Below are 57,671 nucleotides of genomic sequence, written 5' to 3'. Positions count from 1 at the left end.
AGTATTACACCGAAGAACGGGAATGGAGCCGGGGACGACATCCCGATCCATGTGTCTAAAACGGTGAGTGCTATGTACACCGCAACGGAAACATACAGAAATAAGTTTAATGCGGATGAAATTATATTGACGCCCACCGATATCGTGAGCGGATATGATATGCCGATCCAGTTCAGTCTCGTGAATCAGGGGTTAAGTCGGATCGATTCGGTTACGATCGATGTCGACGGACAGACGACATCGCACAGCGGGCTGGACTTGTTCCCGAACAGCATCAAGGTGCTGACTGCTCCTTACGCCGTTCCTGCTGCCATAACGGATATTGCGTATTCGGTGAACGTTGTCTTCGCAGATGGCGAAACCATATCAAAGGGCGGTAAGCTGAAGCTGGACATCCCGGATGTGGGGATATCTCCGGTTCGTATCGTTGAGGAAGAAGGCGGCAAGCGCATCCTGTCCGTTCCGCTCTACAACAAGAACGATACGACGCTTGCGGGCAAAGGCAGAGTCGTCAAGCTGGGTCTGTACCGAGATATGGTGTATACCGACGATAATTTAATCAATCCTGTGGTCACCATTGCGAGTGACGATGAGTTGAATTTGATCGATAATGGCGCGTATGTCCATCATATCGAATTGGATATGCAAGATTATCTGAAGACGCTTGGCTTGACCGAAATACCCGACAAAGGGCTCTCGATTTATTTGCACAGTTGGGTGGAGGAAGCCAATGGGGATGTGGTAACTGAATTCGACGAATCCAATAACGATACTAGATTCGTGTTCGAGAATCTTGCCGTGAAGCACAACAATACCAACATTCTGCTGACGCTGGAGCAGACGAACACTGCCGCCAACACGGCTGTTGAGCTGACGATGCAAAATATGAATATGGTCCCTGTGGCGTCGGGCAATGTACTGCTGAATTTGCTGGACAGTAGCGGCGCAATTGTCGAGAGTCGATACCTTGCAACCAACGGCTCGCAATTGTTGGCTTTCTCGGCGGAAGAGAGAAAGACGGAAACTGTACAGTTCAGTCAAACCGGCAACAGCGTTCAGACGATGTTCTTCCAGGAATCTGCGGATGTGCTGGATTCGACATTAAGCAACGTGACGTTAAGCGGCGTTAAGGTGGACTTTGACGGCAACATAACGGTGTATAATCTTCAATCGAATGACTTGAAGCGTACACAGCTTTTGGCGACAGCGGCAAACAGCAAGGCAACGGTTTCTCTCGTCGATCGAGCTGGAAAGGTAATCCTTTCAAACAAGGGATTTGTTTCAGTGGATCAAAGCTTATTGAAGTCGCCAAATGGCGCATTAAATGAATTTGCGATTCAAGTTGAGCCTGAGAGCGAATCAGGAACAGCAACGGACTATAAATTTGCCATTACGAATTCCGAAACCTCGCAGCCTAGTCTTGAACTTAGGGTTAAGGGTACCCCAAATCAGGATGGAACGTATAGCGGTGCTGTCGAAGTGGCACTGTCACCCTATGATGTGAGCGGTTTTGCGATTAGCAAAGCGCTTTACAAAGTCAATGATGGCAATTGGACAGAAGCAGCCTTCGACGGTAAAGCGGAACAAGCACTGACAACCCTTTCGGATATGGGAGATTATACGGTTGCGGCTAAAGTGTTATTAGCCTCAGGGTTAGAACATAATCTCGACACTGTAACACTCGAAATTGGGAAGTCGCTAGTCATCATCCCTGAACCGCTAGAGCTCGTTGCCAAAGGGATGAAAAATCAAGATGGAACCTATCAGGGTGATGTTGATCTCTGGTTGTCCCCATACGCTACACCTGGACTTACGATTTCCAAAGTGCAATATGAAGTGAATGGTAGCGGGTGGCAAGAAGCAACTTTTGACGGAACACGTGAAATCAAGCTTGATACCCGTTCGGATTCAGGGAAATACACTATCAAAGTTAAACTTGAGTTTACAACTGGGGAAAAAGTTGAGGGCGAATTGAAATTTGAAATTGCCAAACAAACGGATCCTGAAGAGCCAGACCCAGGTGAACCTGATCCAGGAAATCCCGACCCGGTAAAGCCTGACCCAGGAAATCCAGGCCCTGGAAATACTGATGAGGGCGTAGATGGCAACAATAACGATCAAGTAACTCCACCAACAAAAGATGTTCCGACAGGTGTCATTAGGTTACGGGATGGAAAAGGAAACCTGCTCGTTGATCTGCTTGCTTCACAAATGGATGGAAAGAAAAAGACAACGCCTGTTAATATGAACAACCAAGAGGAAGTCAACTTGCAGACTACTGTTCAAACGCTCAAAGACCTTTATGCCAAAAATAAAGATGGCGAATTATTGATTACATTCAAATCAGGCACATACACATTGCCATTTGACATTGTAACTAGAATGAACGGCATGGAAGGGAAATTAGCAGGAAAGGACTTGAACAGAATCATCGTGACGCTTGCGATTAACAAACTGACGGGTCAATCCAAGCAGGAAGTAGAACAAGCGTTTAAAGCCAAATTTCCATTAGGGAAAATGGTCAGTGATTTATCCAGCATCAAGCTCACTATTTCTGAGCGCGGTAACGCTGTTGTGAAGGATATAGCTGGAATTGATCTGAACAACTATGCTAACCTAACACTTCATACTGGGCAAAAAGGAAATGCTGTCTTACAATATGCGAATAAAGGATTCTCGTTTGTACCTGCGAAGTTTACAAATGAAGTGGCAACCGCACAAACCCAAAGTCAAGGCATCTTCGTCGTCGTGAACAACAATGTCACGTTCTCAGACATTAGCGGTCATTGGGGAGAACAGTATATTAATCAGAGTGCCAATCATTCGCTTGTTGACGGGATGGGGAACGGGAAGTTCGCTCCAAATATAAACGTAACACGCGCGCAATTTGTGCAGATGATCGTCAACAGCTTAAACCTTCATGGTGATAGTGATAGTATCGGAAAGCCTTATAATGATATTGCCACAGAGACTTGGTATTATGAAGCGATCAATCAGGCGAAACAAGCTGGTTTGTTAACGAAGTTCGCGAATGGCCAGTTTGAACCAACCAAACCGATTACAAGAGAAGAGATGACGTTGATTCTAGCGGTCGCATTACGAAAAAATGATGTCGTTGTTAAAAAATCTGAACGTAAGATGGAAGATGTCTTTAAAGATACGAACCTGATGAGCAAGATGTTCGTCTCAGATATTGAAATGCTGTTCAATGCTAACATTATGGACGGCATGGGGAATGGTAAGTTTGATCCCCAAGGTGTGGTAACACGAGCACAGGCAGCAAGTGTGATGATAAAAATGTTACAAGTTTCAAACTTCATTGACTAATCACCGCAATAGTACCGAATTTACAATGGACGCCTATTCCCCTTATTCGGGAGAACGGGCGTTTTTTTCTTATATAGGTTGTAATCTTGAATTCAGTCGGTCCGAGAGTATGCTTTCGAAGGTTGTTTCCTTCGGAAACAATTCAGGTGCGATGCAAGGATATATGGATGCAGTTAAGATAACAAGGGCTGAAAGGCATGGGTTTATTGAGGGGATGATTTGCGAACGGCTTGCTGTCTATTATCAAGAGATGTGTAGTCAAGCGGGTGTTGATCGGGGATTCGTATTCAGATATGAGGATGAAATATTTCAAGTTGAAGCTCAGCATTATTTCTTTGCTATCGAATCAATCTGTTTTGGAGGGGGATGAACCGGTATCCAGAGGGCGAGGCCGTTTATCTTTCGACAAACGTTTCGCAAAGAAAATGAACATCAACAAGGAAAATACGACTGACACGGCGCTGACCGTGAACAATACCTGGTAACTCGTGTGCTGGGAAACCCAGCCTAGCATGATCGCACCCAGCCCAATACCGAGATCGGTAGCAGTCGAAAAAGAAGCATTGGCCACACCTATACGTTCTGGACCGACAAGACGTATCGTTGCCGCTTGAAGTGCAGGCTGCGCGGAACCGAAACCAATACCGTACATAACCGCCGAAATGATCACGCCGAACAAATGGGTCGAGAAACTCAAAACAACCAAAGCCAAAATCGTAATCACTAGTGCAGGTATAATGACAAACTTCTCACTATACCGGTCTGAAAGTTTTCCCGCAAAGGGACGGATTAGGACAAGCGTGGCTGCATAAATCAGAAAAAATGTACCGGAATTGACCTTGATCGAGTCGGCAAACAGCGGTACAAAGGTAGTAATGCCCCCATAAGCGATAAATAGCAAAAAGATGGATGCCATAACAGGCAAGACAGACTTTTCAAAAAGTTCAATTTTCCTTACACCCGTATGAGGCTTGAAGGGTACTTTTGCACCGAACGTTAAGAACAGTGATGCGGTAGAGAGGACGACTGCAAATAGAAATAGAGAATGATACGAGAGGTTCTCTGTAACCCATAGACCGAACATCGGACCAATTGCCATAGCTAAAGTCATAGCCATCCCAGACCATCCGAGACCTTCTCCACGACGAGTGGACGGAATCAAATCCGTAACCGTGGTGAGAATGGCGGTTGTGCAAACTGCCCAGGTCATCCCGTGCAATATTCTGAGCACCATCAAACCGCCGATTCCACCGATTAAGTTATACATATACATCGCCACGGCAAAAAGAAGTAGGCCCCAGACGATAAACGGACGCCTGCCGAACCGGTCTAGCAGCCAGCCGACGAACGGGCGAAGAATGACGGATGACAGCATAAAAGCCCCCATCGCCAGACCGACCTGTGATTCGTTGCCGCCCATTTGTTTGATAAATAGAGGCAACGTTGGATACAACATATAAAATGAAGTAAATAGGAAAAACATCCCTATGATCATAAGAATATACGACTTTGTCCATAAGCGTTCCATGATTCATACCTCCTTTAACTAAAACCAATAATTGGGTGAGGTACATAAGGCTCTTCTAGGGACATAATTTCTTCAAGTGTTAATTTAATGGATAGAGCACCTACGGCATCTTCGAGATGAGACATTTTCGTAGCACCGATAATAGGAGCTGTTACTGGTTCTTTCTGCAGCAACCAGGCAAGTGCGATATGAATACGGGGAACGCCACGTTGTTCAGCGAGTGCAGCTACCCGATCCACAACCAATCGATCTGCATTAGCAGTCGCATCATATTTAGATTTTTGAATGTGATCGGTTTCGGAACGATGAGTTATTTCTGCCCAATCACGAGTTAATCTTCCTGATGCAAGCGGGCTATAAGGGATAACACCGATTTTCTCCTCCTTACAAAGAGGCAGCATTTCCCGTTCCTCTTCACGGTAAATGAGGTTTAAATGATTCTGCATGGACACAAAACGAGTCCATCCATTTCTCTCCGCTACATGTAATGCCTTTTGGAACTGCCATGCGTACATGGCAGAAGCGCCAATGTATCTTGCCTTCCCCGCCTTGACAACATCATGCAATGCTTCCATCGTTTCTTCGATAGGCGTGTTGTAATCCCAGCGATGGATTTGATAAAGGTCTACATAATCGGTTCCAAGTCTTTGCAGACTCTTATCGATTTCACTCATAATTGTCTTTCGGGACAGACCAGCACCGTTTGGACCTTCATGCATTCGGAAATGAACCTTTGTTGCGAGTACAATTTCATCACGATTGGCATAATCCTTTAGAGCACGTCCAATAATTTCCTCGCTAGTTCCGTCTGAATATACATTTGCTGTATCGAAAAAATTGATACCAAGCTCAAGCGCTTTTTTAATAATAGGACGACTGCGCTCTTCATCGAGGACCCATGGATGAGTCCATCTCTCTGCTACACCAAAACTCATACAGCCTAGACAAAGCTTGGATACATCCAATCCTGTATTTCCTAGTTTTACATATTCCATTTGATTATATCTCCTTTTCATTTACGATCTATTTCGATGATAGTTGTTGTTTACTGTCATGTATGTACTCTAATTATGCAATAAATGAAAAAGAAACGGTTATCCTATTCGTATTAAATGATTGCCTAATCCTCTCACAACTACTTACGTAATCGACGAATATGCAATAGAATGAAACTATCAAAGATGAAGGAAATGAGGAGAATCTCATATGTCTGAGCGTATATATAAACAGCAGCATGAACTTGGAAAGCTTATTGAGCGTTATTCAGAGCAGGATGGTGTTCATCCAACGGCTATTCCGTCTTTATTTATCATCCAAGAATCTATTATTAGCGAACCAGTATATAGAGTTAACGAGCCATCCTTTTGCATTATTGTTCAAGGTGAGAAGGAGGTATTGCTGGCACAGGATCGATTTAGATATGGTCCTTCAGATTATATTGTTGCGTCTGTTGGTTTACCGGTTATGGGGCAAGTGATAAAAGCTTCTCCTGACGCTCCGTATTTGGCTTTTAAACTTGAATTTACACCGAGTCAAATTTTAGATGTTTTAAGTGATTCTGAAATTCTAGTTGGATCGAAAAAAAATGCGAAACGGGCTATGTTTATTAGCAAAGTGGAGCCATCTCTGTTAGATGCAGTAGTCAGGTTAGCTTGTTTGCTAGACAATCCGGAAGATATCCCTGTACTAGCTCCATTAATCACGAAGGAAATTCTCTATAGGATTCTACAAGGTCCGCATGGGGATGCGCTGGAACAAATGGCAATAGAGGGTAGTTATGGCTATCGAATCAGAGACGTCATGGAACATATCATACATAACTATGATAGATCTTTTCGAATTGAGGAACTTGCGGAAATAGCGAACATGAGTGTTGCTTCGATTCATAGGCACTTCAAAGAGATCACGGCGATGAGCCCGATTCAGTTTCAAAAAAAATTGAGACTGCAGGAAGCTAGGCGCCTATTATTATCCGAGTCAACAGATGCCGCAGATGTCGCATTCCGAGTAGGCTACGAAAGTCCATCGCAATTCAGTCGTGAATATTCCCGCATGTTTGGTTTGCCGCCTAGAGAAGATATAAATCGTCTGATGAAGAAGAGAATTACCGGCAATATCATTTGATAAAGCGTCTTGTTCTATTTGATGCCGAAATGAGGTCAATATTTTACTACTCCAAGCATAGATATTCAGATTGTAGTTCCCTTCATTAATCTCTAAAATAGACTTCAACAGTAAATTCTGATTTAGCCGATTGAATGGGGCGCTGATATTGAAGCGCAATACAACATGATTGGATAAGGAGAGGAGTAGGAGGATATTATGGGTATCTATTATGATGACAGCCACAAGGTGTTTCATTTAAAGTCTGAGGATTCCAGCTATATTATTGAAAACGTTAAAGGTGATATTCCAGCCCATGTCTATTGGGGACCTAAACTGGGGGGAAGAGAATTTCAGCATCGACTGAACTTGGTGGAACGTTGCTCCTTCAGCCCGAACTATTTGTTGGAGGACAAAAATATCTCCCTCGACACTCTTCCGAACGAATTTCCCTCTTATGGTAATGGGGATTTCCGGGAGCCTGCGCTTGAGGTTCATCTGGTAGATGGTACGACAGTTACAGATTTTCGTTATGTAAGCCATACGATAAACAAAGGTAAACCTGAGCTAAAGGGATTACCTTCCACCTATGTTGAAAGTGAAGAAGAAGCAGAGACACTGGAAATTCTTCTTCAAGATGAGAAAACTGGACTGAATGCTGTTCTGATCTACACCGTATTTAATGATCAGGATGTTATAACACGTTCCGTGCGGATTGAGAATATAGGTCAGGACAATGTGGTTCTGAAACGTGTATTAAGCGCCAACGTCGACTTCCATCATTCGGATTATGACATGCTGCAATTATCCGGTACTTGGACGAGAGAACGCCATATTCACAAAAGACCACTCATACCTGGCATCCACCGGATTGACAGTAAACGCGGCTCTAGCAGCCATCAGCAGAATCCATTTATGGCTTTGCTTGCAAAGGATGCAACAGAGGATAACGGCGAAGTATATGGGTTCAGTCTTGTATACAGCGGAAGCTTTCTTGCGCAAGCGGAAGTGGATCAATACGGAATGTCCAGAGTGGGCATTGGCCTTCAACCCTTTAATTTTCAGTGGCTGCTTGAACCGGGCGAATCTTTTCAGGCCCCTGAAGCTGTGCTGGTAAGATCTAGTCAAGGGTTGGGAGGACTATCAAGAACCTATCACCGTCTATATCGGACCCGTCTGTGCAGAGGCGAATTCCGCGATCGTAAGCGGCCTATTCTAATCAACAACTGGGAAGCAACCTATTTTAATTTCAACGCAGATAAAATCAAAGAAATTGCCCATGCAGGTAAAGAGCTCGGTTTGGAGCTGTTTGTACTGGATGACGGCTGGTTTGGGAAACGAGACAATGACGATAGCTCCCTGGGAGATTGGGTAGAGGACCGTCGCAAGCTTCCTGAAGGTCTCGGAAAGCTAGGGGAAGACATCACGGCAATGGGGATGGAGTTCGGATTATGGTTCGAACCGGAAATGGTATCCCCTGAAAGTGATCTTTACCGTAAGCATCCAGATTGGTGTCTTCATGTACCAGGTCATAAAAGATCGTTGGCTCGTCAGCAGCTGGTTCTGGATTTGTCCCGTAAGGATGTATGCGATTATATTGTTGATTCGGTCAGCTCCGTGCTGTCATCGGCGCCGATTACTTATGTGAAATGGGATATGAACCGGAATATGACGGAGATCGGGTCAGCTTTACTCCCTCCGGAACGTCAACGTGAAACGGGACACCGTTATATACTTGGACTTTACGATGTGATGGAGCGTATTGTTTCCCGCTTTCCTCATATTCTATTTGAGAGCTGCTCCGGCGGCGGCGGACGATTTGATCCGGGAATGCTGTACTATATGCCACAGACCTGGACCAGCGACGATACGGATGCGGTTGAAAGATTGAAGATCCAATATGGAACAAGCATTGTGTATCCAGCGAGTTCAATGGGAGCCCACGTGTCGGCTGTTCCTAACCATCAGGTGCAACGCATAACTCCTTTGGAAACGCGTGGTCATGTCGCTATGTCCGGTAATTTTGGCTACGAACTGGATCTGACCAAGCTATCTGAAGCTGAACGCGAGGATATCCGGAATCAGGTTGCAGAGTACAAGGAACTGAGAATGCTGATTCAGTACGGAGATTTCTATCGAATACTTAGTCCATTTGAGGGTAACGAGACGGCTTGGATGTTTGTGTCGGATGATAAAAAAGAAGCTTTTGCCACTTACTTCAGAGTTCTTGCCGAGCCTAATCCGCCCCTACGCAGATTGCGTCTGAAGGGACTTGATCCTGTTAAGTCGTATAGACTTCAGCATAACGGCGAGGTATACAGGGGAGATGAACTCATGCACTTCGGACTCACACTTCCACAGCGTGAGGGTGATTTCAGAAGTCTGCTCTTCGTACTTAAAGAGATTTGATAACCAAAGGAGCAAGCCAGTGGCTTGCTCCTTTTCTTTTTAGTATTGCATGAGTAGGAAGACAACGCTTCGGATATCAGTTCTCAAAAAACACATGCTTGGCCAAAAACTCTAAATCCTGCTGCCTATAAGCTAGAGGACTGACCCCAAAATAGGAACGGAACACCTTTCCGAAATAACTGGCATTATCAAATCCGGTTTCAGTGGCGATCTGGCTGATAGGCAAATCTGTTGTTTTAAGTTTAGAAGCTGCCGACTCAATCCGTCTCCTTCTCAGAAACTCAAAGGGAGAAAGATGGATGTTCTTCTGAAATAATCTGCAAAGATGATGTTTGGAAACTTCGAGATGAGCCGCAACATCATCCAAGCTCAAGTTATTATCGGGCAAATTGTCCTTCATAAATTGTATAGCGGTAAGAAGCTTTTCATTCTTAATCGAGGTGCTTAATAAGTTCGGTTTCTTAAGGTGTTTTTCCATTGATAAAATCCATTGAAAAACTTTTGCCGTTATAACATGCAAATCCCTTTCTTCATGAACCTGCACATCTTTAAAAATACTCCACAATAAATCAATCGGAACGGATTCCTGAGGGAGCTGGATAACCGGACCGGAATGCGCGATGAGCTGATCCCAGAGTGGAATCGCTAAAGGGCCACGCACATTCAACCATATGAATTCCCAAGGCTCTGTGCCAGCTTCCGGATAATAATATTTGTGCATACTGGGTATAGTCACTAAGAAAGCACTGCCCCTTGTTAATCGATGAACCATTCCATCTATTTCAATTCTACCTTCTCCAGATAGTGTATATTGGAAGATAACATTATTTGTCTCCGGACGGGTCTGGCCGTTGAATGAATAGACAGGAGCCTCCGCTTGTTCCCAGCCGATAGAATCAAACAGAAGGATGGAGGCTTGTTCTTCCGAGCGAAAGGTGTAGGAGGAGCGCAACATGAGCAGGTTCCTTTCCAAGAATAATTTATAAATACAGATCAATAAATTACTAACCGTAATTCACTTCATTCAAAGTGTAAACTCTTTTGTTTATGTTTTCAATACAGGGTAACTCTCAATATTAAACATAAAGATCCCATCTTCACAATAGCACATACGTTTTGTTTTTCGGATGAGTTTTATCTCATCTAAAAAGGTCAATTGCAAGTGCAATCGACCCGTATCAGATACTTGTATACTTATCTACTTTTGCTCTAATGGAGGTTTCCCTACTGTAATCGTTATTGTTGTCTCGCCTTGCGGGGCGATAATCGATACGATCCCCCCCTCTGAATCAGGGAAAGGACGAAGCTCAATCAAGCTTGAGTCCGCTCCGGCAACTACTACGTTTTCCTTGGAGAGTAATGCAACGCGGGGATGGTAGATCAAGGTTTCACCACCGGATGGAACGTAGTCCACTTTTATGATGTCCGCATCGTAGTCATAGTGGTACTCGACAAGCACTCCCCCTGTCGCTTGTGGATAAGCGCGGTTTAACGCCTTGGAGTAAGGAGATTCCCGGAATCCATCACACCAGCACCAATAAGTATTACTCCAAAGATACTGTTCAAAGATAGAAATCAGTGCTTTCGATAGTCCGAGGGTCGCAGGATGATCGGTAAAAGCTCCCCACTCCCCGATCAGGGCAGGGATGTTCAAACGCTCTTGTACCTTGCGATGGGTAGCAAATATCAAATCGACACGATCCTGATTATATATCTCGTAATGCTCCGTATCGACTACCAAATCATAACCGTGGGGGGCATAGACCTGATGATGAACGATTATACCTTCATCGTTCTGTACAAGCTCCAAACCAGACTCCACTGCCATATTAGAAAAATAGCTTGTTTCTAACATTAAAAAACCGTCCGGGACAACCGAGCGGATCGCTGCCGCCGTTTTGTTGAAAAAGGGAGCGAGAATTTCACGCTCAAATACTTGTGAAGCCTCTTTCGCACTTTCGACCAGCACTCGATAAATATCCATATCCGCCATACCGACGAGAATCTCTTGTTTTTGCTCCTCATCAAACCAGAGCGCGGAGAGTTGTTCCATGTTGACCTCAGTCATTCCCATGACCGATTGAGCGTAAGCAGCGATGATTGTGCCAAAAACCTCCTGACCTCTTGACCCAGGGTAGGGTTCGTTCATCATGTCGTAACCGATAATATTGGTACAGTCAGCAAAAAATGCAGCTACATGTTTCCACATCGCCGCATAATGATCCTGCAAACCTATACCATCATTAGCTGGTGTGTTGTCCCAGAAATGATCCAAGGCACGGTTCAGTGCCGGACTTTCCAAATAAGCGTCGCTCCAAATTTGGCCGACTACATGAGGAAGACCATCTGAGAAGGTAGCCCACTCAGGAGCTCCATCGCCATAAAGTGAACTATACAAATCCTGATGCATATCAAGAAAAACGTAGATATCATTATTCTCCGCCCAAAGGATTTGCTGTTTAATTTTGTTCAAATATTCGTTATCATAGACACCTGGCTTCGGTTCCACACCATCCCAAATCAATCCCAAGCGGATGACATTGAAGCCTTGTTCATGAAACCATGTAAATAGACTCTCATTGCAAGGGTCCACATATCCTTTCTCCTTTTCTTTGCAGACCAAGTTTACGCCACTCAAAATAACCTGTGCCCCGTCTTCATTTACAATACGCTGCCCATCAATTGTTAGTTTTTTCATCTTTGTTCCACCCTTCCTCATTGTCCGTTACAGGAATATAGATTTCAATGTAGTGATTGTTGTACTGATTATATAGATTGATTTCAAGAGAATTTCCAGCGATCTTTAAGCCGCGCTTATGGATGAATCCTTTCATCTGCTCGTAATGATCATCTAAATCGGTATAACCATCCTTGCCAATGACGACGCATTTTCTTGCACAAAGACATGGCTCTAATTTCTGGAATACACCAGCATCTTCCTCCATCGGGAAGGTGGACAAAATACCATTATTCAGATAACTGTGGTAATTTCCCGCGATAAGGTTATCCATCGACACGATGGATATGATGTGGCAGAAAGCAAGCCATTCCTGATGGGCACTGATTTTACGTACCTGTTGCTGCACTTTATTACCGAGTTTCTTATCGATGCTCTCCATAATAGAATCGGTAAGAAACACCCAGCTTTGATTACTTTGCACAAGCTCAATAACATCCGTTTCCTCGAAGCGCTGAAACTGAACTTTCATAAAGTCTAGCTTCTGAGATAGATGGTTCAAATAGGTTAACTGCCGGTCGATATCTTTCTGTTTGCTAGAGAGTAACTCGCGCATATCGTTTAGACTGTCATCAGTGAGAAGTGTTTGAATACGCTCAATAGGGACATCCATTGCTCTAAGCATTCTGATCGTTATTAGGGAATCGAACTGTTCAAGGTAATAATAGCGGTACTTGTTCACGTCCCGATGTGAAGGGAGTAGTCCGATCCTGTCATAATAACGAAGAGTGTCAATTGGGATACTGAGAATATTAGATACCTCACCAATTGCAAATTTTAGTTTTACCATAGTTCATTCACCTATTTCGGACCTCCCCTTCTGGCATAGTTACTGAACGCGGAGATTTCTTCTTCTTTCTTTTTGTTCATTATTATAAACTATGGAGTAACTCCAGGCTCAATAGGTAATAAAAATAATATATCGTATCCTTAGGTCATGCTCATTTAATGCAAAAAATGAGGTTAACCAGATTTAACTGATTAACCTCATCATGCGCGATATATCTACCCCCACACCCCAATGAGCAAGATACCACAGAATATGACTACGGAACAGGAGAGTCGTTTCAATCCTTGCTGCTCTTTCAGGAGCAGAACGCCAAGGAATGTGGCGAATACGGTACCTATTTCTCGTAGAGGGCTAATATGAGCCATTGGTGCCTGTTGCATCGCGAAGAGGAACAGCAGATAGGAACCGGGGTTCAAGATGGCTCCCAGCATCATGGTAGATTTATTGAGTCGCCATTCCTCCCGGATCTGCCGTGAAGCCAGGACAGCTGGAGTCAACCCAATCACGAAACCGATATTAGTTACTTCCAGTAATGCGAGTGGTGAAATATGCTGCAGGTTGAGCTTGTCGACGAACACATAAAAAGTTGTGCATAACCCAACACATAATGCCATCAAAATAGGTTTCATACCTTGCATCTTTGAGTTGGATGGTTTGCTGCGCGAGCCTACCCCACTAAGGACGGTGAACCCTCCAAGCATACAGAGAATCCCAATCCATCCGAGAACGGATAGTGATTCGCTAAGGAAGAGAACTCCGATGATCGGTACGAGTAGCGTGCTCGTTCCCCGCATGATCGGATAAATTTGCGATAAATCGCCAAGTTCATAGGTTTGTGACAAAAGCCATGAGTATATGGCCTGTAGGGCGACAGACAGCAACAGTAGACCATAGGAGCCCGCAGTAAGTGGATTCCGCCACAACTCTGTGATCAATACCGGTAGAAGCAGGATCGTCGCGACCATCATAATCGACCACAGGAAGGCACTCTTATTGCGGCTCTTCTTGGTGAACATACTCCAGACAGCATGAGCCATAGCGGAAGCAATAACTAGGATGATTGGTATAAGCATTACATGTCAGCCCCATTAGAAGCTTTAACTGTATTTGGTTCATGTGTGGGCTGTTTATGTACAACGGATCCATCCTCCAGACGAAGCCAGGTGTTGAAATCATGGTGTCCTACGGTCAGTTGAATGACCCGAGCTCCCCGCATAAAACCTTGTTTACCATAAGTGTTATAGCCGCTTGCTCGCCCGTAGCAGAGTCGGATGCCATGCAAGGTGCCGTAATAATCGTTCGTATGATCATGTCCACAAAAGGTACCCATCACATCGCCCATTTCAAGTAGTGCCGTGAACAGTCCTGAATTGACAGGAGGACAGCATACTGGCTCAAATTTATGCCCATAGCAAACTTGTGTGTCCCACACTTCCTGATATTCAGGAATCGGGATATGAAAGAAGGCGAGAGCGGGAAGCTTACTCTCAGTCCCCTGCGGATTCAGTCGTGTGGATTCACCTGTCAGCCAGCTAATTTGATCCCGCTGAATCCAGTTATAGCCTGGCACTTGCTGAAGAGAAGAATAACTGCCCGAGTCAAGAAAATAAAGATTAGCCGCGGGCTTTCCATCCGAATCTACAAGCTCAACTGTATAATTGCCTGAGCCCGAAAGATTCCTAGGTCCGGATTCCGCTACGATATGCTGATGTGTCAATGCGACTTGCATCAACTCTTCACGAGTAATTCTGAGTTCTGTATCGTGATTTCCAAACACAACAGCCCACGGAAATCCACGTTCTTCAACCACAGCAACGGCATCGCGGAAAGCTTGCTGCGGGTTCTGGCATTCGACATCCTCTGGCGAGACAGCGCCAGTGTATAGGATATCTCCCGTGAATACAACAAGATCCGGTTGTTCTGCATCCAGTATCATTTCCATCAATTCACGGGAACGCAGATCTTCGGCTCTTCCATCCATCCAATGAATATCCGTAAATTGCACCATTTTAAAAGTTCCATCTTTCTGAAAAAATAAGCGGCGGTTCATCAATAGTTTCCCCCTCAGTCATACAACTTATTGTAAGTTGTGTTGAATTGTGTGTTTTGATGTGACTTTGAGTTGATTCTATCGCCAGTTTTACAATCTGTCAATTCATTTTTTACGTTGTGATGCGACGAAAAGATTTTGGCTTGACAAGCTAAATGAAATCGTAATAAGCTTAGTGAAAACAACAACAAAACACATAAATCATCAGAAATTGGCTATAAGAGGAGGAATCATTCATGTCCTTAACCTATGAAGAACGACGGCAGACGATCCTCGCTCAGTTGGATATCGACGGGAAAGTGCAGGTGCATGCTCTGGCCAAGTTATTTAATGTATCCACAGAGACCATACGGCGTGATCTGGACCGGTTGGAGAAAGAAGAAAGGCTGCGAAAAGTGTACGGAGGAGCAGTGCGGATGCGTTCGGAGATCACGGAGCCGGAATTTCTGAAGCGGTCCCAGATGCATCAGAACGAAAAGCAGAACATCGGAAAGCTTGCGGCTTCACTTATCGAGGATGGGGAAACGGTGATGCTGGATAACGGTACAACGACGCTGGAAATTATGCGGCATCTTAAAGACCGGGCCGATGTGACAGTGATTACAAATTTCGTACCTATCTTGACCTGTGCTTTGGAGGAATTCAAGGGAACGGTTATTTTTGCTGGGGGCGAGGTGAATGCGAGTAATCAAGCTGCAACGGGAGCCATTGCTCATCATCTGCTAGATCAGTTTAAGGTTAACAAAGCTTTTATTTCCGCGGGGGGTGTCTCGCTCTCTGATGGTATTACCGAATACAATCTGGATGAGGCCTTACTGTCACGTAAAATGATGCAGCGAGCGGAAGAGTCCATTCTTGTGGTGGATCATTCCAAGTTCGGAGTCACCACCTTTGCCCAGATTTCTCCTATTGAGCACATATCTATGATCGTAACCGACTCAGGCTGTTCCAAGGAATGGATTGATGCGATTCGCGAGCTTGATGTTGAGATACTTGTTGGCGGGAAGGTGCACATAGAGTAGAGGTATTTAAAATACTTACTGATAAATAAAAGGTTTCTCGTAAGTTCATATTGAACTTTGTGAGAAGCCTTTTCTAATATCTATAAATGAGCAAGGTAGTCTGAATTTGAAAAACAAATGGAGGTCTAGTATGAAGCTACGGGCTACGGGGAAAGTAAAATGGTTCGTCTATCAGAAAATTGTCATCTTATTTATCGTCTTTCTGATTCCTCTCATTGCGATGAATATTTGGGTGAATTACAAAGGGATGTCTTTTACAAAGAATGCAATCTTGGAATCCTCTTTAGCGGGGGCGTCATTCTATTCGAAGCAACTGGATAAAGAGTTGTATTTTATTCGCAATCTACAATTACAATTTATAGAAGATAGCAACATACAGAAACTTAGTTTCCGGGGTGGCAGTCTAGAGAAGTATGAAGAGGTAGAACTAATCGATACAGCTAGAGAAATGTTGAATAGAATGATCGTCTCAAGCGATTATGTGGTCAACGCTGGGGTATACATCAAATCATTAGGTAAAACAATCTCAAGTAAGACGGGTGTCACAGATACGCCTAATGCGGAATACGAGAATATCTCCTCGTTACTTAACGTTACGGAGAAACCTTCATTCTATAGGGATGGTGATCGGATGTTCCTTATTGAGAAGGAGAAAGACACTAGCATGTGGTCCTATATTGAAATTTCCAAACCGAAGTTATTAGAGGCACTTAATCAAATAGCAACCTTATATCAAGAATCGGAAGTATTTCTCGGGAATAGCGATATAGGTAATGTACTATCTACAACAAAGGATAATGCCGTATCAACAGTAGTCCTTGATCTAATCGCTGCAGAAGGTGATAGCGAAACGAACATACCGGAAATTAACAAGGTGAACGGCATAAGTTATTTTACTGCCCATAACTATATTAGTTCCTTGAATCTATCATTGATCATGTATGTGAACCAGAATGAAATGATACGTCCATTAAGTCAGTTTAACACGTTGCTCTACACCTCGTTCGTCATTGCTATCGTGGTGATGATACTTTATTCTTATTCGGTGAATTTAATGATTCATAGGCCGCTTTCCAAGCTAGTTAAGACATTTCGTATGGTAGAAACGGATAATCTTGATTTGGTTATTGAGTCTAAGACAAGGGATGAATTTCACTATATATTTCATAGCTTTAATCGAATGGCTTCCAGACTGAAGCATTCTATAGAGGAGAATTATGAACAGAAAATTGCACTTCAACATTCAGAGTTGAAGCAATTACAGTCGCAAATAAATCCACATTTTCTCTATAATAGCTTTTTTAATATTTACATGATGTGCAAAGTGGGAGACTCCGACAGTGCGGCAGAGCTTTCTCAGAAGCTGGGGAGCTACTACCAGTACATTACGAGAAGTGGGTCGGATCAAGTGCCTTTCTTTAAAGAGTATCAGCATGCACTTGATTATTGTGAGATTCAGTGTATTCGCTTCTCGAACCGTATCCGTTATGAATACGAAGAAATGTCTGCTTTATCGAATACTATTTTGGTGCCAAGACTTATCATCCAGCCAATCGTTGAGAATGTGTTTGAGCACGCATTCGAAGACGATACCATGCAGGGAGTGGTCTACATCGGAGTCGATTGCCAAGTTGGAATGGTACGCATTACGATAGAAGATAACGGCAATCTTGTAACGGATGAGGAAATAGAGCAATTACAACAAAAACTTGGGATGGGTTTAAAACAAATGGAGAAGACGGGATTAATAAATGTTAACAATAGACTCCAATTGAAATATGGGATGGACAGTGGATTGTTCCTTTCCCGCAGCATATACGGAGGATTGAGAGCGGAACTTATTATTAAATACGAGAGCGAGGGAGAATAACGATGTACAGATTACTGATCGTAGACGATGAGCCTGTTATTGCGAATGGATTAGTTCAGCTTTTCAAGGAGAATTCAGAATTTGAGTTAGATATATGTAAAGCGTATTCTTCAAGCGAAGCACTTGAAATTGCTAAGAAAACTAAACTGGATATTATGATTAGTGATATTCGTATGCCACAGAAGAACGGACTTCAGCTTATGGACGAAATTGTGTATTATTGGCCTTTATGTCGAGTCATTTTCCTTACGGGGTATAGTGAATTTGATTATGTATACGAAGCGATTCGTAAGAATGTGGATAATTATATTCTGAAAACGGAAGGAATGGAGCCTATCTTCGAAGCTGTGAAGAAGGCAATCGATAAGTTAGAAGAAGAGAACCGTCGTAGACTCCAGCAGGAAAGGGCACAAATACACTTTCAAATCGCCAATTCTTTTCTGAAGAGGGAACTGATGGGTTCATTATTGGGTGGAGAGTCGATCGCTACTCTATTATCGGATACACGTTATGCAGAGGTGAATTTCGACATTGCACTTGATCGTCCTGCGTTCTTTCTTGTCGGAGTAGTCGATCGGACGGAGGCTTATAAATCCAACATACCCTCATCCGTTCAACGAATCTTTGCCGATCACTTACCTGCGTCCATTGTAAGTGAAGAAGTGATTTATGATGATTGCGTGCTAGTATGGTTGCTTCAACCGGATGAGGGATTGTTGAATCGGCTACGGGGGGATCATCCAGATACGGAATTGAATTGGCGTGGGATTGTTGTTTATATGAAAGGGATCTTGGAGCTGGTACAGAACGAATGTGAAGAGATGGTGGATGCTTGCGTTTCATTTGGGATTTCTGGGAATTTACTTGACGATTGGGACTCGATGCAGACTCAAGTCGAAGCTGGGCGTGTAAGGATTCAAAAGATAGCATCACTAGGACAGAACATGGTTATTGTGGACCTTGATAGATTAAGCAAACATGAAGAAACAATGAATACAGTCGGAGGGATGGAACAAGATGAATTCAAGACATTAGTCATTGAACAAATTCACCGATTTGTGTATGAGAATCTATCCGGTGATATATCCCTTACTGCGATTGCTGAAGAGGTACATTTCAACCCTTCTTATTTGTCTCGGTATTATAAACAGATGGCAGGTCAAAATTTACTGGAGTATATCCAAACAACGAAGCTTCATGTTGCAATTGAACTGATGGAGACTACAACTTTAAAGTTGAATGAGATTGCAATTCGGGTAGGGTTCGACTCGCCATCCTATTTCACAACATTTTTCAAAAGAAATATGGGTCTTTCCCCGCAGGAATATCGAAACTCAAGATAGGTAAATAAAGTGATAGTGATGTAAAGAAAACGAAATTGAAAGCGCATTCTTATGAGCCTAGAATAATAACTAGGAACACAGATGATTGATGTGGTTGCACATAAAAGGGGGAAAGCGTTCAAATGGGAAAAATCAGAACATGGAAAATGATTGTGGTAGCAACGATGATACTCTCGGTATTTACAGCATGTTCAAGTCAAGGAAATGAGGCCACTAATACACCATCCTCGCCAAAAGAGGAACCGACGAATAAAGTCGCAGACAGTACTACAGCACCAGATCCACTCGGGAAATATCCTGAAACGGTCACTGTCACTCAAGTACTCGCGTTTAATCCACCAGAAGATCCAAGAACTCCAAGTGGAATTACACCAGAACAGAATGCCTATCTGAAAGATCTCAAAGAGATGATGAATATTGAAGTGAAATACAAATGGACGGTGCCCTCCGGCCAGTTCGAGCAAAAGTTCTCACTTGCCATGGCATCGGGGGATCTACCTGACATTATAGAAGTTGATCAAAAGAACTACGAGAAACTCAAAAAACAAGATATGCTCGCTGATCTGACGGAAGCTTACGCACAATATGCGTCACCAGCTCTCAAGGGGTATATGGAATCTGACGGTGGATTTGCGATGAAAACCTTCAGTGCGGACGGGAAGCAATTAGGTATTCCTGCATTTGAAGATCCTTTCCTATCCACGCAGTTGCTATGGATTCGTCAAGATTGGCTTAATAATCTAGGTTTACAGGCACCGAAGACGATCGATGAGCTTGAGAAAGTTGCACAAGCATTTACGCATAATGACCCAGATCAGAATGGTAAAAATGACACCTACGGTATCGCATTGCAAAAGAGTTTATTCTTCTGGGGATTTGATGTTAGAGGGTTCTTTAATGGGTTCGGTGCATACCCTTCCGTTGGTGATAGTCAATCCGCTTGGATTAAAGGTAGTGATAACCAATTAATTCCAGGTATGATCCAACCTGAAGTGAAGACTGCGCTTGGAAAGCTACAACAATGGTATACAGATGGAATTATAGATAAAGAGTTCGCACTGAAAGATGAGAATAAAGCGGTAGAAGATCTGATTGCAGGTAAAGTGGGTATTTCCTACGGAGAGTGGTGGTATCCGAACTGGCCGCTCAACTCAAGCGTAGACAAAGATCCGAAGGCGGATTGGATTGCGATTCAACTTCCAGGGATTGATGGTCCAGCTAAATCGCTCGTTCCAAAAATCCGCAGTAATAAGATCTTCGTCGTGAACAAAAAGGCGAAGAATCCGGAAGCAGCCATTAAGATGCTCAATTTCTATATTGAAGTCGGCAATAAGAAATACATGGATAAGAATAAAGCGGCAGATGGCTATGTATATAACTGGTTCAACCCACGGATTGCCAATCCTGCGGATATTGAAACGATTTACACTGAAGTGAACAAAGCACTCGATGCCAATCAGACTGAAATTACAATAGACGATGCAAATTATAAGACCGTTGCGGATACCTTTAAAGCGACAATAGACTTCCTAGCAGGCGACACAACCAATGCTACCAAAGGCATAAACTGGGGTTCATATTTTAGCCGGGCTGCGAAAGACGGTGGCTGGGGATTAACACGACAAATTAAAGAAAATCAACAATTTGTGTACAACGAATTCTATGGTCTTCCTACACCAACAGTAGTGGAGAAGGGTGGTCAGCTAGATAAGTTGATGCAAGAGTCCTTTACCAAGATCATTATGGGCGGTTCTCTTGATAATTTCGATAAATTCGTTGAAAGCTGGAAGACGCTTGGCGGGAATCAAATTATTCAAGAGGTCAATGATTGGTATAGCACAGAAGCTGCGAAATAAATCATAGGAACATAAAGCGGGTGAGGTGAGTCGATGAGTCGGCACACCTCCCGTTTTTAAAATGAGTAGTTGGTTAGGAGGATCATCTATGAGAACGCTGAAGAAGGAATTTCCGCTTCATCTCATGTTAATACCAGGAGTTATTTTTACATTGATTTATTCATACGGTCCAATGGCTGGTCTTATTATGGCGTTTCAACAATTCGAGCCGTTATCCGGATTTTTTAAATCGGATTTTGTTGGTCTAGATAACTTTCGTTATGTGTTCGCTTTACCTGATTTCAATCAAGTACTTTGGAATACGATTATTATTGCAATCTTAAAAATGGTATTATCCTTGGTTGTCCCTCTCATTCTTGCTTTATTACTGAATGAGGTTACAAAGAGATGGTTCGCAGGCTTCATTCAATCAGCCATTTTCTTACCCTTCTTTCTATCATGGACCATCCTTGGGGGCGTCATTATTGAATTATTCTCTTTGAATGGGCCTGTTAACGGCTTAATCTCCTTCATGGGATTGAAACCTATTATGTTCATGCTTGATAATGGTTGGTTCAGAGGAATTATTATTGGGTCCGATGTCTGGAAAGGAATGGGCTACAATATGATCATTATGCTTGCCTCCATTACAGGAATTAATGCGACGCTTTATGAAGCGGCAGAGATAGATGGTGCAGGAAGATGGAAGCAAATGCTTAACATTACGCTTCCAAGTATAACACCTATCATTATTCTACTTAGTGTATTAGGTCTGGGTGGTATTCTTAATGCAGGTTTTGAGCAGATCCTGATTATGTATAATCCGACGGTGTATGAAGGGGCAGATATTATTGATACCTTTGTCTATCGATTGGGGATGTTTAGCCAACAATTTGGACCAGCAGCAGCGGTTGGATTCTTTAAATCGGTCATTTCTTTAGGTATGGTATCGGTGACCTACTACGCAGCTTACAAATTTAATAATTACCGCATATTCTAGGGGATGGAGGTAGTAGTGTGATACACAAACAATCAATCAGCAGAAAGTTATTTATCGTGTTCAATACGTTGTTGTTAACTCTTATCACAATAATTGGCATAATCCCATTCGTTCACTTACTCTCCATCTCACTTAGCTCGAATACAGCCGCGATGGCCGGAGAAGTCAGCCTTTGGCCCGTAGGATTTTCCTGGGATGCGTATATATATTTAGGAGAGAAGGTAGAGTTCTTCCGTTCCTTATGGGTCTCGGTAAAGCGAGTGGTGCTCGGTTCAGCAGTTAATTTACTCCTTGTGTTTATTACTGCTTTTCCGCTTTCCAAATCGAATGATCAGTTTAAATTTAGAACCTTGTATGTATGGATATTTGCGATTACGTTATTTTTCGGAGGCGGGTTAATACCTACCTATATCATTGTGAAAAATACAGGCTTAATAGATTCAATCTGGGCGCTTATCTTGCCTGGTGCATTGAATGTATGGAATATGGTTCTAATGCTTAACTTTTTTAGAGCCATTCCTAAGGAATTGGATGAGGCAGCTAGGATTGATGGTGCGGGACACTGGAGAGTACTTTGGCAAATTTATTTACCAGTATCCCTTCCCTCGATCGCAACCATTGGATTGTTCACCATTGTCGGGCATTGGAACTCTTGGTTTGATGGTATTCTTTATATGAATTCACCTGACAAGTATCCATTGCAGACCTATCTTTCTACATTAATCATGTCAATAAATGCTCAGATGTCGTCTATGTCTATTGAGCAGCTCAAGGTGATGGAGAACCTAAGTGAGAAGACCATCCGAACTGCGCAAATTTTCATGGGGGCATTGCCAATTATGATGGTGTATCCTTTCTTACAGAAGTATTTTGTGAAAGGTATGACAGTTGGAAGCGTCAAAGAATAGAGAGAATAACATTGTAAATAAAGATGGGAGAAGAGAGCGATGAAGAAGGTTACTGTTGCGTTAATTGGAGCGGGATTGCGAGGAGTTAATTATTCGGAATACGCTATTCAGCATCCTGATGTGCTTCAAGTTGTAGCTGTTGCAGAGCCGAATGCTGAACGAAGGGAAAAATTCAAGACTAGACATGGGTTGGCAGATAATATGTGCTTTACGAACTGGGACGAATTCTTCGCATCTCCGAAAGTAGCGGATGCCGTATTTATTTGCACACAGGACATCGAGCATTATGTGCCGACAATGAAAGCACTGGAAGCAGGTTATCATGTTCTTCTAGAGAAGCCGATGTCTCCTGATGCCAAGGAATGTGTGCTTATGGAGGAAAAAGCCTCGGCAGTTCAGCGCGTCTTTTCTATTTGTCACGTATTGAGATATACAAATTTCTTCTCTACGCTCAAGGAGCTGCTAGAGCGTGGTGCGATTGGTCAATTGATGTCCATTCAACATAATGAGAATGTAGGTTACTGGCATCAAGCTCATAGCTTCGTAAGAGGCAATTGGCGGAGAAAGGACGAGTCCAGTCCGATGATTCTTGCCAAGTCTTGTCATGACCTGGATATCCTCTCCTGGTTAACAGATTCAGAGTGTGTTCGCGTATCTTCCTTCGGCTCACTATCCCATTTCAAGTCTAGTGAGGCACCGGAAGGGGCGCCACTACGATGCACGGATGGTTGCCCAGTAGCAGATAAATGTCTCTATTATGCTCCTGATCTATATTTAACGGATAATACGGATTGGCCTACTTCGGCAATTAACGATGATTTGAGTTACGATGCCCGCTTGAGGGCACTTCAGGAAGGACCTTACGGTAAATGTGTCTATCATTGTGATAATGATGTCGTTGACCATCAAGTTGTAAATCTAGAATTCGCTAATTCCGTAACTATAGCATTCACGATGAGCGCGTTTACCAAAGATGTAAGTCGTACTATTAAACTTATGGGCACTAAGGGAGAGATTCGTGGTGCCATGGAGAAGAATGAAATTGAAGTGATCCATTTTGGCAGCGGTAAGGTTGAGCGAATTTCGTTCGAGAATGCGGGTGGGCATGTCGGTCATGGCGGTGGTGATATGGGTTTAATCAAGGATTTCGTCAAATTAGTTCGTGAGGATGGCAAGGCTCAAGGTCTTACATCGGCGAATCAATCCGTTCAAAGTCACTTAATGGCTTTTGCCGCAGAGCAGTCCAGAATAGAGGGTAACAGTATTGTTCTGAAAGACTTTGCACAAAGTGTTCGTGCTCAAGAAGAGGTGAAATAAGCGATGAATTCTCCACAGCTATTTCAGACGATGTTATTAAGTTCGTTGACTAAGGTATTCGCTGATGAGATGCCAAGCAATGAATTTTATAGTCGCGCATCTGCACTGTTCGGGGAGATGTTCTCCTTCCAAGTCGCGTACACCTCAGACACACTTCTAAAAAATATAGACATTGAGATAAAGTCATCTCTATCAGATCAAATACTGGTTAGATCCGTCGGTCTCGTCTCCTCGGAGATGCCTTGCTTCAATAACCATGATACGGATGTATTACGTACCACGCCGGGACTATATCCAGATCCATTATATAAGTTAGATGAGCAATCTGTTTCTGCGATCCCAGGACAATGGCGTTCGATATGGGTGACGATTGCATTGAATGAATGCGTGACGGATGCGGGAATTCATCCCATCCAGATCTTATTTCGATCATCTGAGGGACAGGTATTAGGGGAATCAGATGTATTCGAGTTAAACGTGATCCCTGCTACATTGCCGCCGCAACAGTTAATTCATACGGAATGGTTTCATGTCGATTGTCTTGCGACACAGTATGGTGTTGAAGTATTTAGTGAAGCGCACTGGGCCCTCATAGAACGTTATGCAGACACCATGGTTAAGCATGGCATGAATATGATATTGACCCCGTTGTTCACACCACCTTTGGACACAGCCATTGGCGGAGTACGTCCAACGGTTCAACTCGTGTCCGTGACGGCTGTAGGAGATAGCTATGAATTTGGATTTGATCTACTTACACGGTGGGTAACGATGTGCCGTCGACTTGGATTCAAATACTTTGAGTTTTCTCATTTATTCACACAATGGGGAGCGAAATGTGCACCGAAGATCATGGCAACTATTCAAGGGGAAGAGCAACATTTATTTGGCTGGGAGACAGATGCAACTTCAGCGGCGTATCGAGGTTTTTTAGATCAGTTTCTACCCTGCCTTGATCGGTATTTGAAGGAATATGGATTGGAACATCAAAGCTGGTTCCATATTTCAGATGAGCCAGATCAGGAACATTTAGAGTCGTACCGAGCTGCAAGTGAGATCATTCATAAGCATTTGTCAGGTTATCCAATTATGGATGCTTTGTCCGATTTGGAGTTGTATAAGCAGGGTTTGGTGAAAAGACCTATTCCAGCGAACAATCATATTGAACCGTTCTTGGAGCATCAAGTTCCAGACCTTTGGACGTATTATTGCTGCGCACAGGGTAAACAAGTATCGAACCGATTCTTTAATATGCCGTCTGCTAGAAATCGCGTGATTGGGTTTCAATTGTATAAATTCGGATTACAGGGCTTTCTGCACTGGGGTTACAACTTCTGGTATTCACAATATTCATTGAATCAGCAGATTGATCCGTACCGTACGACCGATGCGATGCATGCATTTCCTTCAGGGGATGCCTACTTGGTCTATCCAGGTCAAGAAGGTCCGATTGAATCGATTCGATTGGAAGTTCTTTATGAAGGGTTACAGGATTTGCGCGCATTAGAGTTACTTGAGCAGAAAATTGGCAAAGAACAGACAATAGCCATTATGGAAGAGGGTCTGAGTAATCCGCTGACGTTTGCCGAGTACCCAAGAGGTCATGGAGCGTGGCTGTTAGCGGCAAGAGAGCGGATTAATCAAGCGATACAAATCGAACAATATGAAGTTATTAAGGAGGAGTAGATTTGAAACTGGAACTCGCACGTAAAAGACTATCCCTTACCCTCGCCATGCTGATGGCGGTCACCAGTTATTCCTTCGCCCCACCCCTCGTGCAGGCGGCGCCCGATTCCGGCGGGGTTCTGTATGTCGGGAGGGATATTTACACCAATGCGACGGCAGAGGAACTAAAAAGAGCGATAGGATCCGGACATAGTGTGGACAATAAACCGGAGTTCCATGCGCTTTTGGACGGGTCGCCTGGCTTGGCGGACTTCACAAGGCCCAACATCCTTGACTGGATTCACTATGTCAGCAGGGACGGCGCCAATTCCGGAGAAAACTTGACCGGCGCCGCGAGCCAAGTGAAGCACGTCAAGAGCGAAGTGGAAGGAGACCGTTTGGACATCAACGGAGCCGACGGCTCGGCGAAAAACGGCGGCAACTATGCCGATTTAGGGCTATTCGGCCCCAAATACTCGGATGGGGTCATACTGTCTGGAGGCACCGAGGTAAACTCAACCGAGAACGTGAATATGCGCAGGGCGCATCCTACCTTTACTGGGACCAACGCCAACGCCACATTCACCGCGCCATCCGCGAACGGCGAGCCCCGTACGCTGGAGATTTATCTAGCCGTGAACGGCGGACAAAATGTGACCGCCACAGCTACCATGAACGGCGCTTCCGTGGCGGCGGTCCCTGCTTTTGATAGAAGAGTAGAAGATATCACCGCCAGTTCAAATGGCCTTACTGGGCTAAAATATGTGTTCACCTACACGGGTGACGAAAATGAGTATCCGCTGGTGGTTACATTTACTTTGGCTGCTGGCGACAACAAGGACTGGAGCAGCCTACGCCCCGTGGCCGCGTGCATCCTTGACGAGACTACAAACACCCTAGACGTGTCCGGCGGTACGGCGGCATATGAAAAACCGTTCAGCAAGCCGGGTGATACCAGCGAGTTCCTGTCGGGCTCAACCATTAAGCTAACCGCTGGCGACGCGCCGTTCGGCAAGGTGTTTGACGCATGGACAGGTGAGGATGCATCGCTGTTTGACAACCCAAACAGCGCCATGGCCACGTTCACCATGCCCAACCATCCCGTAAGCCTCACCGCTACATATAAGGACGCGGCGGCGAGAACCGTAACGGTGACCGGCGGCACAGTGGAGGAGGTCGGCGGGTCCAACACAGGCGAGAGCATTAGTGCCTATGTGGGCAGCACGATTACGCTTAAGGCCGGCACGCCGCCCGAAGGTCAAGGCTTTAAAAATTGGAAAATGATCAACGGCACTTCAGGCGTTTCGTTTGCCGATTCCAACGCTAGTACGACGACCTTCGTGATGCCTGACGCGGACGTGGAAATCGGCGTCGATTACCGTGTGAGAGGCACAGTTGAGCCGGGGATCAAGGACAATGAGGATTCCCTAACGGGCACGAAGAAGTACAACGACTACCTGTTCTCAAAATATTCCACGGGCGAACCAAGGAACCCGGTGGCCGGGACAACCTCGTTCTCCGACGTTTCCAACAACACCGCCGTTCCGGGCGTACCGAAGATTGACGACAATCTGAACGCCCCCAACGTCCTCGACTGGATGCGCTTTACCAACGACGGTACCGGCGAAAAAGTAAATCGAAAGGCCGACGCCGGCTTGCTGAATGCGAAATTCGCGGGCACGGTGAGCAGTACTCGCATCAACGGGCAGAACGAGGAGCGCAAAAATATTCGCCTGACCTATTTTGACGGCACAAGCCGGGCGGAGGACAGCAGCAGCTATAGCGTGGTGCGGACCGGGACGACGACCGCTGAGTTCACCGCGCCGTCCGTGGAGGGCATCGAGCGCACACTGGATGTGTATCTCACGTTCCAGGCGACAAATGCCCGGACGCTCACCATCAGCGCCACCATGCCCAAGCAGGGCGGTGGGAACTACAAGTACACCAAAACCGAGAGCTTGGTCAAAATGGACACTATCAGCAAGACCAGCGGGCGGTACGCCGCTAAGTTTTCGTTCACCTATGTGGGCGACGAGGGAGAAAATCCTCTGACCGTCAAGTTCTCCCTGAACAACACCAGTGGGAACATGGGTGTCCATGGCGTACGGCTCATCGAGGGAGCACCGGAGCCGCAGATCTACATGACCACGCCCGACCTAGACAATGACAAGTACGCGATTACCGTGCCTGACTCGCTGTTTCAGCGGCGTAATTTCCCTGTCAAGGTGGTTGACGCCACCGGCACCCTGGTGAACGACCCGACAGTCACCTATTCCTACGAGGGCGTGTCCTCCGATGTGGAGGGACAGACTGACATCACTGGTGTCATCATTGGAGATGACGGTATGCTGTATGTCCGCCCGGATACCGAGGCGTCGATGACGATTGCCGTCACTGCTTCCTCAACGGTGGATGGGATACCTATGTCCGTGACGCGCAACGTGCGAATCATCAAGAATGCCAACATTAAGGATTGGCCGACTCGTGATGTGGAGGATGGCCCCCTAGGCAAGAACGCCAACGACTGGGAGCCGTACTTCAATGATGAATTCAGCGGGCCCGAGCTGGATACCACCGCCTGGGTCCCGCAGTATCTGCAGAGCTGGGCGATCAACAAGGACAACAGCGAAGCCCAATATGAGTTCGTGCAAGATGAGACTGGTAACGGCTATCTGGCGCTGGGAGCCAAGGAACAGCGGCCCGACTTCTCAGAGGGCTTCACCGGTACCAACGATGGCGGCGACCAGCCCATCGTCGCGCTCACTTCGCGCGACCGCCATCACCAACACCTGCTGGAGGACGGACGTGGCGACGCCTTAGATCCGGACCTGCCCGATTTTGACGGCCTCGTGACCACCAAGTACGGCTACTTTGAGACCCGCCTGCGCCTGCCTAGCACCGGCGACGGTGCGCACTTCGCTTGGTGGATGGTCGGCGCGCAGGACGACTCGCACCCGACCCAAGCCTTGTCCGGACCGGAACCGACTAACACCAAGCATGGGGCCGGCACTGCGAAAGACATGTACGACTTCGGGCCCGGTGGCTGGGGTAACTACGTGTTCTACACCACCGACCAGGGCGTGGAGTATGACATTCTGGAGATCACGGCTGACAAGAACAGCCCCAACGGGGAATACAACCGCTGGCTACCAGTCATCCACAAGAATGGCTCCCGTTTATCACCGTCCAACCCTGCCAACGGGCGCTGGTGGGCTGGTTCTGACGTAAGCGCCACGCCTAACCCGGCGACAAGCCCTTACGGACGGTATGATTACACCAAACACACCGAGGACGGCTACACCGGGGGCCGCGATGCGTACCAGGAGTTTCACGTATACGGCTTTGAGTGGGACGAAACCGGCACTAGGATGTACCTCGACGGCCATCTGGTCTATGCCTCCAGCCGCACCGCCGACTACCGCATGCTGACGATTCTCAGCATCTATCTGGGACGCAATGGTGAGGGCGACGGATACGGGCACGACCACGGCTACTGGCCTAAGGAAGCCATGTTCGACTACTTCCGTATTTACAAAAAGAAGGATCCGGTTCCCACCTCTATCGTGATCAACGGCCTGCAGGACGCGGAAGGAAACCCCGTGGAAGGCCGCTACAACACCTCGTGGGACTACTTTAAGCAGGACTCGACCGTTAACCTGTCCGCGACGGTGCTGGATCAGTTCGGAGTACCTTATGACATCTCCGGCGATCCGAACCTGTCCATCAAGTGGCGTTTCTCCAACGACATCGGCGGCTCGAAGCAGCTGACGGGCGGAACCGTGGATCTGGTTGGCGCGGCCAAAGTGACCTATCCCGCGAATTACAGCGCGACCACAATGACCGGCCTTACCCTGGATGCTGATACCGGTTTGCTGACCGTCGCGGCCGACGCCACCAAGAACCAGGACATCTTCCTGACCGCCTATCTGACCGATTCTAACGACCAAAGCGGCTACTTCGGTGGAAAACTCACGGTCACCAGCGATAACGCGGCCAATGAAACGAAGCGCAACCGGGGCAAGATCCAGGAGACCAAACACATCAAGGTTTCCGACGAAGTGTCCAAGCCGCATCGAATCTTCTTTGATAACCCTGTGATGACCATTGCGCCGGGCGAGACTCTCAGCGTTACGGCCACAGTGTATGATCAGTACAACAACCCGATGCCCGACCAGCCCCTCAGGTACGTCCTTACCAAAGACGTCACGCTCCGAGAGACAGTGGACCTGAGCCTCAGCGGCATAACCCTGACCGGCAGCGATCTGACCGCCGAGTCAAACGCCGAGCTAGGCAAACAAATCATGGTTCGGGCTCAGATGGACGACAATGTGTACCAGAACCTGGCGCTGAAGGTGGAAGGTACACCCCTTGAAGATACAACAGCACCAACATGGCCAGCAGATGCAGCGTTAACAGCAACAAATGTACAAGCAACGAGCTTGAAACTGAACTGGCCAGAAGCAAGTGATAATGTAGGAGTAACAGGCTACACGATCTATAAAGGTGAAGAGGAACTGGAGACAGTAACTGAATTAAGCTTTGCTGTAACAGGACTAACGGCGGAAACCGACTATACGTTTACAGTAGTAGCAACGGATGAAGCGGGTAATAGTAGTGAAGGATTGACTAAAACAGTCACAACACCTGAAGCATCAGTAGATCCGGAACCAGAAGATACCGAAGCACCAACCTGGCCAGCAGGCGCCGAATTAACAGCTTCACAAGTTGGAAAGACAAGCATTACGCTTTCTTGGACAGCAGCAACAGATAACATTGCTGTAACTAACTACAAGCTTTATATGACTGGCAAAGAACCTGTTGCATTAGGTAATGTGACAAGCTACGAAGTCAGCGGTTTATCCCCTAACACAACTTATACATTTAAAGTTGAAGCGGGAGATGAAGCAGGAAACTGGAGTACAGAAGGTCCGAGTAATACTGTAACGACTGAAGCTAACTCTTCAGGCGGCGGTGATTGGAAACCATCTCCTGATCCATCACCGACACCAAAACCAGATGGTGATAAGCCAACAGGACCAGCTAAACCAACGGAACCAGTGAAACCTACTGAGCCTGAAACACCTAAAGTAGATTTTACTGATATCGCAGATCACTGGGCGAAAGCTTCCATTGAAAAATCAATTGAACTTGGTTTTGTAAGTGGTTATGAGGATGGAACTTTCAGACCGAATGATAGTGTAACACGTGGTGAGTTAGCCATAATGCTAGCAAGAGCGCTGAAATTAGAGCAAATTCATACAGAGTTTGGTTTTGCTGATCAAGACCAAACACCGGTATGGGCACAACCATTCATTCAAGCACTTGCTAAAGCAGGATATATTTCAGGCTATGAAGATGGCTCGTTCCGTTCGAATAATGAAATCACAAGAAGTGAGTTAGTTGCTATTATTGTTCGTGCACTGGATCTTGGAGTCAATCTAAATGTAACAATTTCGTTTAAAGATGCAGCTCAAGTTCCAGTATGGGCCAAACCTTATGTAGCAGTTGCAGAAGAAGCAGGCTTAATTAAGGGGAATGGGGATGGTAAAATTAATCCCAATGCTACTACAACCAGAGCTGAAGCAGTCACGTTAATTTTAACAATGCTAGACTATGCAAAATAAGTTTTAGGAAGCAATAAACAATAAAGCCGCAGTATTTTTTAGCTGTGGCTTTATTGCTGTGTGCCACGCATGGCGATTAATTTGGCGGTGAAAATCCGTTGTGTGTGAAGGCTGTAGTTACCAACCACTACCCAAAAGCAAGTGTGTCCATCGCGAGGTGGTTCGCTGTATATCCGAGGAATCATGGAGCGTGGCTATTAGCGGTGAGAGAGTGGATCAATCAAGCATTAGCACATCATTATGCTTAAGTAATCACACTGATTTACAAGGGGGAGAGAACATGGCTACTTTTCATTATTCCGGATCATCCTTTTATTATAACGACCAGCCGATAAGACTCATTTCGGGAGCTATCCATTATTTTCGTACCGTACCGGAGCATTGGCAAGATCGTCTCCTAAAGTTAAAAGCTTGTGGGTTCAATACGGTTGAGACCTATGTACCGTGGAATTTACACGAGCCGAAGAAAGGTCAATTTCAATTTGAAGGCATGGCGGATATCGTGCGATTTATTGAACAGGCAGGAGAGTTGGGCTTGCATGTGATTGTGCGTCCTGCGCCTTATATTTGTGCAGAATGGGAATTTGGAGGTTTACCATCTTGGTTGCTGGCAGATTCGGATATGCGTCTTCGTTGCTATCATCAGCCGTTCCTAGATCATGTTGATGCTTATTATGATGTATTACTTCTGAAATTAAAACCGCTGTTATGCACAAATGGTGGGCCTATCATTGCACTCCAGATTGAGAATGAATATGGTAGCTATGGTAATGACAAACGTTATTTGATTTATTTAAAAGAAAGCATGATATCTCGTGGGATGGATGTCCTGTTATTCACCTCCGATGGACCTGAAGACTCGATGCTTCAAGGGGGGATGATCCCTGGTGTTTTGGAAACTGTGAACTTTGGCTCACGGGCAGTAGAAGCTTTTGAGAAGCTACGAGAATATCAGCCCGATGCGCCAGTCATGTGCATGGAATACTGGAATGGTTGGTTTGACCATTGGCGTGAGGAGCACCATACGCGTCCTGCCGAAGATGTCGCCAATGTATTGGATGAAATACTTGATCTGAATGGGTCCGTTAATTTCTATATGTTCCACGGTGGAACCAACTTTGGCTTCTTCAACGGAGCGAACGGTCATACGTTTGATAGTTATGAGCCTACGACTACAAGTTATGACTATGATGCGTTGTTGAATGAATCTGGTGAACCGACGCCTAAGTATTATGCAGTTCGTGAGGTCATCTCGAAATATGTGGAGCTCGGAGCATGTGAATTACCAGCCCCTATCGCTAAGAAAGCATATGGACGGGTCGATATGACAGAGCAAGCTTCATTAACGGTGAACTTGGACCGCATATCAGCACCTATTCACTCTGCATACCCTGAGACGATGGAGAAATTGGGTCAGGATTATGGATTTATTCATTATAGTACATTCATTACAGGACCACGTCCGAAAGATGAATTCTTCATACAAGATTTGCATGACCGTGCACAAGTCTTTCTGAATGGGCAGTTGGTGGGAACGCTAGATCGTGCCGAGCCAGAAGTGAAATTAGAATTCGATGTTCCGGCTGAAGGGCTACATGTAAGTATACTTGTGGAGAACTTAGGGCGTGTCAACTATGGTCCTTTTATGAAAGATCGAAAAGGGATTACCGAAGGAGCACGTTATGGTCGACAGTTCTTGTCAGATTGGACGACGTATACGTTGCCGTTCACGGATTTATCGGGTCTTGTATTTGAAGGTCTTTCTGAACAAGTAGATCCTAGCTTCTTCCGAGGAACCTTAGTTGTGGACGAGCCTTGTGATACGTTCTTGAACATGAAGGGCTGGACCAAAGGGGTTGTGTTCATCAATGGATTTAATCTAGGACGCTATTGGAATATCGGACCGCAGCAAACATTGTATGTACCGGGTCCTTTGTTAAAGGAAAGCAACAATGAGATCGTGATCTTTGAATTGTATGGAGCTACGGATTATTCTGTTACCTTCGTGGATCAACCCGAGTTAGGATAGGATGTAGGATAGAATAACCTGTGGAGTATTTATATTCCGCAGGTTGTTTCTGTTGTAATGAACTACTTTATATCCTGAATTTCCGAGTAAAGGTAGAATGAGTTAAATAAAACGGTCGCCAATATTCGCCATCATTTTTAACGCGTGTTTATTTTTTTGTAATGGGGTTGACTTTAATGTTTACTGGCAATATAATCATTTATATAAACACGTGTTTATGAAAGAAGGTTAGGCAGTGAAGAATACCGAGATCAATAGTACTGAAATTGCTAGGCTGGCTGGTGTATCGCGAAGCACGGTAAGCCGAGTGATTAATAACTACCCTAATGTACCTACAAAAACAAGAGAAAAAGTAATGCAAGTCATTGAGAAATATCAATATGTTCCTAATTTATCTGCACAAATCATGGCAGGGAAAAGAACAAGAACGATCGGATTGTTCCTGAAATCGACGGGACTCGTATCCAACGATATGTTAACTAACATGCTGATCACTCGCGTGATCGAGAGTGCCTCTCTTCGTGGCTATTATGTGCTTACCCACATTATGCGTACCAAAACCGATGAAGAAGAAGCTCGCATAGTCAAAGAAACGTTTCAACAAAGGAGAATTGATGGGGGCATATTTATCGGGGCTGCTAACCATGAGCCGCTAATTGAAGAGTTGATCGGTGAAGGGTACTTGGTAGGTATTGTCGACCAAAATTCGCTTGGGCGAACTGAGTCTAATCGGATCGTTAGCAATTTCGACAATATTACTGGGATGCGACTAGGTGTAGATTATTTAGTAAGCATGAATCATCGCAAGATTGCTTTTATTAAAGGGGATCCACTACGTTGGTCAGGTCCTGAGAAATATGAGGGATTCATGCAAGCGATGGCGGCCCATTATCTTCCTGTGAATGGGGAATGGATTATTCCTGGTGATTTCTCGGAAGAAGGCGGTTATCGTGCTACGAAGGAATGGTTAGGAACGGTTAGCGAATTGCCAACGGCTATATTTTCTGTTAATGACAGTGTAGCATTCGGTGCACTGCGTGCACTTAATGAAGCGGGAATTCAAGTGCCTGAACAAATTTCCTTGTTAGGATTTGATGATCACGTTTTAAGTTCACGTATTAATCCTGCTCTAACGACCATTCATGTGGACTTTTATGAAATGATGGAGAACTTGACGGATGCGATGATCCAGAGTATTGAGAAGGGTCCGCAGCAATTCCAGAAATTTATTGCTAAGACATCTTTAGTGGTTAGGGATTCTTGCCGAGCAATTTAAGGCAAAATCCCTAACGGATCGTTTTATTTTAAGTATTTGTGAACACGTGTTTATTACCATTTTTATGTTATTTATTATTTCATTCTATTTTGAAAGAAGGTAATATGAACATGAAGAAAATGTTGATGATGTGTTTAATATTAACGTTAAGTTTAGGTACCCTACTCACTGCTTGTGGTGGCAAGGAAAAGTCGGCTTCAGGAGGTACAAATGAACCATCTGAAACTAGCGAAAAGTCTGATGGAACAACTGGAAATTTAACTTATTGGTATCCTTGGGGCGGAGATTCCGAGAAGTGGGATCAATGGCGTATGGATGAATTCAAGAAGCTGTATCCTGATGTTAACTTGAAATCGACTTACGTTCCACCTGATGGCGGCATATCTAATGGTAAGCTATTAGCAGCCATTTCAGGGAAGAACCCACCAGATTTGATTATTACAAATGAATATGCAAGCGCTTACGGACTTGCTGCTCAAGGAGCACTAATGCCGATTGACGATCTTCTCGATTCAGTTGGTTTTAAACAAGATGAGATATTAGACGCCTATAAAGACTTGATGACCTATGATGGCAAAACATATTTATTTCCGGAAGATTCTAATGTAAATCTGTTGTATTACAATGTAGATTTGTTTATAGAGGCAGGATTGGATCCAGATAATCCGCCGCAAACGATTGAAGAACTGGATGCCGCAGCAGAGAAGTTGTCCAATGTAGAGGGTAACAAAATCGATCGACTTGGTTTTATTCCTTGGCTAGATGCTGGGGATGAAGCATATATGTGGGGTTATATTTTCGGAGCTGATTTCTATGATTCTGCCACGGCCCAAGTGAAGTTGGACGATCCAAAGCTTATCGCGATGTACAATTGGATGAATGAATATGCTAAGAAATATAATCCAGAGAAGATCAAATCGTTCTCATCAGGATTCGGAGGTGCATTCTCACCAGATCACCCGTTCTTCAATGGTAAAGTTGCGATGACCGTAAACGGCAACTGGTTCGCTAATGCACTTAAATTATATTCACCGGATCTCAATTATCGTGTGACGGCTATTCCTGCTCCAGAAGGTGGTCGAAGTAAATCATCTAACTTTGGTACGAATGTGTTTATGATTCCTAAAGGTGCAAAAAATCCAGAAGCAGCTATGAATTTCATTATGTTCGGTGTGAAACCGGAAATTATGGCTGATAACATCAATGAATGGAGATCTCTATCCATCTATAAAGCTCCAAATGACGCGATCAAATGGGATAAGGAAGGTGACGAAGTATATAAAGTTGTCCGTGAAGTAGCTGGTTCACCAGAGTCCGGACATCCAGCGTTAACTTCTATAGGTAAAGAAATGTCTAATGAAATGATGCTTTTGCGAGATAGCGTGATTTACAACGATAATGATCCTGCTCCGCTCTTGAAGAAAGCACAAGAGAAACTTCAAGAGACAGTTGACAAACAGAAGAAGTAAAAGGTGTCTCAACGTCAACTTACATTGCTTTAAAGGAGGGAACTCTTATCATAGCGAAAAACAAGCGCGAGCGCATAGAAACGATCATTATCTATATTATTCTTACCTTGTTGGCAGTGGCTTTTATTATTCCTTTTCTTTGGCTTGTATCAGGCTCCTTGAAAAGTAACACGGAACTATTTGCTGACCCACCGGTGTGGATTCCAGCTCATCCACAGTGGTCCAATTATGTGACAGCATTTCAACAGTTTCCGTTTATGCTTTATTTAAAGAATACGCTTTATATATGTCTGATGACAGTGGTTGGAAGTTTGGTCTCTAACACACTAGTCGCTTATGGCTTTTCTCGGATCGAGTGGAAGGGTCGTAATACGTTGTTTATCTTTGTGCTAGCAACGATGATGTTACCCTTCCAAGTAACGATGATTCCATTGTTCGTGTTATTTCAGGATTTGGGATGGATAGGTACGTTTAATCCACTTATCATCCCAGCCTTTTTTGGGAACGCTTACTTCATTTTCTTGCTGAGACAATTCTTTATAGGGATTCCTACCGAACTAACGCAGTCTGCCAAGGTAGATGGAGCCAGTGAATTTCGTATTTACTGGCAGCTTATACTACCGTTATCACTGCCAGTAGTTATGACAGTAGCAATCTTTGCATTTACGAGAGCATGGAGTGACTTTATCGGGCCACTTGTATTTTTGAACGATAACAATCTGTACACGCTTTCACTTGGAATACAACAAATTATGTCTGTGAATGACCCACGCTGGAGCTTACTTATGGCGGTTGGTGTGAGTATGACATTGCCCGTACTTGTTATTTTCTTTCTTCTTCAAAAATACTTTATCCAAGGTATCACCTTTACCGGAATTAAAGGGTAGGAGGGATGAACAATTATGCGTCACAGAATAGAACATATTAATTTGCGGAATGGGCTGTTGTTCGTCTCTCCGTGGATTGTCGGATTTCTCTTCTTTACTGCTTACCCACTGCTTAGTTCTTTATATTACTCTCTTACAGATTACAATATAATTAGTGAACCTGAATGGGTGGGACTAGACAATTATATAACCCTATTGACTTCGGATACTATGTTTTACAAAGTGCTAACGAACACGCTTTATATGATTTTCGTAGGGATAACAACCATTACGATTGGCGCTATATTGATATCGATTCTGTTGAACAGCAAACGGATACGTGGAATGTCCATATTTCGGGTTATATTTTTTCTTCCTACATTAGTACCGTTGGTCGTCCTATCTGTTTTATGGATATGGGTTCTTCAACCGGATGCTGGTGTTGTAAACACAGTGCTTGGGTTCTTAGGTCTTGACGGACCGGGATGGTTTGCTAGCCCAAGCTGGTCAAAACCAGGGCTTATTTTACTAGGATTCTGGGGCGCAGGTAATATGATTATTATTTATTTGGCTGGGTTACAAGGAATATCAGATTCCCTGTATGAATCTGCTTCCTTGGATGGGGCAGGCCCGATTAGACAAATGTGGAGTATTACTCTTCCTATGTTAAAACCTGCAATTGTGTTTAATGTGATTACAGGAGTGATTGGCACACTACAATCTTTTGCCGAAGCTTTTATCATTACTGAGGGTGGGCCTGACGGATCTACAACGTTCTATTCGTTATATTTGTATCAGAATGCTTTTCAGTATGCCAAAATGGGTTACGCTTCAGCGATGGCTTGGATTCTACTCATTATTTCACTACTTATTACCTTAGCTCTATTCAAACTCTCCAACGGGTTTGGTTCAGAAGAGTAATAATAATTAACTAATCTAAAGGAGACTCATAACTATGGAAAAGAATATTTTAGGAACACAAATCGTGACACAAATCGGGATCATCGTCAAAGATATCGAAAAGGTATCACAAGCTTATGCTGATTTCTTTGGCATTGAGACACCCAAATGGTTTTTGACCGATTCGCTGGAAGTAACACAGGCTGAATATAAAGGTCAACCTGCAGAAGCACGGTCTAAGCTCGCTTTTATCGATTGTGGTCAGCTTCAAATTGAATTGATCGAGCCCGATGAGAATCCGAGCACATGGCGTGAATTCCTTGATGAGCATGGAGAAGGGGTGCATCATATTGCATTCATGATCAATGGGATGAAGGAAAAAGTTATGTTGCTTGAGAAGAATGGTATGCCGTTGATTCAGAAAGGTGAATATACAGGAGGACGTTATGCATACGTGGACACCACGGATCACTTGAAAGTGCTCATTGAATTGCTTGAGAACGATAACAACTAAACATACAGTCTGTTTACGAGAGGATGGATTGCAAAATGAATCATATATCAAACAACCATTTGCTGAAAATGGGAATCATTGTAGATGACATAGAAAAGGCAGCTAAACATTATTGCGATCTGTTTGGTATGGAAATGCCCCCTATCAGTGTGCCAGATCCTAATCATTCAGCGGAACCGACGGATAGCTCTTATACTTGGCAACGTGGGGAGTTACGTCCGACACGCACGAAGATGTGCGTCCTGAATATGGGACCTATGGTGCTAGAACTACTAGAACCTTATGATGAGCCCAGCCCTTGGAATGAGTTCAAGCAAGCTCATGGCACAGGAGTTCATTTTATAATGTTCTCGGTGGATGGGTTTAATGAACATATTGAATTTTTGGATAAACAGGGATATCCGCTTAATCACAAGGGAGAATACGGATCGGGTAGGTACGCGTATTTTGATTCAGAGGATAAGCTTAACGTCACATTAGGGATACAAGAACTGGGTCCGAAGCAGGATTAATGATATTGGAAATCTGAAAGGAGGCTGACTTTACCCCATGAGAATATTGATCACAGGTGCTGGAAAAGGATTGGGGTATGCCACAGTCCGTGAGGCATTGTTTCGCGGACATGATGTCATAGCTGGAATCAGAAACCTAGAACGAGATTCCGAACATATTCGTGAACTACACTCTGACAGGGGTACACTTACTATTGTTCCCCTGGATGTAACGAAAGAGAATACGATCGTTCAGGCAAAAGCAATCATTGAGTCCGAAATGGGCCATATTGATGCCGTTGTGAACAACGCAGGTATTTTAATTGCCCGTGATGCTACTGTTGAAACTTTGGATTTCGCAGATATGGAGCAGACGATGCATACTAATTTATACGGTCCAATGCAGATGATTAAGCATTTCTTGCCGCTACTTCGTCTTAGCGAGCAGCCTTGCATAATCAATGTGAGTTCCGAAGCAGGTTGTTTCAATGGCGCTTATGGTGGGGATTTCCCTTATGCGATCTCCAAGAATGCTCTATCTTTCTTCTCCGCTCAAATAAAGAATGCATTGAAGTCTGAAGGGTTCAGTGTAATTTCACTTCACCCCGGGTGGATACGCACGCCAATGGGCGGAGATCAAGCTCCAGGTGATCCACAGCATACTGCGTCTGGGATACTAGATATGATCGAACGGAAAGTGAAGTTGCCGGAGGATGCTTGGATGGTTGATCACAAAGGTCAACCGATGCCTTTCTAACCTATGTTCAAAAGACTGAAAGGGGCTTTATTGAAATGAAAAAAGTGCTAGCTGTTGTTGGGGACTTTTACCATAACTGTGACCTGATCCAGCAATCGCTGAATGACATTCTCTCTCCGCTAATGGCGGAGGGGGTTGTTCAGCTTGAATATTGTGAAACCAGGTTGATAAGTGAATCACTTAAGGAGAAACCAGATATTGTTATTCTATTTGCTGAAGACCGAGTAGATCCTCAGAACGAACCTGAACTGCGTTGGATGACTCCGGAAATATCTAAGCAAATTGCAGAATATGTAGATCAAGGTGGAGCCTGGATTGCTTGGCATGCCGGAATGGCCTCTTATGATGAGGATAGCGAATATGTAAAAATGCTACGGGGATTTTTTGTCCATCATCCATCAGAAAATATTGAAGTTACGTATCATCCAGTTGTAAACAAGTCTATTCCGGGGACAGAGACTTCAAGTGAAGTGTTCTCATTTCTTGATGAGCATTATTTTGTGGAATGCGATGAATCAAATACGAATATATTCTTACGTTCCAGTTCGCAGGATGGAGAAGCACCAGCGGGATGGTTTCATACTTACGGGCAGGGGCGCGTTGGATGTATTACCCCGGCTCATCGAGCTGAGGGTCTACTTCATCCGTCATTCATTCTTTGTATGCGTGATTTATTTGGCTGGGTTGCTAAGCTGACCGAGTAGAAGGATGATGCTCATGCTTGTTCATGATCAAGAAAGGAGGTGCTAGTGTGGGTGAATCTATTAAGGTGGGATTGATTGGTTATGGCATGTCAGGTCGGGTCTTTCATGCACCATTGATCTCGGCTACACGTGGACTTGAGCTTACTGCAATATCTTCTCGTTCAGCGCAGCAAGCTCATCAACGTTATGAAGGGCTTAGAACTGAGCAAGAAGCAGAGGCGATAATTGAAGATCCGTCACTGTCGCTCATTGTGATTGCAACACCGAATACAAGCCATGCACCTCTCATTGAGCAAGCTCTATTAGCAGGTAAGCATGTTGTTGTCGACAAACCATTCACAATTACTTCGGCAGAGGCTGAGCGATGTATAGAAATTGCATGTAAACAAGGTAAGCTACTCAGCGTATTCCATAATCGGCGGTGGGATGCTGATTATGCAACGATGAAACAAGTGATCGATCAGAACAAGATGGGCCGCGTGGTAGAATATGAATCTCATTATAACAGATTTACCCCGCGTATTGATCCAGAGGAGTGGCGGAATGAAGCGCGACAGGGTTCAGGGGTATTGTACGATCTAGGATCTCATCTTATTGATCAGGCACTGCAATTATTTGGTTGGCCTTTGCATGTGACTGCAGATATACGGATGCAGCGGGATCATGCTGTGGTGGATGATTATTTCATGTTGTGTCTTGATTACGATGACGTTAAAGTGATCTTGAAAGCAGGTTGTCTTGTTGGAGAGGCAGGTCCGCGCTTTATTGTACATGGGACAGAAGGATCTTTTGTGAAATATGGAATTGATCCGCAAAGCGATGCTCTAGAGCAGGGGCAAACCCCAAATGACCCTAATTGGGGGCAAGAATCCGAGTCGGCATGGGGTATACTTAATATGATGATAGATGGACTTCAGATTCGAGAACGTATCCCGAGTATACCTGGAAGTTATCAAGTGTACTACGCTAATATAAGGGACTGTATTTTGAATGGTAGTGATCCCTTGGTGAAACCAGAAGAAGCGCTTCAAGTGATTCGAATCATTGAAGCGGCAATGGAGAGCAGCAGAAATAAAGTTTCAATCATGTTATAAAGTTCATGATGTAATTAATACATCAAAGACGCTGGTATAATAGTGTTTAAAAGGCTCTCGTGAGAGAGCCTTTTTGAATTAAATCATATAAAAGTCATATTCTCTGCTAAAGATAATATATTTCTTTCGATATGCGAGTATCAATGAACATACTGTGGATACCTGGAAGAGACTCTAAACCTCGCTTTTTAATGTCCATATAATGAATCCAAATCTTTAAGCGATGGGAAACATCTTCAATGGTAATCTGATGTGGTACTGTCGCTCCTCATCTATGTTTCAATCCCTCCAAATCAGCTTCAAGCTTGAGTTGCCGCCGAATCAAAATGTCGATGCCGTGCTGAGGATTGTTTATGAAGACTTCAAATTTAGCATGTTCTTTATATTCTAGATTTGATGATCTAATAGGAGAATAGTCGGTTGTGCGTTCGAGCAAATAATCTTTGTAAATATCAAGGGTATCAGCAAGGTCTTTCTGTATGAGGTTCTTTGTTTCTCGTAGATACTTAATACGATCTCCCAAGTATTGCATAGGCACTCCTCATTAACAGTTTAATAAGTTAATAGCTAGTCAACAGTATGTAAGGAGAGACAGAAGATCTCTCCAAGAGACTTACCTTACTACGCTTTGATATCGATAGTACCACCCAGATTGGGTTGCACGCTTTGTTCCAACATTTTAATGAAATCTTGTGTATTTCCAGCAGCTTGATCTGTTGACATTTTTAGAATGGATATACCAACGGCTTGTTTTAAATTGTTTTGGGCTAGTCCAATGGATAGTGCAGCAATGTCCATGTTCTCTACCTCCTAGTTAATTGAATGAACTACATTAATGTTATCGGTACATTGCTACTGAAAGATAAATAAAGGGAGGAGTTGCTGTTTTAAATTGTCAAAGCCATAGCGATTAATAAATTTGAAGAAGGATTCTCTTCGTTTTCCATTTTCTGCGTAGAAATCTATTATTTTATCAACTATTTCATATAGTTCTTCTGGATTCAGTTGCTCCATAAATAGAGTGCCTACTGTCGCATTTAGCCCTTTGGCATTTCCACCAATATATAAATCATAGCCCTGTTTCACTTTCATGACTCCGATATCATTGACTAACGGTTCTCCGCAGCCAATTGGACAGCCTGTATAAGCGGGACGAAGTGTAAATGGAACGGGTTTTCCGGCAATTCGGTTATTTAGTTCAATAGCAACGGGCATCCCTTCTTTCTCAGCACCTTTACAGAAGTTACAGTGTCGCAGGCTTTTAACATAATTCCCGACTGGGTAACAGAACAAGCCAACATCATTGAATTTGCTTGTAATGAATTCTACATTACTTTCTAACACTTCAATGTATAACTGCTGAAATGTTGTTAATTCTAATTCTTGGTCCTCTAAATATTCAGCAAGTACCAGAAGTTGTTGTGCATTTAATTTAGAACCAAAAGCAATCCCACCATTGACGGCTAATTTCACCTTTTTTTCTGTATCAATCATCATATAATATCACCTTCCCAACATTATAGTACTATACCCCCCTACGGTATGTAAAGTGTGTAAAGAGATTAAATTCTACAAATGTAAGTTGACAATTAGTAGATTAATGAATTAATGTGTATATGAGCACATGTTCATATATCGATATAATAAACAATCTATCACTGGAGGTGAATCCCACAATGAACGAGGATATGAATAAAGGCGAAACGAACGTTAGTAAAGAGGAGCATTTAGACGAAGAAACATTATTTGTTGTGTCACAAACATTTAAAGCGTTGAGTGATCCAACAAGAATACGTATATTAAACTTGTTATGTTCAGATGAGCATTCCGTTAATGATATCGCAGAAATTTTAAATTTAAGTCAATCGACCGTATCACATCAATTACGTTTCTTAAAAAACTTACGACTAGTTAAGTTCAGAAGAGAAGGCACGACGTTATATTATTCGAGAGATGATGATCACGTTATGAATCTATTAGTACAAGCGATTGAACATGCGGCACATAATTAGGTATAAAGGAGAATTTATATGGGACACAATCATGGGCATGACCACGACCACACACATGGTGCCAATAAAAAGGTATTACTTATCTCATTTTTCATCATTACAGGTTATATGATCGTTGAGGTCATTGGTGGTTTTTTAACAAATAGTCTTGCCCTCTTATCAGATGCGGGACATATGCTAAGTGACTCGATCGCTTTAGCCATTGCTTTAGTTGCATTTATATTAGGAGAAAAAGCAGCGAGTCATAGTAAGACGTTTGGCTATAAACGATTTGAGATTCTAGCAGCTGTGTTAAACGGAGTTACATTAATTGCAATTGCACTATTTATTTTTTATGAAGCGATTAAACGCTTTGCGAACCCACCTGAAGTTGCAACCACAGGGATGCTTATTGTTAGTGTCATTGGATTATTGGTCAACATTGTTGTAGCGTGGATTATGATGCGTGGTGGGGATACTGAGGGTAATTTAAATATGCGTGGGGCATACTTACATGTACTAAGTGATATGCTTGGCTCTGTTGGTGCCATTGCGGCTGCATTACTAATCATGTTCTTTGGTTGGGGTTGGGCAGATCCACTTGCGAGTGTCATTGTTGCGATTCTCGTATTAAGAAGTGGTTTCTATGTAACGAAGGCAGCGATTCATGTATTAATGGAAGGAACGCCATCCAATGTTGATGTCAGCGATGTGATACAGACAATTGAACAAACGAAAGGCATTCAAGGCATCCATGATTTACATATTTGGACGATTTCGAGTGGACTAAATGCACTTTCTTGCCATGCTGTTGTTGATGATGAGCTTACTATTGCCGAAAGTGAAAGCATGTTACGTAAGATAGAACATGATCTTGAACATAAAGGGATTACGCATGTGACGATCCAACTGGAGACAGCGGCACATAAACATGACGAATCGATCCTTTGTACTATAAAAAACGAACCGGCACATGGTCATCACCATCATTAAGAAGCATGTTTCATTAAAATTGATAAGATCGTGGCGCACATATCTTTTGTAAGAGTAAATTTTCTAGTTTACATACCCTAGGAGGGTATGGTATGATGAATTCAAGTTAGTAGAACGAATAATGGAAATTAAAAGAATATTTTATTTAAAGGAGATCATAATGATGCAGAATGTAACATTAAACGTACAAGGAATGTCATGTGGACATTGCGTTAATTCAATAGAAGGAAAGGTAGGTCAATTAGCGGGTGTTGAACAAGTAAAGGTAAACTTAGCGGATGCTCAAGTAGACATAGCATTCGATGAAGCACAAGTAACACTAGTACAAATTAAAGAAACAATTGAAGAACAAGGCTATGATCTAGCATAAATAAACGGAGTGCTCTTGTAGCACTCTATTATTTTCAAAATTTTATACCCCACGGGGGTATTGTGAAGGTGGCAAGTAACATGAGTGTAGAAGTTAAAGAGGCTAATCTGCAAATTACAGGGATGACGTGTGCAGCTTGTGCGATACGTATTGAGAAGGGTTTGAATAAAATGGATGGGGTTGAACAAGCCAATGTCAATTTAGCGCTTGAGAAATCATCGATTAGATATGATCCGACGAAACTTAGTGAAGCAGATTTTGAAAAGAAAATTGAGGCACTTGGTTATGGTGTTGTGAAACAAAAAACAGAGCTAGACATTACAGGGATGACATGTGCAGCTTGCGCAATACGCATTGAAAAAGGATTAAACAAAATTGAAGGAGTCTCATCTGCAAACGTCAACTTAACACTTGAAAAAGCAACGATTGAATTCAATCCATCTGAAGTAGCCATTGCAGAGATCATTGCGAAAGTAGAAAAGTTAGGTTATGGTGCGCATCAAAAAGTGGGTGAGCAGGAATCGGTGGATCATCGTGAAAAAGCAATCCAAATACAAAAACGTAAATTTATTATATCGGCCATTTTATCATTACCATTACTTTGGACGATGGTAGCACATTTTTCATTTACATCTTTCCTTTATCTGCCGGATATCTTAATGAATCCATGGCTACAAATGGCGCTCGCAACACCTGTACAATTCATTGTCGGGAAACAGTTCTACGTAGGTGCATACAAAGCATTACGAAATGGCAGTGCCAACATGGACGTACTCGTTGTTATGGGTACATCCGCCGCTTACTTCTACAGTGTGTACCAAGCGATTATAACAACGGGTTCAAGTCATGCACCTCATCTTTATTTTGAAACAAGTGCGGTACTGATTACACTTATTATTTTGGGTAAATTATTTGAAGCAAAGGCAAAAGGTCGTTCATCAGAAGCGATTAAAAAATTAATGGGCTTACAAGCAAAAACAGCGATGGTTCTACGTGATGGGGTTGAAAGGGAAATTCCATTAGAAGAAGTTGTCATTGGTGACACCGTTTTAGTGAAACCGGGTGAAAAGATCCCCGTTGATGGTGAAGTGTTAAGCGGAAATACAGCCGTTGATGAATCGATGTTAACAGGGGAAAGTCTTCCGGTTGATAAGAAACAGGGTGACGTATTATACGGTTCAACAATTAACAAAAACGGCTTTATTCAAATGAAAACAACTAAAGTTGGTCGTGATACAGCGCTAGCACAAATCATTAAGGTCGTAGAAGATGCGCAAGGTTCAAAAGCACCGATCCAGCGTTTAGCAGATCAAATATCAGGTATTTTCGTGCCTATTGTTGTAGGGATTGCGATTGTCACATTCTTTATTTGGTTTCTATGGGTCAAACCAGGTGAATTCACACCGGCGTTAGAAGTGTTAATTGCTATACTTGTGATTGCATGTCCATGTGCGCTTGGTCTTGCAACACCAACGTCCATTATGGCGGGCTCTGGTCGTGCAGCTGAATTTGGAGTTTTGTTCAAAGGTGGCGAACATTTGGAGCAGACACAAAGTATTGATACCGTCGTTGTTGATAAAACAGGTACAGTGACACATGGTAAACCAGTATTAACCAATGTTGTTATGGCAGATGGGCAAGACGAGAAACATTTCTTATCACTTATCGGTGCAGCAGAGAAACAATCTGAACACCCGTTAGCAGAAGCTATTGTTCAAGGGATTCAAGATAAAGGAATTGAACTAGGAAATGTCCAATTTTTCGAAGCGATTCCTGGTTACGGTATACAAGCAACAGTATCTGGTCAAAGTGTGGTTATTGGGACACGTAAATTAATGCAACAATACGGTATCGATATTTCGAATGTTCTACCTACAATGGAACAACTCGAAGAAAACGGTAAAACAGCGATGCTGGCAGCGATTGATGGGCAGTACGCAGGTCTAGTGGCCGTTGCAGATACAATTAAAGACACCTCGAAAGAAGCTATTCGCCGTCTGAAAGACATGGGGATTACGGTCATTATGATGACAGGTGATAACCAACGTACAGCAACAGCCATTGGTACAGAAGTTGGTGTCGATCACGTTATTGCCGAAGTCCTTCCTGAAGGCAAAGCTGAAGAAGTGAAGAAACTACAAGCAACGGGTAAAAAAGTGGCGATGGTCGGTGATGGTATCAATGACGCTCCGGCTCTTGCAACTGCGAATATTGGGATGGCGATTGGTACTGGGACTGACGTAGCGATGGAAGCTGCTGATATTACACTGATTCGCGGTGACTTGAACAGCATTGCTGATGCGATCATTATGAGCCGTAAAACGATGCGCAATATTAAACAAAACTTATTCTGGGCATTTGCTTATAATATTATTGGTATTCCGATTGCCGCACTCGGGCTACTTGCTCCGTGGGTTGCAGGTGCAGCGATGGCATTCAGTTCGGTATCCGTTGTATTAAATGCACTGCGATTACAACGCGTGAAGTTATAAAGGGAAGGCTTCTTATGAGTTCAGAATTGAACTTAATGGGAAGCCTTTTTATGTATTTCAGGAGAACAAGGAATATATATAGGTGAGTTATGAGTCCCATATGACTTTCCAATTGGGAACGCAAGTAGCTTGAACTACAGCAAATTTAGCAAAATAATCGGCGATTACTTCGGTCATATCTGTCTGAATGTCTTTTATGACGGGACAGTCTGCGAAGTACGGGAAGTTTCCAGCACCAGTGGCACGATAATTATTCATAACAACTTCGTAGTTGCCGTTAAGATCTATAGGTTTCCCTTGATAATCGACGCTAATGATACGATGGCCAATAGGCTCTCGCACATCTATTATATATTCGAGCCCTTCCCACATATCATAGTTATACGGCTGTGCTTTTGGTTGTAGGAACGTGGGATTCACCGCTAATTGGCCATCTTGAATGGTGAAATAGGATGCACACTGTTCAAGGGCATCATGAATCTGCTGTCCAGTAACTTGCAGTACTTTTAACGTATTGGGATAAATATAATTCGTGACGATATCTCGCATGGTTACTTGGTCATTAAAACCGCCAGGTTGATCATGAAATAAAGATGTACAGGATATTGGTGCGTTCGCCACATGCATTTGTACATGTTGTAAAAATTCTATGTAGGGATGCTTATTTACTCGTACATCAAAAGCATTGTTATATCGCAGATCTCCGGTAATATAGCCAATCGGTTCATCTAACCATTGTTCGGTAAGAAGATGCATTTCCCTCGCTTCACGTACCACTCGTTCATCAGGCGGAGTCTGATCATCTACATAATATAGTTTAGGCTCGTGCTGAATCACTTGTTTTGTACCGTTGATCATCTCAACTTCGATGGTAATACCGGCTACACAGACAGCTTTCGTTCCTGGTTGTACAATGGATTTCCCGAATGCTTGGATACAGATTTCCCGATGTTGATGTCCAGTAATCATAATGTCGAAGTCTAACTCTTTACACATTTGATAGCCTTCATTTTCCCCAGTATCTGGCTCAAGTAAGCTACCTGATGTTAGATCATGAGCAAATCCCCCGTGATAACAGAGTATAGTAATATCAACTTGCTCCTTTTCTTTCATGATACCTAACCACTTTTTAGCACTCTCAAAAGCATTTTCAAATTTCAGTCCTTCAATATGACTTGGATCCTCCCATATGCTTACAAAGTGAGTAGTGACGCCAATGATGCCGACTCGAATACCTGCCACTTCCTGAATAAGATATGGATTCATCCAAGTGGATCCGTCTTGGGTATAGATATTGGCTGACAACCATGGAAAGTGTGAAGCTTTGATCGTGTTCTCTAGTACAGGTAACCCATAATTAAACTCGTGATTACCAAACACGGCTAAATCATAGTGTAGTGCATTCGCAGCATTGATGATGGGGTTAGACTGTTCAGGATGAAATCTTTGATGGTAATAAGTTAATGGACTTCCTTGAATGAGGTCTCCATTATCAATCAATACAGTTGGATGTTGTTGTCGTAACTGTTCAATAAGGGTCGCTGCTTTCGCAAGCCCAACGGGTTCTGCTATACCGCGGTAAGTAGTTGGCATAAGATATCCATGGACATCACTCGTTACAAGTATTTGGATTATTCGATTAGACATAAGTAACACCTCTGATTTAATTAATATTTAATTATAAGGTCAAAACTGTATATGTTGTCAATTAGAATCAATTTCATAATTACGCAAACTGATTTAAATGTAACTATATATAGACCGGATAAATCGTTCCGATCAATATATAGTATTCATTTAAGTTGCAAAGGCGATTATGAAATTGATTCTTAACAGGTTGATTATTTTTATTTACAAATCATTTACAGTCTAATGATATTGTCTTTACATTTAGCAAGTATATTAATTGAGTATGTTATTCATAGGAGGGAAATAGAGATGAGAAAATTAGGATTGCTAAGTGTAGCGGTTATGCTGTTATTCGTATTAGCGGCTTGTGGTAATGAGGGATCTGCCAATTCATCAAATAATACAACCAGTGCAAATAATACAACCAATGTAGATAATACTACAGCTCCAAAAGAAGTAACGTCTAATAAAGAAATTAAGAAGCTTTCGGTTGGTTTCGTGCCATCACGTGACCCAGCGGAAATCGTTACAGCGACGGAGCCTTTAAAGAAGCTGCTAACACAAGAGCTTGCAGGTCTTGGCTATGATGTAGGTGAAGTTGAAATTACGGTAGGTACAAGCTATGAAGCTGTTGGAGAAGGATTATCTGCGGGTACAGTTGATGTTGGATTAATACCAGGCGGCACTTATGTTCTCTATGATGATGGTGCAGAAGTTATTCTAACGGCAACTCGCGATGGTTTAAGTAATGATTCTGATAACCCTGTAGATTGGAATAAGAATGAACCTACAGCACCAACTACCAATCAAGCAACTTCTTATCGTGCAATCCTTGTAGCTGGTCCTTCTGAGAAGGGGAAAGCACTAGCTGCAAAAGTAAACAATGGGGAAGCATTGACGTTCGAAGATTTGAATAATGTTTCTTGGAACGTTATGTCATCCTCATCTCCAGCGGGTTATATTTACCCGGCACTATGGTTGAAAGAGAATTTCAGCAAAACAATCACTGATCTATCTCAAGTCGTGCAAGCTGATTCTTATGCAAGTGCATTCGCTCGTCTTGCTGCTGGCCAAACCGATGTGCTTGTCACTTATGCAGATGCACGCAGAGATTATGAAGAAAAATGGACAACAGAATTTACCCGCACAGCTTCCATTTGGGAAGAAACAGATCTAATCGGTGTAATGCCAGCTATCTATAACGATACAGTAAGTGTAAGTAAAAACTCTGAAATCATGGATGAGAGTTTGAAAACTGCATTAGAGCAAGCATTTATCAATATTGGTAATTCTGCTGAAGGTAAAGAAGTAATCGCTATTTATAGCCATGGTGGTTATCAAGTAGCAACAGATGCTGATTATGACAATGAGCGTAAAGCGCAAGAGCTAGTACAACAATTAAAATAGATCACTAATTTTTCTTACAACTTAATTTTATGAAAAATGAGAACATGATTTATGTTCTCATTTTTCACTGATTGGAGTATGTCTATGATTGAATTTAAGCAGGTACACAAACAATATCCGAATGGATTAGTAGCATTAAAAGATATTAATTTGTCGATTGACCAAGGTGAATATGTCGCCATTATTGGGTTATCTGGTGCAGGTAAGTCAACGTTACTACGTTGTATTAATCGAATGCATGATATTTCGGAAGGCATATTGACGGTTGAGGGGATAGAAATTAGTAAACTCAAAGGAAAAGGTATCCGTCAGCTACGTCGGAAGATCGGAATGATCTTCCAATCCTTTAACTTAGTGACAAGAATTTCGGTTATTAAAAATGTATTGGTAGCGTTCGTACCTGAGATGTCATTTTGGCGTAAAACACTTGGGATATTTACAGAAGATGAAAAGAGAAGAGCACTGATGTCGCTAGATAAAGTCGGTATTTTGGATAAGGCGTACGTACGTGTAGATCAATTATCTGGAGGACAACAGCAACGTGTTGCTTTGGCAAGAACACTAGCACAGAACCCAGGAATTATTCTAGCAGATGAACCAGTAGCCTCCTTAGATCCGATTACTGCCAATCAAGTGATGGAAGATTTCAGACGTATTAACCAAGAAATGAATATGACTGTGATTATTAATATTCACCATGTTGAATTAGCCTTGGCTTATGCCACACGTGTCATCGGAATACGAGCTGGTGAAGTTGTATATGACGGTCCTTCACAAGAGGTGAATGATCAAGTACTGCAACTTATATACAATGGTCAAGTAGATAAAGGAGGCAGCGGCAGCCATGCTAACGAAGCTGTTTCCATCTAAAATAATAGAGTTGCCTAATGGAAAAGTCGTCATCCAAAAACGATCGATGACTCCGATCATATTATTAGTTTTTATAGTGCTGATCTATCTTTCCGTGCAGATTACTGATTTTGATCTGCAAAGATTATTTAAACGAATCAATCAGTTTTTTGTCATTATTAATGAAATGATTCCCCCGACATGGGCTTATATGCCGAAGCTATGGGAACCATTAATTGCTACTATAAAGATGTCTTTATTTGGCTCTGCGCTTGGTGCTATTTGTGCATTACCGATCGCGATGTTAGCAGCAAGTAATATTAATCGTAGTCGTTGGATTTCTTCAGTTACAAAATTTATTTTGAGTATACTGCGAACCTTGCCGACTTTAGTTGTAGCGCTGATCGCTACATTTATTTTTGGATTAGGAACGATGGCAGGAACGGTTGCAATTTTCTTGTTTACTATTTCTTATATAGGTAAATTGTTGTACGAGCAGATCGAAAATGCGAATATGGGTGCCTATGAGGCCATGAATGCGATGGGGCTGACAACGATTCAATCGTTCCGGTATGCTATATTTCCACAGGTACTACCTAACTATCTATCGACATCATTGTTCTGTTTTGAGGGGAATGTTCGGTACGCTTCTATATTAGGATACGTTGGTGCAGGTGGAATTGGTTTACTGTTAAATGAGAGTCTTGGCTGGAGAAACTATGCCAACGTGGGGATGATTTTATTGATGCTCGTTTGTACTGTTTTCGTGATTGAAACGATTAGCGAATATTTCCGAAAGAAACTGATGTAGGTGAAAAAATGATGAATGCTATAGATAAACAGTTACAACAAGCTACAAACCGCCATCTACCTAATTTTCTAATCACCGTGGTTGTCCTCATTATTTTTGTGTGGTCAACATCAGCAGTGCAATTGGATAATGTAACAGCAAATGGACTGTCGATTGCGAAAAAAATTTTATTAGGGCTAGTTCAACCAGATACGGAATTCTTGTTTAATTTGACTACTGGTGGGGTTTTATATTTATTGCTTGAAACCATGGCCATCGCCTTTTTAGGAACCATTGTTGGGGCGGTGCTAGCTATTCCACTTGCTTTTCTCTCAGCGTCCAATATTGTGCCGAAGCCAGTAGCCTTTGTGATCCGCTTCTTATTAATTGTCATCCGCACAATTCCACCTATTGTGTATGGGTTAATGTTCATTCGCGTGACCGGGCAAGGTCCTTTTACAGGTGTGCTTACCATATCTCTTACCAGCGTCGGTATGTTATCAAAGCTATATGTTGATGTTATTGAAGATTTAGATACATCTGTGCTTGAATCTATGGAATCCATTGGTTGCACGACAATCGAGAAGATTCGCTATGGTATTCTCCCTCAGTTGTCAGCAATGTTCATATCCATCGTTATTTATCGCTTTGATATGAATCTGCGTGATGCTGCTATTCTTGGGTTAGTTGGAGGCGGTGGGATAGGTGCCCCACTTATTTTTGCGATGAATGCTTATAGCTGGTCGGAAGTAGGATCTATTCTAATTGGCCTTATCGCACTTATTTTAATAGTGGAAGTTGTATCGAATAAAGTTCGCAGTAAATTAGTAAAAGGTTAATCAAATTGATTAAACATATTAGTGTTGAGAATCTAGCCTTTTGAACACGTACTTATAGGTTTAATTGTTGCAGAACAATGGAACAATCGAACAATCAAGCATTCGTCATTATTGATGCTAACTATGAAGATCAAGAAGGTCTGAAAGCAGCAACTTAATGGGGCTAATCCAAGAAGTAGTTTTATACTTCTTGGATTAGCCCTTCTTTTTTTCTTGAAATATGCACATCTACGGAATAGTAAAGTCATCTCTACACAGTCAAAAATACAAGCATTTCATAGATTCATAGCATTTAATATAGAAACTTCAAAGAAAGGGAGGGTGGATCATGAGCAGACAATATACCCAATCAGCATTTTTTGTATTACTCGCCCCGATTGTCGTCAAGGTACGGAGTGAAGGGTCGAAGATGCTTCCGAGTGTTCGCTTAGCTCAAAATTGGCTTGAGACCGGTGGCAAGATCCACGATTGGAATAACCTCGGGGGATACAAAGTAGGCAATGGCTCCACCAATGCATATTGGAAAGGAAAAAGCGTAAGCACGTCAACATGGGAGGTATACGATGGTCGTTCAGTTACAACAACGGCTAACTGGCGTGTCTATGATTCTATTTATGATTTCTATAAAGATCAAGATTTACTCTTTGCCAAAACGAGGTATGCCCGTGTGCGTGCAGCTACAACGCCTGAGCTGCAGACGGCTGCTCTATACGCTTGTGGCTACGCAACGGATCCGAATTATGCTAGTAAGTTGATGAGTATCATTAAAGCTAATGATTTAACTAAATACGATACGCTATCTAAGGAGGATGAAGAGATGACCAAAGAGGAAAAGGCTATATTTATAACATTGCAAACTACGGTTAAGACGCAAGCCAAACAAATCGCAGATCTAGAAAGACGGCTAAACCTCTCGGGTAAAGAGACGTATGCGATCCATTATGCAGAAGCTGTAAATGCTGCCAAAGCTGCGGGAGCTATTACGACCTCAGAGGATAAGTCGAAAATAGAGCTAAACATGATTCAGATGCTGCATAATTTAGGACTGTTTAAGAAAGTAGGCCAGTAATCTTAGAACATACGCAAGAAGAGACTAGCTTTACCTGCAGCCATAATCTCGCCCGGGTTGCTGCAAGCGATATTCCGAGGGTGTGGTGCCGCACCATTTCTTGAATTGTCTGGAGAAATAGAGCGCATCCTGATACCCGACAGAGGAAGCAATCTGCTCAATTGTTAAGCGTTCCTGAAGCAGTACCTTGGCACGTTCCATACGGATATTCTGCAAGTAACTGATTGGTGATAAGCTAGTTTGTTGCTTGAAAATTTTGGATAGGTAGGTGCGGTGATAACCGAGTGAATGGGCCATCTCTGCAATGGTGATGGGCTTGGAATACTGCAGATTGAGCCAGCGAATAGCATGCTCTACCTGGTGCTGTGTTGGATGCTCGGACCCGCTACGGGCGGGAACGGCGTCATTATGCTTGACCCATTCGGCAAGCAACAGTCGTAAATAACCTTCGGCTCGGAGGTCAGATGCAGCATCTCCAGCATGGAGTACACGATATACGTTGTGGAACAAGGTGGCGATGTTACGACTTCTTTTCGTGTGTAGTGTAGGAGAATGTGGTGAAATATCTTGTAGGCTTAGCAACTGATCCGCCATGACGCCTTTGAACCCGATCCAACGGTAGTGCCAAGGGTCTATTTCGTCGGATTCATAACGGACTAGCTCTCCTGGATAAATAAAAAAGTGATCACCAGGTCCTAGCTCATAATCTTTTCCTAGACAACGAAAACGCCCTTTACCCGAAACGACATAATGAACCAAATGATAGTCTAACACCTGCGGACCGGCTAAATGATATGGTTCTGTATGCTGTTCACCAGCGAAGAGCACGACGAGTTCCCCCTTGCTGGGAAAAGGATTTATCGCAACTGAAGGTTGTGTATAGGACATCATGGTTAATTCCCTTCTTCCATCTATTATAAGAGGTTGTTCAAAAAGTCATCTTTTGATCACGAAGTATATCAAGAGGCTTATTCGACATCGAAGATTGAATTCAGCCGGTCCTTCCGGTGCTCACGTAGGGACTGCCTACGCTCCGCTCCTCACTCCCTTGCTTCATCCAATCTTCTGAAGCGTTTTGAAGAAACGCAGCATCGTAAGCATATACTTTAGTGCTGAAAATTTGACTTTTTGAACTCGCACTATAGGTTCATTATATACGAGAAACTACAAATCTCCATATAGAAGTGGATTTCATCTATGTGATTATACCAAGGTGAAGTGTAGAGTGTATGTATAGTAAACGCTAACACACTTAGGAGGTCAATGATGGATAAAATTACATTTCTCGGAGCTGGAAGTTCGGTTTTTGCCAAAAATGTACTAGGAGATTGCATGCTGACGCCTGCACTTCAGAATTTCGAATTAGCGCTGTTCGATATTGATATGGAGCGGCTTAAGGATTCAGAGAATATGCTTAATAATATAAAAAATACATCGGGTAGTACCTGCCGGATAAAAGCCTACACGGATCGTAAAGAGGCGCTGCGTGGTGCAAAATTCGTGATCAATGCCATTCAAGTTGGTGGTTATGATCCATGTACGATTACTGACTTTGAGATACCAAAGAAATATGGCTTGCGCCAAACGATTGCAGATACGTTAGGGATCGGCGGTATTTTCCGTAATTTGCGGACCATTCCGGTTGTCTTGGATTTCGCCCGTGATATGCAGGAAGTATGTCCAGATGCACTATTCTTGAACTACACGAACCCGATGGCGGTGTTAACGAACGTAATGAGTACACATGGCGGTATCCAAACCATCGGTCTATGTCACAGTGTTCAGACATGTATGTCTGATTTGTTTAAGAATTTGGAAATGGATACGACGGGCGTACAGACTAGAATCGCTGGAATCAATCATATGGCGTGGCTACTAGAATGTAAGAGGGATGGTGTCGATCTATATCCGGAAATTAAGCGTCGTGCACGGGAGAAGCAAAAGGAAAAGCACAGCGATATGGTGCGTTTCGAGCTCATGTTCCGTTTCGGTTACTACGTGACGGAGTCGTCTGAGCATAGTTCAGAGTATCATCCATATTTCATCAAGCGTAACTACCCAGAGCTGATTGAGCGCTTTAACATTCCATTGGATGAGTATCCGCGCCGTTGTGTCGATCAGATTGAGAAATGGTCCACGATGCGAGATGATATGGTCAACAATAAAGATTTAAGTCATGTACGTTCACATGAGTATGCATCGTATATTTTAGAGGCGATGGAGACGGGGATCCCATACAAAATTGGTGGTAACGTGATGAACACGGGCCTCATTACGAATCTTCCGAAAGAGGCATGTGTCGAGGTGCCTTGTCTGGTGGATCGTAGTGGAGTAACGCCAACGTATGTCGGCGACCTGCCGCCGCAGCTTGCTGCACTTAACCAAACCAACATTAATACACAATTACTTACGATTGAAGCAGCGATGACCCGCAAACGCGAGCATATTTACCACGCAGCGATGCTAGATCCACATACGGCTGCGGAACTTTCGATCGATGATATCGTGGCGATGTGCGACGACATGATTGAAGCGCACGGCGACTGGCTACCGAAGTACGAGTGATAAATATAGTAAAGAGAGGTCAGGGCGAAAGCTCTGGCTTTTTTCAAATATAAGAAAGTATAAGATTCACTTGAAACTCTATTCCTTATATTTCGACAGAGACGGATGTCGCCCTTGAGAAAGGACGCTAACCGTCTCTGTTTGGTTATTATTGTTTCGTGAAGATGAGGTTCTAGTGTAGAATAATGTTAACGCTTACATGTAAGGCGAAATGATCTGATTATCTCGGGCTTGAAGGAGGAGCAGAATGAATAAAGTCCTTATTGTTGATGATGAACCTTATGTCCTTGAAGGATTAAGATTAATGATAGATTGGGCGAAGTATGGGTTCGAGCTGTGCGGAGAAGCGGCGGATGGGGAAGAAGCTTATGAGATCATGAGAAGAATAGAGCCAGATCTGGTCATTACGGATATCGACATGCCTTACATGAATGGTCTGTCACTGATTCGCAGAACACTGGCGGAGTCCAATTACAGGCCTAAATTTGTTATATTGAGCGCTCATGCCGATTTCGTGTACGTACAGACTGCGATCCGGTATAAGGTGAATAATTACATACAGAAACCTATTATTACAGAAGAAGTGGAAGAGGTTCTATACAAGCTGAGCCAAGAAATAGCGGAAGAACGGAAACAGCAATGTAAGGATGTTGAGAACAGAAAGATGACATTAGTCTCCACAATCTCCAAATGGATCCGTGGAGAAAATATAGATGAGATCACTCCGCATGTATCGGAGTGGCTCGGATTAAAGAAACCTACCTCCTTTAGAATCTTATTGGTGGAGCTTGAGATGGATGAGCATGCCCCCGTCAGGGTTATCTCTAAATCGGTTATGGAACAGATTGGTGAACAACTCAGCACAACAATAATGTCTTGGTGTAGTTGTTCATTGTTTAATGAACCAGAGGGTCGCATTGGTATCCTGCTTGTCGATGGTCCAACGATTCGAAGAACTTTGGAAAGTCATTTATCTAAGTTCGCCACATGGGTAAGATCCAGTTATCAACTGGATATCTCATTCTATATAAGTGGACAAGGGTATGGGA

Annotated in this window: 46 protein-coding genes (2 of these 46 only partly in view); 34 read left to right on the top strand and 12 right to left on the bottom strand. The window is 43.4% G+C overall.

Translation table 11 applies throughout. The features are described from left to right. Positions 1 to 3,327, top strand: the 3' portion of a protein-coding gene (locus ACP8HI_RS17755) for an S-layer homology domain-containing protein (protein WP_438347513.1). Its footprint begins 7,308 nt before the window's first position; the window shows 3,327 of its 10,635 coding nt (coding positions 7,309-10,635); its start codon lies off the left edge, out of view; the stop codon is at positions 3,325 to 3,327. Continuing rightward, on the top strand, positions 3,320 to 3,697 hold the full coding sequence (locus ACP8HI_RS17750; RefSeq protein ID WP_438347512.1) for a hypothetical protein: 378 nt from the start codon (positions 3,320 to 3,322) through the stop codon (positions 3,695 to 3,697). Before ACP8HI_RS17755 ends, ACP8HI_RS17750 begins: the two co-directional genes overlap by 8 nt. Here the strand turns inward: ACP8HI_RS17750 and ACP8HI_RS17745 are convergent. Together ACP8HI_RS17745 and ACP8HI_RS17740 are read right to left on the bottom strand one after the other, a co-directional pair. Further along, entirely contained in the window at positions 3,674 to 4,855 is a 1,182-nt protein-coding gene (locus ACP8HI_RS17745) for an MFS transporter (RefSeq protein WP_438347511.1), read from the bottom strand. The two genes, ACP8HI_RS17750 and ACP8HI_RS17745, sit on opposite strands and share 24 nt — an antisense overlap. Positions 4,856 to 4,869: 14 nt before the next feature. After that, positions 4,870 to 5,850, bottom strand: a complete 981-nt coding sequence (locus ACP8HI_RS17740) for an aldo/keto reductase (RefSeq protein WP_438347510.1) — start codon at positions 5,848 to 5,850, stop codon at positions 4,870 to 4,872. 211 nt (positions 5,851 to 6,061) lie between these two features. On the opposite strand from ACP8HI_RS17740, the gene ACP8HI_RS17735 reads away from it, so the two are divergent. Together ACP8HI_RS17735 and ACP8HI_RS17730 are read left to right on the top strand one after the other, a co-directional pair. Further along, entirely contained in the window at positions 6,062 to 6,979 is a 918-nt protein-coding gene (locus tag ACP8HI_RS17735) for an AraC family transcriptional regulator N-terminal domain-containing protein (RefSeq protein ID WP_438347509.1), read from the top strand. 198 nt (positions 6,980 to 7,177) lie between these two features. Continuing rightward, positions 7,178 to 9,367 (top strand): alpha-galactosidase, encoded by a 2,190-nt coding sequence (locus ACP8HI_RS17730; protein ID WP_438347508.1) that lies wholly within the window; start codon positions 7,178 to 7,180, stop codon positions 9,365 to 9,367. A 76-nt stretch (positions 9,368 to 9,443) separates the two neighbouring features. On the opposite strand, the gene ACP8HI_RS17725 is transcribed toward ACP8HI_RS17730, so the two are convergent. The 5 genes from ACP8HI_RS17725 to ACP8HI_RS17705 form a co-directional block, all read right to left on the bottom strand. Further along, positions 9,444 to 10,340: an AraC family transcriptional regulator gene (locus ACP8HI_RS17725; protein ID WP_438347507.1), complete on the bottom strand. Its 897-nt coding sequence runs from the start codon at positions 10,338 to 10,340 to the stop codon at positions 9,444 to 9,446. Positions 10,341 to 10,565: 225 nt separating this feature from the next. Further along, positions 10,566 to 12,065 (bottom strand): cellulase family glycosylhydrolase, encoded by a 1,500-nt coding sequence (locus tag ACP8HI_RS17720; RefSeq protein ID WP_438347506.1) that lies wholly within the window; start codon positions 12,063 to 12,065, stop codon positions 10,566 to 10,568. Beyond that, entirely contained in the window at positions 12,046 to 12,894 is an 849-nt protein-coding gene (locus tag ACP8HI_RS17715) for a MerR family transcriptional regulator (protein ID WP_438347505.1), read from the bottom strand. Before ACP8HI_RS17715 ends, ACP8HI_RS17720 begins: the two co-directional genes overlap by 20 nt. 215 nt (positions 12,895 to 13,109) lie before the next feature. Beyond that, positions 13,110 to 13,967, bottom strand: coding sequence for a DMT family transporter (locus ACP8HI_RS17710; RefSeq protein WP_438347504.1), 858 nt, complete (start codon positions 13,965 to 13,967; stop codon positions 13,110 to 13,112). Beyond that, on the bottom strand, positions 13,967 to 14,944 hold the full coding sequence (locus ACP8HI_RS17705; RefSeq protein ID WP_438347503.1) for a metallophosphoesterase family protein: 978 nt from the start codon (positions 14,942 to 14,944) through the stop codon (positions 13,967 to 13,969). The genes ACP8HI_RS17710 and ACP8HI_RS17705 overlap by 1 nt, the downstream gene beginning before the upstream one ends. Positions 14,945 to 15,180: 236 nt before the next feature. Here ACP8HI_RS17705 and ACP8HI_RS17700 point away from each other — a divergent pair, with 236 nt between their 5' ends. The 19 genes from ACP8HI_RS17700 to ACP8HI_RS17610 all read left to right on the top strand — a co-directional run bounded on the left by ACP8HI_RS17700 (position 15,181) and on the right by ACP8HI_RS17610 (position 41,628). Continuing rightward, positions 15,181 to 15,966 (top strand): DeoR/GlpR family DNA-binding transcription regulator, encoded by a 786-nt coding sequence (locus ACP8HI_RS17700; RefSeq protein ID WP_438347502.1) that lies wholly within the window; start codon positions 15,181 to 15,183, stop codon positions 15,964 to 15,966. Between the two features lie 130 nt (positions 15,967 to 16,096). Next, entirely contained in the window at positions 16,097 to 17,836 is a 1,740-nt protein-coding gene (locus ACP8HI_RS17695) for a sensor histidine kinase (protein WP_438347501.1), read from the top strand. Between the two features lie 2 nt (positions 17,837 to 17,838). After that, on the top strand, positions 17,839 to 19,179 hold the full coding sequence (locus tag ACP8HI_RS17690; RefSeq protein WP_438347500.1) for a response regulator transcription factor: 1,341 nt from the start codon (positions 17,839 to 17,841) through the stop codon (positions 19,177 to 19,179). Between the two features lie 122 nt (positions 19,180 to 19,301). Continuing rightward, complete coding sequence (locus ACP8HI_RS17685; RefSeq protein WP_438347499.1) at positions 19,302 to 21,035, top strand: extracellular solute-binding protein; 1,734 nt, start codon at positions 19,302 to 19,304, stop codon at positions 21,033 to 21,035. A gap of 88 nt (positions 21,036 to 21,123) precedes the next feature. After that, positions 21,124 to 22,014, top strand: coding sequence for an ABC transporter permease (locus ACP8HI_RS17680; protein WP_438347498.1), 891 nt, complete (start codon positions 21,124 to 21,126; stop codon positions 22,012 to 22,014). Positions 22,015 to 22,034: 20 nt separating this feature from the next. After that, complete coding sequence (locus ACP8HI_RS17675) at positions 22,035 to 22,922, top strand: carbohydrate ABC transporter permease (protein WP_438351887.1); 888 nt, start codon at positions 22,035 to 22,037, stop codon at positions 22,920 to 22,922. A 39-nt stretch (positions 22,923 to 22,961) separates the two neighbouring features. Next, complete coding sequence (locus tag ACP8HI_RS17670) at positions 22,962 to 24,239, top strand: Gfo/Idh/MocA family protein (protein ID WP_438347497.1); 1,278 nt, start codon at positions 22,962 to 22,964, stop codon at positions 24,237 to 24,239. Between the two features lie 3 nt (positions 24,240 to 24,242). Continuing rightward, a complete protein-coding gene (locus ACP8HI_RS17665) occupies positions 24,243 to 25,925 on the top strand; it encodes a DUF4091 domain-containing protein (RefSeq protein WP_438347496.1) in 1,683 nt (560 codons plus the stop codon). A gap of 2 nt (positions 25,926 to 25,927) precedes the next feature. After that, positions 25,928 to 31,528 (top strand): S-layer homology domain-containing protein, encoded by a 5,601-nt coding sequence (locus tag ACP8HI_RS17660; protein WP_438347495.1) that lies wholly within the window; start codon positions 25,928 to 25,930, stop codon positions 31,526 to 31,528. Between the two features lie 280 nt (positions 31,529 to 31,808). Beyond that, positions 31,809 to 33,557, top strand: coding sequence for a glycoside hydrolase family 35 protein (locus tag ACP8HI_RS17655; protein WP_438347494.1), 1,749 nt, complete (start codon positions 31,809 to 31,811; stop codon positions 33,555 to 33,557). A 235-nt stretch (positions 33,558 to 33,792) separates the two neighbouring features. Then, positions 33,793 to 34,833, top strand: a complete 1,041-nt coding sequence (locus tag ACP8HI_RS17650) for a LacI family DNA-binding transcriptional regulator (RefSeq protein ID WP_438347493.1) — start codon at positions 33,793 to 33,795, stop codon at positions 34,831 to 34,833. Between the two features lie 110 nt (positions 34,834 to 34,943). Then, positions 34,944 to 36,302 (top strand): ABC transporter substrate-binding protein, encoded by a 1,359-nt coding sequence (locus ACP8HI_RS17645; RefSeq protein ID WP_438347492.1) that lies wholly within the window; start codon positions 34,944 to 34,946, stop codon positions 36,300 to 36,302. A 116-nt stretch (positions 36,303 to 36,418) separates the two neighbouring features. Then, positions 36,419 to 37,189 (top strand): carbohydrate ABC transporter permease, encoded by a 771-nt coding sequence (locus ACP8HI_RS17640; RefSeq protein WP_438351886.1) that lies wholly within the window; start codon positions 36,419 to 36,421, stop codon positions 37,187 to 37,189. 15 nt (positions 37,190 to 37,204) lie between these two features. Further along, positions 37,205 to 38,089, top strand: coding sequence for a carbohydrate ABC transporter permease (locus ACP8HI_RS17635; RefSeq protein ID WP_438347491.1), 885 nt, complete (start codon positions 37,205 to 37,207; stop codon positions 38,087 to 38,089). Positions 38,090 to 38,123: 34 nt separating this feature from the next. Then, positions 38,124 to 38,582, top strand: a complete 459-nt coding sequence (locus ACP8HI_RS17630; protein WP_438347490.1) for a VOC family protein — start codon at positions 38,124 to 38,126, stop codon at positions 38,580 to 38,582. A gap of 35 nt (positions 38,583 to 38,617) precedes the next feature. Next, on the top strand, positions 38,618 to 39,094 hold the full coding sequence (locus ACP8HI_RS17625) for a VOC family protein (RefSeq protein WP_438347489.1): 477 nt from the start codon (positions 38,618 to 38,620) through the stop codon (positions 39,092 to 39,094). A 37-nt stretch (positions 39,095 to 39,131) separates the two neighbouring features. Next, the gene (locus ACP8HI_RS17620) at positions 39,132 to 39,830 is read left to right on the top strand and encodes an SDR family NAD(P)-dependent oxidoreductase (RefSeq protein WP_438347488.1); all 699 of its coding nucleotides are present in this window, start codon (positions 39,132 to 39,134) and stop codon (positions 39,828 to 39,830) included. Between the two features lie 35 nt (positions 39,831 to 39,865). Next, complete coding sequence (locus tag ACP8HI_RS17615) at positions 39,866 to 40,534, top strand: ThuA domain-containing protein (RefSeq protein ID WP_438347487.1); 669 nt, start codon at positions 39,866 to 39,868, stop codon at positions 40,532 to 40,534. A gap of 23 nt (positions 40,535 to 40,557) precedes the next feature. After that, positions 40,558 to 41,628, top strand: a complete 1,071-nt coding sequence (locus ACP8HI_RS17610) for an oxidoreductase (protein WP_438347486.1) — start codon at positions 40,558 to 40,560, stop codon at positions 41,626 to 41,628. A 268-nt stretch (positions 41,629 to 41,896) separates the two neighbouring features. On the opposite strand, the gene ACP8HI_RS17605 is transcribed toward ACP8HI_RS17610, so the two are convergent. The 3 genes from ACP8HI_RS17605 to ACP8HI_RS17595 form a co-directional block, all read right to left on the bottom strand. Further along, complete coding sequence (locus ACP8HI_RS17605; RefSeq protein ID WP_438347485.1) at positions 41,897 to 42,160, bottom strand: hypothetical protein; 264 nt, start codon at positions 42,158 to 42,160, stop codon at positions 41,897 to 41,899. Positions 42,161 to 42,249: 89 nt separating this feature from the next. Further along, positions 42,250 to 42,426 (bottom strand): YjfB family protein, encoded by a 177-nt coding sequence (locus ACP8HI_RS17600; protein ID WP_438347484.1) that lies wholly within the window; start codon positions 42,424 to 42,426, stop codon positions 42,250 to 42,252. Positions 42,427 to 42,480: 54 nt separating this feature from the next. Beyond that, the gene (locus tag ACP8HI_RS17595) at positions 42,481 to 43,122 is read right to left on the bottom strand and encodes a nitrite reductase (RefSeq protein WP_438351885.1); all 642 of its coding nucleotides are present in this window, start codon (positions 43,120 to 43,122) and stop codon (positions 42,481 to 42,483) included. 182 nt (positions 43,123 to 43,304) lie between these two features. Between ACP8HI_RS17595 and ACP8HI_RS17590 the strand changes: the two genes are divergently transcribed. The 4 genes from ACP8HI_RS17590 (at position 43,305) to ACP8HI_RS17575 (ending at position 47,474) form a co-directional block, all read left to right on the top strand. Then, the gene (locus ACP8HI_RS17590; protein WP_438347483.1) at positions 43,305 to 43,640 is read left to right on the top strand and encodes an ArsR/SmtB family transcription factor; all 336 of its coding nucleotides are present in this window, start codon (positions 43,305 to 43,307) and stop codon (positions 43,638 to 43,640) included. 18 nt (positions 43,641 to 43,658) lie between these two features. After that, the gene (locus tag ACP8HI_RS17585; protein ID WP_438347482.1) at positions 43,659 to 44,612 is read left to right on the top strand and encodes a cation diffusion facilitator family transporter; all 954 of its coding nucleotides are present in this window, start codon (positions 43,659 to 43,661) and stop codon (positions 44,610 to 44,612) included. Positions 44,613 to 44,775: 163 nt separating this feature from the next. Continuing rightward, complete coding sequence (gene copZ / locus ACP8HI_RS17580) at positions 44,776 to 44,982, top strand: copper chaperone CopZ (protein ID WP_438351884.1); 207 nt, start codon at positions 44,776 to 44,778, stop codon at positions 44,980 to 44,982. A gap of 80 nt (positions 44,983 to 45,062) precedes the next feature. Continuing rightward, the gene (locus ACP8HI_RS17575; RefSeq protein WP_438347481.1) at positions 45,063 to 47,474 is read left to right on the top strand and encodes a heavy metal translocating P-type ATPase; all 2,412 of its coding nucleotides are present in this window, start codon (positions 45,063 to 45,065) and stop codon (positions 47,472 to 47,474) included. Between the two features lie 87 nt (positions 47,475 to 47,561). Here ACP8HI_RS17575 and ACP8HI_RS17570 read toward each other — a convergent pair whose 3' ends face one another. Then, positions 47,562 to 49,121, bottom strand: a complete 1,560-nt coding sequence (locus tag ACP8HI_RS17570; protein WP_438347480.1) for a bifunctional metallophosphatase/5'-nucleotidase — start codon at positions 49,119 to 49,121, stop codon at positions 47,562 to 47,564. A 291-nt stretch (positions 49,122 to 49,412) separates the two neighbouring features. Between ACP8HI_RS17570 and ACP8HI_RS17565 the strand changes: the two genes are divergently transcribed. The 5 genes from ACP8HI_RS17565 to ACP8HI_RS17545 all read left to right on the top strand — a co-directional run bounded on the left by ACP8HI_RS17565 (position 49,413) and on the right by ACP8HI_RS17545 (position 54,057). After that, positions 49,413 to 50,510: a phosphate/phosphite/phosphonate ABC transporter substrate-binding protein gene (locus tag ACP8HI_RS17565; protein WP_438347479.1), complete on the top strand. Its 1,098-nt coding sequence runs from the start codon at positions 49,413 to 49,415 to the stop codon at positions 50,508 to 50,510. 84 nt (positions 50,511 to 50,594) lie between these two features. Next, positions 50,595 to 51,380, top strand: a complete 786-nt coding sequence (phnC, locus tag ACP8HI_RS17560; RefSeq protein WP_438347478.1) for a phosphonate ABC transporter ATP-binding protein — start codon at positions 50,595 to 50,597, stop codon at positions 51,378 to 51,380. After that, entirely contained in the window at positions 51,355 to 52,170 is an 816-nt protein-coding gene (phnE, locus tag ACP8HI_RS17555) for a phosphonate ABC transporter, permease protein PhnE (protein WP_438347477.1), read from the top strand. Before phnC ends, phnE (ACP8HI_RS17555) begins: the two co-directional genes overlap by 26 nt. A gap of 11 nt (positions 52,171 to 52,181) precedes the next feature. Further along, the gene (gene phnE / locus ACP8HI_RS17550; RefSeq protein ID WP_438351883.1) at positions 52,182 to 52,988 is read left to right on the top strand and encodes a phosphonate ABC transporter, permease protein PhnE; all 807 of its coding nucleotides are present in this window, start codon (positions 52,182 to 52,184) and stop codon (positions 52,986 to 52,988) included. A 328-nt stretch (positions 52,989 to 53,316) separates the two neighbouring features. After that, a complete protein-coding gene (locus tag ACP8HI_RS17545) occupies positions 53,317 to 54,057 on the top strand; it encodes a glycoside hydrolase family 73 protein (protein ID WP_438347476.1) in 741 nt (246 codons plus the stop codon). Positions 54,058 to 54,087: 30 nt separating this feature from the next. Here ACP8HI_RS17545 and ACP8HI_RS17540 read toward each other — a convergent pair whose 3' ends face one another. Further along, entirely contained in the window at positions 54,088 to 54,948 is an 861-nt protein-coding gene (locus tag ACP8HI_RS17540; RefSeq protein ID WP_438347475.1) for an AraC family transcriptional regulator, read from the bottom strand. Between the two features lie 375 nt (positions 54,949 to 55,323). On the opposite strand from ACP8HI_RS17540, the gene ACP8HI_RS17535 reads away from it, so the two are divergent. After that, complete coding sequence (locus ACP8HI_RS17535; protein WP_438351882.1) at positions 55,324 to 56,622, top strand: alpha-glucosidase/alpha-galactosidase; 1,299 nt, start codon at positions 55,324 to 55,326, stop codon at positions 56,620 to 56,622. 247 nt (positions 56,623 to 56,869) lie between these two features. After that, a protein-coding gene (locus ACP8HI_RS17530) for a response regulator transcription factor (RefSeq protein WP_438347474.1) crosses the window boundary here: on the top strand, positions 56,870 to 57,671 show its 5' portion. 761 nt of this gene lie beyond the right edge of the window; 802 of the gene's 1,563 nt are visible here — the first part of the coding sequence; it begins with the start codon at positions 56,870 to 56,872; its stop codon lies beyond the right edge, outside the window.

The organism is Paenibacillus sp. FA6 (assembly GCF_051550225.1).
GTDB lineage: Bacteria > Bacillota > Bacilli > Paenibacillales > Paenibacillaceae > Paenibacillus_AQ.
The sequence above is the reverse complement of the archived record's forward strand: the minus strand, read 5'-3'. Positions and strand labels throughout refer to the sequence as shown.

What these genes read in the sequence shown, in the direction of transcription:
- ACP8HI_RS17745 (WP_438347511.1), bottom strand. Translation starts at nt 4,855, where the DNA reads ATGGAACGCTTATGGACAAAGTCGTATATTCTTATGATCATAGGGATG.
- ACP8HI_RS17740 (WP_438347510.1), bottom strand. Translation starts at nt 5,850, where the DNA reads ATGGAATATGTAAAACTAGGAAATACAGGATTGGATGTATCCAAGCTT.
- ACP8HI_RS17735 (WP_438347509.1), top strand. Translation starts at nt 6,062, where the DNA reads ATGTCTGAGCGTATATATAAACAGCAGCATGAACTTGGAAAGCTTATT.
- ACP8HI_RS17730 (WP_438347508.1), top strand. Translation starts at nt 7,178, where the DNA reads ATGGGTATCTATTATGATGACAGCCACAAGGTGTTTCATTTAAAGTCT.
- ACP8HI_RS17720 (WP_438347506.1), bottom strand. Translation starts at nt 12,065, where the DNA reads ATGAAAAAACTAACAATTGATGGGCAGCGTATTGTAAATGAAGACGGG.
- ACP8HI_RS17715 (WP_438347505.1), bottom strand. Translation starts at nt 12,894, where the DNA reads ATGGTAAAACTAAAATTTGCAATTGGTGAGGTATCTAATATTCTCAGT.
- ACP8HI_RS17710 (WP_438347504.1), bottom strand. Translation starts at nt 13,967, where the DNA reads ATGCTTATACCAATCATCCTAGTTATTGCTTCCGCTATGGCTCATGCT.
- ACP8HI_RS17705 (WP_438347503.1), bottom strand. Translation starts at nt 14,944, where the DNA reads ATGAACCGCCGCTTATTTTTTCAGAAAGATGGAACTTTTAAAATGGTG.
- ACP8HI_RS17700 (WP_438347502.1), top strand. Translation starts at nt 15,181, where the DNA reads ATGTCCTTAACCTATGAAGAACGACGGCAGACGATCCTCGCTCAGTTG.
- ACP8HI_RS17695 (WP_438347501.1), top strand. Translation starts at nt 16,097, where the DNA reads ATGAAGCTACGGGCTACGGGGAAAGTAAAATGGTTCGTCTATCAGAAA.
- ACP8HI_RS17690 (WP_438347500.1), top strand. Translation starts at nt 17,839, where the DNA reads ATGTACAGATTACTGATCGTAGACGATGAGCCTGTTATTGCGAATGGA.
- ACP8HI_RS17685 (WP_438347499.1), top strand. Translation starts at nt 19,302, where the DNA reads ATGGGAAAAATCAGAACATGGAAAATGATTGTGGTAGCAACGATGATA.
- ACP8HI_RS17680 (WP_438347498.1), top strand. Translation starts at nt 21,124, where the DNA reads ATGAGAACGCTGAAGAAGGAATTTCCGCTTCATCTCATGTTAATACCA.
- ACP8HI_RS17670 (WP_438347497.1), top strand. Translation starts at nt 22,962, where the DNA reads ATGAAGAAGGTTACTGTTGCGTTAATTGGAGCGGGATTGCGAGGAGTT.
- ACP8HI_RS17665 (WP_438347496.1), top strand. Translation starts at nt 24,243, where the DNA reads ATGAATTCTCCACAGCTATTTCAGACGATGTTATTAAGTTCGTTGACT.
- ACP8HI_RS17655 (WP_438347494.1), top strand. Translation starts at nt 31,809, where the DNA reads ATGGCTACTTTTCATTATTCCGGATCATCCTTTTATTATAACGACCAG.
- ACP8HI_RS17645 (WP_438347492.1), top strand. Translation starts at nt 34,944, where the DNA reads ATGAAGAAAATGTTGATGATGTGTTTAATATTAACGTTAAGTTTAGGT.
- ACP8HI_RS17635 (WP_438347491.1), top strand. Translation starts at nt 37,205, where the DNA reads ATGCGTCACAGAATAGAACATATTAATTTGCGGAATGGGCTGTTGTTC.
- ACP8HI_RS17630 (WP_438347490.1), top strand. Translation starts at nt 38,124, where the DNA reads ATGGAAAAGAATATTTTAGGAACACAAATCGTGACACAAATCGGGATC.
- ACP8HI_RS17625 (WP_438347489.1), top strand. Translation starts at nt 38,618, where the DNA reads ATGAATCATATATCAAACAACCATTTGCTGAAAATGGGAATCATTGTA.
- ACP8HI_RS17620 (WP_438347488.1), top strand. Translation starts at nt 39,132, where the DNA reads ATGAGAATATTGATCACAGGTGCTGGAAAAGGATTGGGGTATGCCACA.
- ACP8HI_RS17615 (WP_438347487.1), top strand. Translation starts at nt 39,866, where the DNA reads ATGAAAAAAGTGCTAGCTGTTGTTGGGGACTTTTACCATAACTGTGAC.
- ACP8HI_RS17610 (WP_438347486.1), top strand. Translation starts at nt 40,558, where the DNA reads ATGATCAAGAAAGGAGGTGCTAGTGTGGGTGAATCTATTAAGGTGGGA.
- ACP8HI_RS17605 (WP_438347485.1), bottom strand. Translation starts at nt 42,160, where the DNA reads ATGCAATACTTGGGAGATCGTATTAAGTATCTACGAGAAACAAAGAAC.
- ACP8HI_RS17600 (WP_438347484.1), bottom strand. Translation starts at nt 42,426, where the DNA reads ATGGACATTGCTGCACTATCCATTGGACTAGCCCAAAACAATTTAAAA.
- ACP8HI_RS17595 (WP_438351885.1), bottom strand. Translation starts at nt 43,122, where the DNA reads ATGATTGATACAGAAAAAAAGGTGAAATTAGCCGTCAATGGTGGGATT.
- ACP8HI_RS17590 (WP_438347483.1), top strand. Translation starts at nt 43,305, where the DNA reads ATGAACGAGGATATGAATAAAGGCGAAACGAACGTTAGTAAAGAGGAG.
- ACP8HI_RS17585 (WP_438347482.1), top strand. Translation starts at nt 43,659, where the DNA reads ATGGGACACAATCATGGGCATGACCACGACCACACACATGGTGCCAAT.
- copZ (WP_438351884.1), top strand. Translation starts at nt 44,776, where the DNA reads ATGCAGAATGTAACATTAAACGTACAAGGAATGTCATGTGGACATTGC.
- ACP8HI_RS17575 (WP_438347481.1), top strand. Translation starts at nt 45,063, where the DNA reads ATGAGTGTAGAAGTTAAAGAGGCTAATCTGCAAATTACAGGGATGACG.
- ACP8HI_RS17570 (WP_438347480.1), bottom strand. Translation starts at nt 49,121, where the DNA reads ATGTCTAATCGAATAATCCAAATACTTGTAACGAGTGATGTCCATGGA.
- ACP8HI_RS17565 (WP_438347479.1), top strand. Translation starts at nt 49,413, where the DNA reads ATGAGAAAATTAGGATTGCTAAGTGTAGCGGTTATGCTGTTATTCGTA.
- phnC (WP_438347478.1), top strand. Translation starts at nt 50,595, where the DNA reads ATGATTGAATTTAAGCAGGTACACAAACAATATCCGAATGGATTAGTA.
- phnE (WP_438347477.1), top strand. Translation starts at nt 51,355, where the DNA reads ATGCTAACGAAGCTGTTTCCATCTAAAATAATAGAGTTGCCTAATGGA.
- phnE (WP_438351883.1), top strand. Translation starts at nt 52,182, where the DNA reads ATGAATGCTATAGATAAACAGTTACAACAAGCTACAAACCGCCATCTA.
- ACP8HI_RS17545 (WP_438347476.1), top strand. Translation starts at nt 53,317, where the DNA reads ATGAGCAGACAATATACCCAATCAGCATTTTTTGTATTACTCGCCCCG.
- ACP8HI_RS17540 (WP_438347475.1), bottom strand. Translation starts at nt 54,948, where the DNA reads ATGATGTCCTATACACAACCTTCAGTTGCGATAAATCCTTTTCCCAGC.
- ACP8HI_RS17535 (WP_438351882.1), top strand. Translation starts at nt 55,324, where the DNA reads ATGGATAAAATTACATTTCTCGGAGCTGGAAGTTCGGTTTTTGCCAAA.